56 protein-coding genes and 2 tRNA genes (2 of these 58 cut by a window edge) are annotated in these 57,671 nt (G+C 36.5%); 45 read left to right on the forward strand and 13 right to left on the reverse strand.

Annotated elements, in window-relative coordinates:
- From KBJ98_RS10395 to KBJ98_RS10430, 8 genes are all read left to right on the forward strand, one after another.
- Positions 1-631: the final stretch of a bifunctional UDP-N-acetylmuramoyl-tripeptide:D-alanyl-D-alanine ligase/alanine racemase gene (locus KBJ98_RS10395; RefSeq protein WP_210790442.1), read on the forward strand. It extends 1,814 nt beyond the left edge of the window; 631 of the gene's 2,445 nt are visible here — the last part of the coding sequence; its start codon lies beyond the left edge, outside the window; it ends in the stop codon at positions 629-631.
- Between the two features lie 87 nt (positions 632-718).
- Positions 719-1,135, forward strand: coding sequence for a large conductance mechanosensitive channel protein MscL (gene mscL / locus KBJ98_RS10400; protein WP_210790444.1), 417 nt, complete (start codon positions 719-721; stop codon positions 1,133-1,135).
- 774 nt (positions 1,136-1,909) lie between these two features.
- Positions 1,910-2,905: an aspartate-semialdehyde dehydrogenase gene (locus KBJ98_RS10405; protein WP_210790445.1), complete on the forward strand. Its 996-nt coding sequence runs from the start codon at positions 1,910-1,912 to the stop codon at positions 2,903-2,905.
- Between the two features lie 143 nt (positions 2,906-3,048).
- Positions 3,049-3,393, forward strand: a complete 345-nt coding sequence (locus KBJ98_RS10410) for a hypothetical protein (RefSeq protein ID WP_210790446.1) — start codon at positions 3,049-3,051, stop codon at positions 3,391-3,393.
- A 73-nt stretch (positions 3,394-3,466) separates the two neighbouring features.
- The gene (locus KBJ98_RS10415) at positions 3,467-5,851 is read left to right on the forward strand and encodes a TonB-dependent receptor (protein WP_210790447.1); all 2,385 of its coding nucleotides are present in this window, start codon (positions 3,467-3,469) and stop codon (positions 5,849-5,851) included.
- Between the two features lie 17 nt (positions 5,852-5,868).
- Positions 5,869-6,426, forward strand: a complete 558-nt coding sequence (locus tag KBJ98_RS10420) for a type 1 periplasmic binding fold superfamily protein (protein WP_210790448.1) — start codon at positions 5,869-5,871, stop codon at positions 6,424-6,426.
- A gap of 152 nt (positions 6,427-6,578) precedes the next feature.
- Complete coding sequence (locus KBJ98_RS10425; protein WP_225899113.1) at positions 6,579-8,681, forward strand: prolyl oligopeptidase family serine peptidase; 2,103 nt, start codon at positions 6,579-6,581, stop codon at positions 8,679-8,681.
- 206 nt (positions 8,682-8,887) lie between these two features.
- Positions 8,888-9,202: an HPF/RaiA family ribosome-associated protein gene (locus KBJ98_RS10430; RefSeq protein WP_210790450.1), complete on the forward strand. Its 315-nt coding sequence runs from the start codon at positions 8,888-8,890 to the stop codon at positions 9,200-9,202.
- 103 nt (positions 9,203-9,305) lie between these two features.
- Here the strand turns inward: KBJ98_RS10430 and KBJ98_RS10435 are convergent, their stop codons facing one another.
- Positions 9,306-10,877, reverse strand: coding sequence for a L,D-transpeptidase family protein (locus KBJ98_RS10435; RefSeq protein WP_210790452.1), 1,572 nt, complete (start codon positions 10,875-10,877; stop codon positions 9,306-9,308).
- Positions 10,878-11,311: 434 nt separating this feature from the next.
- On the opposite strand from KBJ98_RS10435, the gene KBJ98_RS10440 reads away from it, so the two are divergent.
- From KBJ98_RS10440 to KBJ98_RS10510, 15 genes are all read left to right on the forward strand, one after another.
- The gene (locus tag KBJ98_RS10440) at positions 11,312-13,768 is read left to right on the forward strand and encodes an AsmA family protein (RefSeq protein WP_210790454.1); all 2,457 of its coding nucleotides are present in this window, start codon (positions 11,312-11,314) and stop codon (positions 13,766-13,768) included.
- An 11-nt stretch (positions 13,769-13,779) separates the two neighbouring features.
- Positions 13,780-14,298, forward strand: a complete 519-nt coding sequence (locus KBJ98_RS10445; protein WP_210790456.1) for a nuclear transport factor 2 family protein — start codon at positions 13,780-13,782, stop codon at positions 14,296-14,298.
- Positions 14,299-14,374: 76 nt separating this feature from the next.
- The gene (gene trmB / locus KBJ98_RS10450; RefSeq protein ID WP_210790457.1) at positions 14,375-15,052 is read left to right on the forward strand and encodes a tRNA (guanosine(46)-N7)-methyltransferase TrmB; all 678 of its coding nucleotides are present in this window, start codon (positions 14,375-14,377) and stop codon (positions 15,050-15,052) included.
- Between the two features lie 40 nt (positions 15,053-15,092).
- A complete protein-coding gene (locus tag KBJ98_RS10455; protein WP_166135672.1) occupies positions 15,093-15,728 on the forward strand; it encodes a LysE family transporter in 636 nt (211 codons plus the stop codon).
- Positions 15,729-15,752: 24 nt separating this feature from the next.
- Positions 15,753-16,085 (forward strand): MGMT family protein, encoded by a 333-nt coding sequence (locus KBJ98_RS10460; protein WP_210790458.1) that lies wholly within the window; start codon positions 15,753-15,755, stop codon positions 16,083-16,085.
- A gap of 165 nt (positions 16,086-16,250) precedes the next feature.
- Positions 16,251-17,378: an Mrp/NBP35 family ATP-binding protein gene (locus KBJ98_RS10465; protein ID WP_210790460.1), complete on the forward strand. Its 1,128-nt coding sequence runs from the start codon at positions 16,251-16,253 to the stop codon at positions 17,376-17,378.
- A gap of 69 nt (positions 17,379-17,447) precedes the next feature.
- Positions 17,448-17,687: a NifU family protein gene (locus tag KBJ98_RS10470; protein ID WP_166135681.1), complete on the forward strand. Its 240-nt coding sequence runs from the start codon at positions 17,448-17,450 to the stop codon at positions 17,685-17,687.
- A gap of 191 nt (positions 17,688-17,878) precedes the next feature.
- Positions 17,879-18,196 carry a 2Fe-2S iron-sulfur cluster-binding protein gene (locus KBJ98_RS10475; protein ID WP_166135684.1) on the forward strand — a complete coding sequence of 106 codons (318 nt, stop codon included), beginning with the start codon at positions 17,879-17,881 and terminating at the stop codon, positions 18,194-18,196.
- Between the two features lie 122 nt (positions 18,197-18,318).
- Entirely contained in the window at positions 18,319-18,681 is a 363-nt protein-coding gene (locus KBJ98_RS10480) for an S-adenosylmethionine decarboxylase family protein (protein WP_210790462.1), read from the forward strand.
- A 4-nt stretch (positions 18,682-18,685) separates the two neighbouring features.
- Positions 18,686-19,900 (forward strand): DUF4178 domain-containing protein, encoded by a 1,215-nt coding sequence (locus tag KBJ98_RS10485; protein WP_210790464.1) that lies wholly within the window; start codon positions 18,686-18,688, stop codon positions 19,898-19,900.
- A 3-nt stretch (positions 19,901-19,903) separates the two neighbouring features.
- Positions 19,904-20,086 (forward strand): hypothetical protein, encoded by a 183-nt coding sequence (locus KBJ98_RS10490; protein ID WP_210790467.1) that lies wholly within the window; start codon positions 19,904-19,906, stop codon positions 20,084-20,086.
- Positions 20,087-20,104: 18 nt separating this feature from the next.
- Positions 20,105-20,320 (forward strand): DUF350 domain-containing protein, encoded by a 216-nt coding sequence (locus KBJ98_RS10495; protein ID WP_166135696.1) that lies wholly within the window; start codon positions 20,105-20,107, stop codon positions 20,318-20,320.
- On the forward strand, positions 20,313-21,830 hold the full coding sequence (locus tag KBJ98_RS10500; RefSeq protein ID WP_210790470.1) for a polyamine aminopropyltransferase: 1,518 nt from the start codon (positions 20,313-20,315) through the stop codon (positions 21,828-21,830). Before KBJ98_RS10495 ends, KBJ98_RS10500 begins: the two co-directional genes overlap by 8 nt.
- A gap of 82 nt (positions 21,831-21,912) precedes the next feature.
- A complete protein-coding gene (locus KBJ98_RS10505; protein WP_225899110.1) occupies positions 21,913-23,436 on the forward strand; it encodes an FAD-dependent oxidoreductase in 1,524 nt (507 codons plus the stop codon).
- Entirely contained in the window at positions 23,414-24,433 is a 1,020-nt protein-coding gene (locus tag KBJ98_RS10510) for a hypothetical protein (protein WP_210790473.1), read from the forward strand. The genes KBJ98_RS10505 and KBJ98_RS10510 overlap by 23 nt, the downstream gene beginning before the upstream one ends.
- 44 nt (positions 24,434-24,477) lie before the next feature.
- Here the strand turns inward: KBJ98_RS10510 and KBJ98_RS10515 are convergent, their stop codons facing one another.
- The 5 genes from KBJ98_RS10515 to KBJ98_RS10535 form a co-directional block, all read right to left on the reverse strand.
- Complete coding sequence (locus KBJ98_RS10515; protein ID WP_210790476.1) at positions 24,478-25,263, reverse strand: DUF3050 domain-containing protein; 786 nt, start codon at positions 25,261-25,263, stop codon at positions 24,478-24,480.
- A gap of 91 nt (positions 25,264-25,354) precedes the next feature.
- The gene (locus tag KBJ98_RS10520) at positions 25,355-26,533 is read right to left on the reverse strand and encodes an acyl-CoA dehydrogenase family protein (protein ID WP_210790478.1); all 1,179 of its coding nucleotides are present in this window, start codon (positions 26,531-26,533) and stop codon (positions 25,355-25,357) included.
- A 167-nt stretch (positions 26,534-26,700) separates the two neighbouring features.
- Positions 26,701-27,414, reverse strand: a complete 714-nt coding sequence (locus tag KBJ98_RS10525) for a tRNA1(Val) (adenine(37)-N6)-methyltransferase (protein ID WP_210790482.1) — start codon at positions 27,412-27,414, stop codon at positions 26,701-26,703.
- Between the two features lie 90 nt (positions 27,415-27,504).
- A complete protein-coding gene (gene rimM, locus KBJ98_RS10530; protein ID WP_210790484.1) occupies positions 27,505-28,029 on the reverse strand; it encodes a ribosome maturation factor RimM in 525 nt (174 codons plus the stop codon).
- 15 nt (positions 28,030-28,044) lie between these two features.
- Positions 28,045-28,593: a 30S ribosomal protein S16 gene (locus KBJ98_RS10535; protein ID WP_166135717.1), complete on the reverse strand. Its 549-nt coding sequence runs from the start codon at positions 28,591-28,593 to the stop codon at positions 28,045-28,047.
- A gap of 199 nt (positions 28,594-28,792) precedes the next feature.
- On the opposite strand from KBJ98_RS10535, the gene KBJ98_RS10540 reads away from it, so the two are divergent.
- A complete protein-coding gene (locus KBJ98_RS10540) occupies positions 28,793-29,260 on the forward strand; it encodes a DUF6252 family protein (RefSeq protein WP_210790488.1) in 468 nt (155 codons plus the stop codon).
- A gap of 164 nt (positions 29,261-29,424) precedes the next feature.
- Positions 29,425-29,775, forward strand: coding sequence for an RNA recognition motif domain-containing protein (locus KBJ98_RS10545; RefSeq protein WP_166135722.1), 351 nt, complete (start codon positions 29,425-29,427; stop codon positions 29,773-29,775).
- A gap of 145 nt (positions 29,776-29,920) precedes the next feature.
- Here KBJ98_RS10545 and leuB read toward each other — a convergent pair whose 3' ends face one another.
- From leuB to leuC, 4 genes are all read right to left on the reverse strand, one after another.
- Complete coding sequence (gene leuB, locus KBJ98_RS10550; RefSeq protein WP_210790491.1) at positions 29,921-30,982, reverse strand: 3-isopropylmalate dehydrogenase; 1,062 nt, start codon at positions 30,980-30,982, stop codon at positions 29,921-29,923.
- 125 nt (positions 30,983-31,107) lie between these two features.
- The gene (locus KBJ98_RS10555; RefSeq protein ID WP_210790493.1) at positions 31,108-32,631 is read right to left on the reverse strand and encodes an alpha-isopropylmalate synthase regulatory domain-containing protein; all 1,524 of its coding nucleotides are present in this window, start codon (positions 32,629-32,631) and stop codon (positions 31,108-31,110) included.
- A 111-nt stretch (positions 32,632-32,742) separates the two neighbouring features.
- On the reverse strand, positions 32,743-33,339 hold the full coding sequence (gene leuD, locus KBJ98_RS10560) for a 3-isopropylmalate dehydratase small subunit (RefSeq protein WP_210790496.1): 597 nt from the start codon (positions 33,337-33,339) through the stop codon (positions 32,743-32,745).
- 112 nt (positions 33,340-33,451) lie between these two features.
- Entirely contained in the window at positions 33,452-34,846 is a 1,395-nt protein-coding gene (leuC, locus tag KBJ98_RS10565) for a 3-isopropylmalate dehydratase large subunit (protein ID WP_210790499.1), read from the reverse strand.
- Positions 34,847-35,572: 726 nt separating this feature from the next.
- Between leuC and dnaE the strand changes: the two genes are divergently transcribed.
- From dnaE to KBJ98_RS10595, 6 genes are all read left to right on the forward strand, one after another.
- Positions 35,573-40,117, forward strand: a complete 4,545-nt coding sequence (gene dnaE / locus KBJ98_RS10570) for a DNA polymerase III subunit alpha (RefSeq protein ID WP_210790502.1) — start codon at positions 35,573-35,575, stop codon at positions 40,115-40,117.
- Between the two features lie 208 nt (positions 40,118-40,325).
- Positions 40,326-41,237: an outer membrane beta-barrel protein gene (locus KBJ98_RS10575; RefSeq protein WP_210790504.1), complete on the forward strand. Its 912-nt coding sequence runs from the start codon at positions 40,326-40,328 to the stop codon at positions 41,235-41,237.
- A gap of 333 nt (positions 41,238-41,570) precedes the next feature.
- Positions 41,571-41,888, forward strand: a complete 318-nt coding sequence (gene trxA / locus KBJ98_RS10580; protein ID WP_024980008.1) for a thioredoxin — start codon at positions 41,571-41,573, stop codon at positions 41,886-41,888.
- Positions 41,889-42,054: 166 nt separating this feature from the next.
- Positions 42,055-42,993, forward strand: coding sequence for a DUF58 domain-containing protein (locus tag KBJ98_RS10585; protein WP_210790506.1), 939 nt, complete (start codon positions 42,055-42,057; stop codon positions 42,991-42,993).
- An 86-nt stretch (positions 42,994-43,079) separates the two neighbouring features.
- Positions 43,080-43,153, forward strand: a tRNA-Asp gene (locus KBJ98_RS10590).
- A gap of 233 nt (positions 43,154-43,386) precedes the next feature.
- Positions 43,387-43,463: transfer RNA gene (locus KBJ98_RS10595), tRNA-Asp, on the forward strand.
- A 63-nt stretch (positions 43,464-43,526) separates the two neighbouring features.
- Here the strand turns inward: KBJ98_RS10595 and KBJ98_RS10600 are convergent.
- Complete coding sequence (locus KBJ98_RS10600) at positions 43,527-44,027, reverse strand: DUF456 domain-containing protein (protein WP_210790507.1); 501 nt, start codon at positions 44,025-44,027, stop codon at positions 43,527-43,529.
- Positions 44,028-44,078: 51 nt separating this feature from the next.
- Between KBJ98_RS10600 and KBJ98_RS10605 the strand changes: the two genes are divergently transcribed.
- Positions 44,079-44,468, forward strand: a complete 390-nt coding sequence (locus KBJ98_RS10605) for a hypothetical protein (protein WP_210790508.1) — start codon at positions 44,079-44,081, stop codon at positions 44,466-44,468.
- Between the two features lie 42 nt (positions 44,469-44,510).
- Entirely contained in the window at positions 44,511-44,987 is a 477-nt protein-coding gene (locus KBJ98_RS10610; RefSeq protein WP_210790509.1) for a hypothetical protein, read from the forward strand.
- A gap of 142 nt (positions 44,988-45,129) precedes the next feature.
- On the opposite strand, the gene KBJ98_RS10615 is transcribed toward KBJ98_RS10610, so the two are convergent.
- On the reverse strand, positions 45,130-46,233 hold the full coding sequence (locus KBJ98_RS10615) for a glycosyltransferase family 2 protein (RefSeq protein WP_210790510.1): 1,104 nt from the start codon (positions 46,231-46,233) through the stop codon (positions 45,130-45,132).
- 6 nt (positions 46,234-46,239) lie between these two features.
- Positions 46,240-47,208: a lysylphosphatidylglycerol synthase domain-containing protein gene (locus KBJ98_RS10620; RefSeq protein ID WP_210790512.1), complete on the reverse strand. Its 969-nt coding sequence runs from the start codon at positions 47,206-47,208 to the stop codon at positions 46,240-46,242.
- A gap of 165 nt (positions 47,209-47,373) precedes the next feature.
- Here KBJ98_RS10620 and ruvC point away from each other — a divergent pair, with 165 nt between their 5' ends.
- The 12 genes from ruvC to KBJ98_RS10680 form a co-directional block, all read left to right on the forward strand.
- Positions 47,374-47,928 carry a crossover junction endodeoxyribonuclease RuvC gene (gene ruvC, locus KBJ98_RS10625; RefSeq protein WP_210790514.1) on the forward strand — a complete coding sequence of 185 codons (555 nt, stop codon included), beginning with the start codon at positions 47,374-47,376 and terminating at the stop codon, positions 47,926-47,928.
- A gap of 50 nt (positions 47,929-47,978) precedes the next feature.
- Positions 47,979-49,112: a radical SAM family heme chaperone HemW gene (gene hemW / locus KBJ98_RS10630; RefSeq protein ID WP_210790516.1), complete on the forward strand. Its 1,134-nt coding sequence runs from the start codon at positions 47,979-47,981 to the stop codon at positions 49,110-49,112.
- A gap of 56 nt (positions 49,113-49,168) precedes the next feature.
- Positions 49,169-49,546 (forward strand): GxxExxY protein, encoded by a 378-nt coding sequence (locus KBJ98_RS10635; RefSeq protein WP_210790519.1) that lies wholly within the window; start codon positions 49,169-49,171, stop codon positions 49,544-49,546.
- A 350-nt stretch (positions 49,547-49,896) separates the two neighbouring features.
- Positions 49,897-50,652 carry a cyclase family protein gene (locus KBJ98_RS10640; protein ID WP_210790520.1) on the forward strand — a complete coding sequence of 252 codons (756 nt, stop codon included), beginning with the start codon at positions 49,897-49,899 and terminating at the stop codon, positions 50,650-50,652.
- A gap of 2 nt (positions 50,653-50,654) precedes the next feature.
- Complete coding sequence (locus KBJ98_RS10645) at positions 50,655-51,020, forward strand: MmcQ/YjbR family DNA-binding protein (protein ID WP_210790524.1); 366 nt, start codon at positions 50,655-50,657, stop codon at positions 51,018-51,020.
- A 116-nt stretch (positions 51,021-51,136) separates the two neighbouring features.
- Positions 51,137-51,550 (forward strand): response regulator, encoded by a 414-nt coding sequence (locus tag KBJ98_RS10650; RefSeq protein ID WP_210790528.1) that lies wholly within the window; start codon positions 51,137-51,139, stop codon positions 51,548-51,550.
- A gap of 1 nt (position 51,551) precedes the next feature.
- Positions 51,552-52,094 carry a heme NO-binding domain-containing protein gene (locus KBJ98_RS10655; protein WP_210790532.1) on the forward strand — a complete coding sequence of 181 codons (543 nt, stop codon included), beginning with the start codon at positions 51,552-51,554 and terminating at the stop codon, positions 52,092-52,094.
- Positions 52,095-52,098: 4 nt separating this feature from the next.
- Complete coding sequence (locus tag KBJ98_RS10660) at positions 52,099-54,783, forward strand: PAS domain S-box protein (RefSeq protein ID WP_210790535.1); 2,685 nt, start codon at positions 52,099-52,101, stop codon at positions 54,781-54,783.
- A gap of 2 nt (positions 54,784-54,785) precedes the next feature.
- Complete coding sequence (locus KBJ98_RS10665; protein WP_210790538.1) at positions 54,786-55,919, forward strand: FIST signal transduction protein; 1,134 nt, start codon at positions 54,786-54,788, stop codon at positions 55,917-55,919.
- The gene (locus KBJ98_RS10670; protein WP_210790541.1) at positions 55,919-56,953 is read left to right on the forward strand and encodes a sensor histidine kinase; all 1,035 of its coding nucleotides are present in this window, start codon (positions 55,919-55,921) and stop codon (positions 56,951-56,953) included. The genes KBJ98_RS10665 and KBJ98_RS10670 overlap by 1 nt, the downstream gene beginning before the upstream one ends.
- Entirely contained in the window at positions 56,940-57,257 is a 318-nt protein-coding gene (locus KBJ98_RS10675) for an Hpt domain-containing protein (RefSeq protein WP_210790544.1), read from the forward strand. The genes KBJ98_RS10670 and KBJ98_RS10675 overlap by 14 nt, the downstream gene beginning before the upstream one ends.
- A gap of 11 nt (positions 57,258-57,268) precedes the next feature.
- Positions 57,269-57,671, forward strand: the 5' portion of a protein-coding gene (locus tag KBJ98_RS10680; protein WP_210790546.1) for a LytR/AlgR family response regulator transcription factor. It continues 305 nt past the right edge of the window; only the first 403 of its 708 coding nucleotides appear in the window; its start codon is at positions 57,269-57,271; the stop codon falls past the right edge of the window.

The raw sequence follows: 57,671 nt of genomic DNA on the forward strand, positions 1-57,671 counted from the left end.
AAGTATTTTATCCCATTTAGCCACAAGCGATGATCCAAAACACTTTGATTTTGTAAACCAACAAATTGCCCTTTTTGACGAATTGTCAACTCAAATTTGCAATGAATTAAATATAAAACCATTACGTCATATTTTGAATACCTCCGGAATTAGTAATTTTCCAAATGCGCAGTTTGATATGGTACGCCTAGGAATAGGTTTGTATGGTGTTTCAAATGATCCTGAAGAACAAAAACAATTAGAAAACGTAGGAACATTAAAATCGATTATTTCACAAATCAGAACCATTTCAGCAGGTGAGAGCGTAGGTTATGGCAGACGATTTATGGCTGCGTTACCTACAAAAATTGCCACCATTCCGATAGGATATGCCGACGGAATCTCCAGAGCGTGGGGAAATGAAGTAGGCCATGTTTTGATTAAAAATAAAAAAGCACCTATTGTAGGCAGTGTTTGTATGGATATGCTAATGGTAAACGTAACCGATATTGACTGTTCAGAAGGCGATGTGGCTGTTATTTTTGGTGAAAATTTATCGGTGACTTACATCGCTAATCGTTTAAATACTATAGCATACGAGGTATTAACCGCCATTTCGCAACGAGTAAAAAGAGTGTTTTATCGTATTTAGTTATTTTTTTGTTAAATTTTTCTAGGTTAATGTTAAAATTTTAACTAAGTTCGTTTTTCAAATAAACTTAACTTAAAAACATTTTCTATGGGATTTTTTAGTGATTTCAAAGCATCTTTAATGAAAGGTGACGTACTTAGCCTTGCCACAGCAGTAGTAATGGGCGGTGCATTTGGTAAAATTGTAGGATCAGCGGTTGATGATGTAATCATGCCAATTGTAGGTTTACTTACTGGTGGTATCGATTTTACACAGAAATTTGTGACTCTTGATGGTAACTCTTATGCTGATTTGGCTGCGGCTAAAACAGCGGGTGCAGCAGTGATCACTTACGGTAACTTGGTACAAGCAATTATCAATTTTGTGATTATTGCGTTCTTTATTTTTGTAGTTTTAAGAGCTGCTGAAAAAGCAAAGAAAAAAGAAGTTGCAGCTCCTGCAGCTCCAGCTGGACCAACGCAAGAAGAATTATTAACGCAAATTAGAGACTTGTTAAAAAAATAATTTCCGCTACATTATATATTCTAACTAAACCGCCACGTAATTGTGGCGGTTTTTCTTTGCGATATATTGATCAGTAAAACCAACTAAATTTTTCTCTAGTCATATGTACCAAAAAGTCAATAGTTTTTCTTTTTATGGCGTTTCCCGCCGCGGCGGGTCGGGCTTTTCGTTGCAATCTTTTTTCGGCTAAAAAGCCTCAAAAAGGATTTCCACTTCAATCCCTAACGCAACGCGCAGTCAAAAAGTTGAATCGAATAAAAAAACAATGATTTTCTCCGCCACAGATTTCACTGATTAGCACAGATTAATTCGTTTAGTAATTTTAGAAATCTTCTCAATCCTCCTAATCTGTGGCAAAACTCTTTTTAATAATTTAGGTAAATGTCTACCGGCTCAAATAAAAGCAAAAAATTTAATGTCAAATTTTCTCCGCCACAGATTTCACGGATTAACACAGAATAGTTCGTTGTGAAATTTGAGAAATCTGTGGCAAAATTCGATGGATTTCGATCATATATCTTTGGCGTTATTTAAATTCCTTTATTTACTTAATTTTCTTAATGGTTCAAGAAATTCAAAAGACCTGTTGATTAGCCGTTTCATTGGTATAGAGTGTTTTTTTTCAATAACTTTAGTTTTGTTGATTGACAAATAGTGATTAATCCAGAAATGTTATAAATCAAACATTTTGTTATTTTTTGTGAATGCAATTGTGGTACAGTCAATAATGTTTACTTTTGTCCTTTAAATGTAATACTCAATCAAAAATATACTATGAAAATAGCAGTTGTTGGTGCCACCGGAATGGTAGGTGAAGTGATGTTAAAAGTGCTTGCAGAGCGCAATTTTATTGGAGCAACAGACGAATTAATTCTTGTGGCTTCTGAACGTTCTGTAGGGAAAGAAATTGCTTTTAACGGAAAAAATTATACAGTAGTTGGTTTGCAAACTGCAGTAGATTTAAAAGCGGATATTGCTTTGTTTTCGGCTGGAGGAGAAACTTCTTTAGAGTGGGCTCCAAAATTTGCAGCAGCAGGAACTACCGTAATTGATAACTCTTCTGCTTGGAGAATGGATCCAACTAAAAAACTGATTGTACCTGAAATCAACGCTGACCAACTTACGGCTGATGACAAAATCATCGCCAATCCAAATTGCTCTACTATTCAAATGGTGTTGGTGTTAGCGCCATTACACCGTAAATACAATATCAAACGTGTAATTGTTTCTACTTACCAATCGATCACCGGAACAGGAGTAAAAGCGGTGCAACAATTAGAGAACGAGTACGCAGGAGTGCAAGGCGATATGGCTTATAAATATCCAATTCATAGAAATGCTATCCCACAATGCGACTCTTTCGAAGAGAACGGATACACTAAAGAAGAAATGAAATTGGTGCGCGAAACCAAAAAGATTTTAAGTGATAATACGATTGCTGTAACAGCTACTGCAGTACGTGTTCCTGTTGTAGGCGGTCACAGTGAGGCGGTAAATGTAGAGTTTTCAAATGATTTTGATTTGAGCGAAGTACGTTCTATTTTACACCAAACCGATGGTGTAGTACTTCAAGATAATATCGATGCATTTACTTATCCAATGCCGTTGTATGCTGAAGGTAAAGATGCTGTTTTTGTGGGTAGAATTCGTCGTGACGAAAGCCAAGAAAACACTTTAAATATGTGGATCGTTGCGGACAACTTGCGTAAAGGTGCTGCGACAAATACCATTCAAATTGCTGAATATTTAGTTGCCAATAAATTAGTATAAAACACAATTTGATCACATTTGATTAGCAAAATTGTTAAATGTGTCTCTTTTTATTGCGATTTTAGAATCCATTTGTTAAAGCAAAGTTTATATTTTGTGAAAACAAATGGATTTCTGTTTTAGGATTGTTATATTTGCCCACCATGAAAAACAAGTTTTCTATAGTAAGTCTCGTGCTCACCGTGACAGTATTGTGCTCAATGCTGTTTCAATCTGTGCACAAATACGAGCATATAGCTACACAACTTGCGGAGATTCATTGTACACATGAAAAAAAATCAGCTACTGAAATCACACACCAACATAATGGTTATGATTTTTGTGGTATTTGCGATTTTAAAGTAAGTTGTTTTACTTTTTTATTTCCATCTAAAATTTCAATTGAAAACTTTGATTTAGTAACACAAAAAACTGCGGTTACTTCTTCTAACATAAACAGTTTCTATAAAGGAAGCCTTTTTGCGCTTCGAGCACCACCTTTGTCTTAGAACGAATATTTATTATCATACATTTTCGAATTTAGAAAATGTATCAATCGTTTCTATATCTTGAACAAAGAACATGCACAAAAAAAGCTATCTTTTTTTCTGTATCAGTCTTTTTTGCACTATCTCATTTGCACAAAGCACTGTACGCGGAAAAATAACCTCTCAGGCCGGAACTCCGCTTGTGGGAAGTCACATTCATATTGGTAAAAAAACAGTTTCAGCTGATGCTGAGGGGAATTATTTGCTTAAAAAACTCCCTTCAGGAAACCAAAAAATACACGTTTCGTACATTGGTTTTCAGTCGGTAGATACTTTGGTAAACCTATCAGGCGATATTGTTTTTGATTTTGTTTTAAAAGAAAAAGCAGATAAGCTTCAAGAAGTGGTCGTGCGTCAAAAAAACAATACGCTCAACAAATCTTTGCTGGAACAAAAAATCAAAACAGAAACTATTGAAAGATTCAGTAATCAAACCTTGGGCGAAGTGCTTAGGGAGGTGAATGGTGTTTCTAGTTTAAAAACAGGTAGCACCGTGGTAAAACCAATTATCAACGGATTGTTTGGGAGCAGAGTGCCGATAATCAACAACAATGTGCGACTCGAAGACCAGCAATGGGGAACGGAACACGCTCCTAATTTTGATTTGAATGCCGCAGGAAAAATAACGGTAATCAAAGGTGCATCCGGATTGCAATACGGCGGAGATGCCGTTGGTGGTTTGGTTGTCATCGAGCCGCTAACCGTAAAAAAAGACACACTATTTGGAAAAACTATTTTAAATATGGTTTCCAACGGTCGCGGTGGTTCGATTAGTTCGAGTTTGCACAAAGGCAATGACAAAGGATGGAGTTGGAATGCGTTAGGTACATTTAAGTATATGGGCGATCGCGAAACACCAACCTATGTACTTTCAAATACCGGAAATCGCGAGGCCAATTTTTCAGGCGATGTGAAGTTCACTGCCAAAAAATACGACATTGGTGCGTATTACAGCTATTACAACACTACTATCGGAATTTTGAGTGCGTCGCATATTGGTAATGTTAATGATTTGTACAATTCGATAACCAATAAAAGGCCATCAGTTGTTAATGATTTTACTTATGCCATGCGAAACCCAAAGCAAGAGGTGCAACATCATTTAGCTAAGGTGAATTTTAATTACTTTCTAGACGAAACGGCATCAATCGCGGCACAATATTCTTTTCAATTCAACAAAAGATTGGAATTTGATGTTCGCAGAGGCGATTTCAATTCGCGCGCTGCTTTAGATTTGGAGTTGGCCACACACGCTATGCAAGTTGATTATAAAAAAACACTTCATGATTGGACCTTCAAATCAGGTGTGAGTAGTTCTTTTCAAAGTAATTTTGCCAATCCAGCAACGGGTATAAAACCTTTGATACCAACCTTCGATCGTTTTGAATTGGCTACGTACGGCATTTTTAATTATGATTTTTCAGATCATTTTTCGGTAGATGCCGGAGTGCGTTATGATTTTTCGCAAACTAATGCTACCAAGTTTTATTTGAAATCAAGATGGGAGGAGCGTGGTTACGATCCTGAATTTTCAAACTTTATTGTAGGCGAACAAGGTAATCAGTGGCTTACAAAACCATCGTTTAACTTTGATAACGTGTCGGCAAGTTTGGGCTTTCACCGCGAGTTTGAAAACGATTTGCACTGGTATGGCAATGCCAGTTTAGCAGCTAGGAATCCGAATCCGTCTGAGTTTTTCAGTGATGGATTACATCATTCTACAGGAGTTATTGAGTTGGGAGATTTGGCTTTAGACCAAGAGCAAGCCGTTAAATTATCGACCACATTCCAAAAAAAATGGAGTCATTTTTCGGTAGAATTCAATCCGTACTTGAACAGTATTCGCAACTTTATGTTTTTACGACCAGTAGGTTTTGAAACTACGATTCGCGGTGCTTTCCCAGTGTATGATTACCAGCAAACACAAGCCAGATTGGTTGGGGTTGACTTGCAAACACAATGGAAAATTAACGAAGAATGGCAACACGGACTAATGGTTTCTTATGTAAACGGTAGGGATGTTAGCAATCGCACGGCTCTTATTGATATGCCTCCATTGGGTTTGAGCAATAAAATTCAGTTCACAAAAGCGGCTTGGCATGATTTGAAACTCGAATTAAAAAGTGAGTTGATGTTGCGTCAAAAGCAATTTCCAAACTATAATTTCACCACCAACATCATCGAAAATAATGAGTTGGTTCCCGTTGTGGTAGATATTAGTACGCCGCCTGCAGGTTACCATTTGTTGCATTTTTATTCTGAAATGACATTCAAAACATTTGGCAAAACGAGCACTACTTTAGCATTTTCTGTTCAAAATATAGCAAACAATTCGTATCGTGATTACCTCAATAGGCAGCGGCTTTTTGCTGACGAAATGGGTAGAAACATACAACTACAAATCAAATTTAATTATTAAAAGTAAACACACAAAAAATGAAAAATTTTAAAATTTTAGCCTTTGCATTAATCACATTAGTTAGCTTTTCATCTTGTAATAACGACGATCCAATTGCGGTTAACGAAGAAGAATTGATTACTACGGTAACAACTACTTTAACTTCAGGAAACCAAACAATTACATTAACGTCAAAAGATCTTGATGGTGATGGTCCTAATATGCCTGTGATTACTGTTTCAGGTGAACTAGCATTAAATACTACTTATACAGGAGCAGTTAGTTTTTTAAATGAATCAGTAACTCCTGCTGATAATATTACAGCAGAAATTTTAGAAGAAGGAGTTGAGCACCAGTTATTTTTTCAGGCACCAGCGGCAGTAGGTGCTTTTACTTATGCAGATGCAGATGCTAATGGAAAGCCAATTGGTTTAAAATTTACTTTAAAAACAGGAGCGACTGCTACAACAGGCTCAATCACGGTAACTTTAAGACATGAACCAGTAAAAACAGCTGATGGTGTTGCTACAGGTTCAATTACGAATGCTGGTGGAGCAACTGATGCGTTGATTACATATCCAGTAACGCTAAGATAAGTCATAAACGATTATTTTATTAAAAACAAAACGCTATCCTATTGGTAGCGTTTTTTTGTTTTATTTAAGAACTATTCGCAAGGCTTAGACAAACTTATTGCTATTTTTGTAACAACCTTAAAATTTAACTAATGAAAAAAACTTTTTTAATAATGGCTATATCATCAGCGGTAGCATCTTTTGGGCAAAATAATACACCTAAAAAAGTGCAGTATCCAAAGACTAGCAAAGGCGAAACAGTAGATGTATATTTTGATACTAAATTGGCCGATCCGTACCGTTGGTTAGAGGATGACAAATCAGCTGAAACGGGAGCTTGGGTAAAAGCCCAAAACGAGGTAACTTATGATTATTTGGGGCAAATTCCATTTCGTAACGTGATTAAAGCACGTATGGAAAAACTTTGGAACTATGAAAAAATAGGAGCTCCGTTCAAAGAAGGTGCCTATACTTATTACTATAAAAATAACGGATTGCAAAATCAATCGGTTTTGTATCGTAAAGATTCTCAAGGAAAGGAATCGGTTTTTTTAGATCCAAATACTTTTTCTAAAGATGGTACAAGTTCTTTAGGAGGATTAAATTTTTCTAAAGATGGGTCTAAAGTAGCCTATGCCATTTCAGAAGGTGGAAGTGATTGGCGTAAAGTTGTAGTGATGGACGCTGAGACGCAAAAAATTATTGGCGATACCATTGTCGATGTAAAGTTTAGTGGTGTTTCTTGGTTAGGAAACGAAGGGTTTTACTATTCTAGTTATGACAAACCAACTGGAAGCGAGTTATCTGCCAAAACAGACCAACACAAATTGTATTTCCATAAATTAGGTACTGCCCAAAAAAGCGATCAAGTGATTTTTGGTGCCGATAAAAAACGCCGTTATGTGGGCGGGTATGTTACTGAGGACGATCGTTATTTGGTAATAACTGCAGCCAATTCGACCTACGGAAATGAATTGTATATCAAGGATTTAAGCAGTCCTAAAAGTGCTATTGTAACTATCGTTGATAATTTTAAAACAGATAACAATATCATCGAGAATGAAGGTTCGAAGTTGTTTATTGAAACCGATTTAAATGCGCCAAACAAGCGTATCGTAACTGTTGATGTAAGCAATCCAACTCCTGCAAATTGGAAAAACTTTATTGCTGAAACTGAAAACGTATTGTCTCCGTCAACTGGCGGTGGTTACTTTTTTGCTAATTATATGCAAGACGCAGTTTCTGTAGTAAAACAATACGATTATACTGGTAAGCTTGTTCGTCAAATAGAATTGCCAGGCGTAGGAACAGCAGGTGGTTTTGGAGGTAAAAAATCAGAACAAAAACTGTATTATTCTTTCACCAATTACATCACACCAGGTTCAACTTTTTCGTATGATGTAGCAACAGGAGTATCGCAAGTTTACGAAAAACCAAAAGTAGATTTCAACAGTGATTTGTACGAGTCTAAACAAGTGTTTTATACTTCAAAAGACGGCACAAAAATCCCAATGATTATAACGCATAAAAAAGGTTTAAAGCTAGACGGAACCAATCCAACCATGTTGTACGGTTATGGTGGTTTTAATGTGAGCTTGACGCCAAGTTTTAGTATTGCAAATGCAGTTTGGATGGAAAACGGCGGTGTTTACGCAGTACCTAATTTACGAGGTGGTGGCGAATACGGTAAAAAATGGCACGATGCAGGAACCAAAATGCAAAAACAAAATGTATTTGACGATTTTATCGCAGCAGCCGAATATTTAATTGCTCAAAAGTATACTTCTCCGAATTATTTAGCTATTCGCGGAGGATCAAACGGAGGATTATTAGTAGGTGCTACCATGACACAGCGTCCAGAGTTGATGAAAGTAGCTTTGCCAGCCGTTGGTGTAATGGATATGCTACGTTACCATACTTTTACAGCAGGTGCAGGTTGGGCGTATGATTACGGTACATCGCAAGACAGTAAAGAAATGTTCAATTATATCAAAGGATATTCTCCTGTTCACAACGTAAAAAAAGGTATTCAGTATCCTGCAACTATGGTAACAACTGGTGATCATGATGATCGCGTAGTGCCTGCTCATAGTTTTAAATTTGCAGCTGAATTACAAGAGAAACAAACCGGTATTAACCCAACTTTAATCCGAATTGACATTAATGCAGGACATGGAGCTGGAAAATCAGTGGCAGCTACCATTCAAGAAAATGTAGACATACAAGCGTTTACTTTGTTTAATATGGGAGTTGTTTTATTGCCAGAGTTAGATTAGTAATCTTTTGATTTGGTGTACTAGTCGTTAAATAATTAAAACGCTATTCGAAAGAATAGCGTTTTTTTTATTTCAAAAAAATTAAGATAAAACCAAATATGGCGCTTATTTTCGGTGGTTTTATTTTCATAATGTTTTATTAATGCACTCGTATTTATGAAAGGGCTTTCGTAAATTTGAGAAACAACCTTAAAATTTAAAACATCATGACAGTACAAATCAACACAGACAATAATGTAGAAGGACATGCACGCCTAAAATTGTATATTCAGGATGAGGTAGCTACAGCTTTGGCCCGTTTTGAGGATAAAGTAACCCGTCTAGAAGTCCATCTTGGAGACGAAAACAGCGATAAATCAGGAGTTAACGATAAAAGATGCCTCATTGAAGCCCGACCTACTAACAGTCAGCCACTAGCGGTAACACATCATGCAGAAACTACTGAAAAAGCATTTCACGGGGCTTTAGATAAAATAAAAAAAGTACTGGGAACTACTTTTGATAAAATGAAAACACACTAATTTTATTTGCTTAGGATAAAAAAAAAGACACTTTGAGAAAAGTGTCTTTTTTTTATGTTATCAGCTAGCGAATTATTTTTTAGAAAGCTTCAATTCTCAAGATTTATTTAAAAAGTAAGGCCGCTAAAGCAGGATCTCTCTCGTACACATCTTCATAAAAAGACAAGTTGCCATCAGCATCAACCCAAGAGGTGAAATAACCAATGTAAACTGGAATTTTTTCAGGCAAAGTGTACCAATATTCATCACCAGCAGCCATTTTTTCCTCAATTTTCTCCATGTTCCATTTGGGGTCGTTTTTCATCAAGGCTTCCGCTAGCTGTTTGGGTTTAGCTACTCGAATACAACCATGACTGAATGCTCTTGATTCGCGAGTAAACAATCCTTTCGAGGGCGTATCATGCAAATAAATAGCATTCGAATTTGGAAATAAAAACTTTACCAATCCCAAAGAGTTTGATGCTCCAGGTTTTTGACGAACGGAGCCATTGCTCCATTCCATGTTGTGTTTTGCTAGATAGTTCGGGTCTTTTTCTATGGCGGGTAAAATTTCGTTTTTAAGTATACTTGTTGGGACATTCCAATACGGACGAAAAACAATATACCGCATAGGCGCGCTAAAAATGACTGTCTTGTTCAATGCTTTTCCTACCACAACTTTCGACTTTAGTTCCGGTTGTCCGTTTCTAAAAAAGGTGAGTTCGTAGGCCGGAATATTCACCACCACCAATTCTTTTGATTTGGTAATGTCGTTTGATACCCATCTGCAACGTTCCATGTTGAGCATAATGGTTTTGATGCGTTCTTGCACGGGAACATTCATGCTTTTTATGTGTTCGGGCAGGATGGTTTTATTCCATGCATTTCCGTGTCTTTTTTTGTACTGTAAAACGCCTTTTTCTAGCTCTTCATCATAAACAGCACTTTTAGAATCTTGTTCTAAATCGTTGGTGGTAAAAAGTCGGGTTCTAATTTGGGCAATCACTTGTGCGCTATCACCCGGTTGGTATTTTTTTACAAGAGAATCAACCGTGATTATTGACCAACCGCCTTTCGTTTCGATTGCTCTATAATTGGCCAATGCTTTCTTGAGTAAAAAATATTGTTTGAGCAAGCCTTTTTCTTCCTTGTGAATTAGGGATGGATTGATCAAAAGCGAATCCAAATAGGCGTCATACGATTGTTTTTTTCGGGGCAAAAACCATTCTAAATCTCTGGTTTTTTCGGGTGCTATCCCATCATAAACTTTGTCAACATAAAAGAAAAATAATGCCGAGTTGAGCAATTCAGTTTCAACACTCGCTTTTTCATATTTTTTTGGATCTTTAAAAATAGCATCAAATTTTTCCTGATAAGGTATTTTGGCTTCTACACCTTCTTGATTTATGGTGTTCACTTTATTGTACAAAACGCCAGTAAACTCATTTATACCATCTTTGTCAAACCAAATATAATGGAATTGGCGCTTGCGATACAATTCCTCCACTTTTGTTTGATAGGTTTTCAGGTCGGGATACGATTCAAAAAATGGAGCAATCTGTGTGCTATCAAAGGACACTTCTAAATAGTTAGTCGGAGTATTTTTAACTTGGGAGATGGCAGGACTTTTATCTTTTTTACAAGAAACAATTGTTAAAGAGATGAGAATCAAAAAAGCAGCGTATAATTTTCTCATTGTATTTGGTTTTGAAATTCTAGTGGTTTGTGCCAATACAAAAATACATCAAAAAGATGCTTTCAAATCTTCCACTTTAAGCGTTCGGTATTTGTCGAGCGCTCAAGTGTTAAAAAATCATTGTTTCGCAATGGCGTAATAAAAATAATAAATTATTGATATTTAGAGTTTTGTATTTCTTTTATTTTTTAAAAACAAATAATAAGAGTATATTTAACAATCTAATATCTGTAAATTATACAATAATTATAGTATTCACATGTAAACCGTATCGGGTTCAGTAGGCGTAATTTTACCAAAAATAAAAAGGAGTTTTTTATTAAAAATCCGGTTTAAAATTTGGCAATTGTTCAACATCTATTGATAGTAGCTTCAGAAATTAATCCGCTTTAAAGTCGCTTTTTTGCCTTTTTTTAAATCAGAATAAAATGCCTATGTCTACTATTTGGTCACCAATTCGAAATTTTTTGAACCGTTTGACTCCAAAAAAAATCCTCAAATATTTGGGTATTTTAGCATTGGCTTTTGTGACTATCTCGTTGCTAATTTGTGTTGGTTTTTCTGTTTATTTTGACAGTAATAAAGCACAAATAGTAAAGCAAATTAATGAACAAATCAACGAAGATTGTTCTGGTTCCGTCGTGATAAAGGATGTTAATTATGCTTTTTTTCAAGGATTTCCCAACATGACTTTGGCTTTAAGCCAAGTACTAGTCAAAGACAGTTTATGGCCATTACACAAGCGTACCTTGCTGCAAGCGGAACGTATTAAGTTGCGCGTAAATGTTTTAAAGTTGTTGGGTAACGAGTTGTTTATTGATAAAATAGAGGTTCAAAATGCGAATTTGCATGTTTTTAAATCAAAAAATGGTGTAGTAAATACTTCTATTTTTAAAAATAAGAAAGACAAAAGCCAATCTAAAAGTACGACTGATACCGCGGTTAAAGAAATTATTTTTAAAAATGTCCGCTTGATTTCTGAAAACCAAAAAGGGAAGAAATTATTCGATTTTGATGTAGAATACCTCAAAGGCAATTTTACTTTTGATGGTTACAATTGGCAGTCGAAGGTTACCATAAAAACAATGGCCAATAGTATGGCTTTCAATACACAAAGAGGAAGTTTTGTTCAGAACAAAGTAATTCAGGCAGTACTGAAAGCGAATTATCACGCACTAAGTAAAAAGATTTCTGTGAAGGCTGATGAACTTTTCATCGGTGCCGATGTGTTTGCCGTTCAAGCGCATTTCGGAATTCAAGAAGAGGAAGCTCCGTTTGATATTAGCATTCAAACCAATATCTTATGGCGCAATGCAGCTGCTATTTTGAGCGGAAATATCAAAAAACGTTTGGATCAGTTCGATCTCCAAAAACCATTGCAAGTGCGTTGTTCTATTATTGGCGACTTGAATACAATGGGTGATCCTGAAATCGTAGTGCTTGCGCGCGTGAAAAATGATAGGCTAACTATTCCTGATGGAATTATCACAAATTGTTCGTTTACGGGTCAATTTACCAATAACTTCAAAAAGGGATTGGGATGTAATGATATTAATTCGGCAATACGCCTCACCAATTTTGCAGGCCAATACAAAACCATTCCTTTCCGAATTCCTCAAGGTGTAATTGCTAATTTTGAAAAAACTATCGCTACCGGAAATTTTAGTGCCAATTTTAAAATGCAGCACCTCAATAAATTAATCGACAAAGAAATATTGTATTTTACGGGTGGAGATGCGACCGTCAAATTAGATTTTAAGTTTGATGTGGCGAGTCTAAAAATTAAGAAACCCCAGTTTAAAGGTCGCGTTTTTGTAAAAGAGGCGCTGTTGAATTACGGACCAAAGAATTTTGCTTTCCTAAAAACCAATATAGAACTCGATTTTACAGACAAAGCACTTTTACTTAAAAATATTAGTTTTAGAAATGCAAAAAGTGCTGTTTTTATGGAAGGTAAAATAGACAATTTCATGACTTTGTATTACGACAGTCCCCAAAAAATGATTGTCAATTGGCAAGTATACGCTCCGTATTTGGATGTGAAACAATTTGTAGGCGCCATAACAACTGACAATCCAAAGCAAGCAAAGGCGGTTGCTGTAGCAGATCCTTTTTCGGCAAAATTATACGATGCCATCCATAAATCGCAAGTAATAATGGATGTTAAGGCCGATAAAATTAACTACGGCAAATGGAACGCATCGCGAGTATTGGCTTCAGTAGCATTGATTAATGATTCGTTTATTGTGCAAAAAGCCAAGCTCGAAACTTGCGGTGGTCGTATTCAGGTAGCCGGAAAGTTGAGTCGCGAAAACAAGAATTTTAAAGTAGCTTCTAATGTAAAATTAAGTAGCATCAACGTAACTCAGTTTTTAACAGCTATGGATAATTTCGGAATAAAATCTTTTCAACCTGCTAATATCGAGGGAACACTAAATGCCACTGCTGACGTCAAAGGATTGATGATTGCTGGAGGCGCATTAAAAACGGAAACGCTCGCTGGTAATGTTAATTTCAAATTGTCTGATGGGGCTTTGATCAATTTTAAACCCATAACCGCGGTAGCAAAATTTGCTTTTCCTTTTCGAAATGTCAACAATATTGTTTTGAGTGATTTGGTTGGCGATTTTAAAATTAATGAAGGTAGGGTGGGAATCAAAAAATTAAAAGTAAGTTCAAACGTTTTAAATTTTGATGTAAATGGCGTATATTCGTTTCAACGCGGCACTAATTTGGCCATGACTATTCCGCTTCGAAATCCTAGAAAAGATACCCTAATTTCCGATGAGGAAAAACGCTTGGCTAAACGATACAAAGGTTTGGTGTTGCATCTTTTAGCACAAGATGTGGATGGGAAAATTAAAATCAAATGGAATAAAAATCACGATTAAACAACAATCAGATGCGCTTTAAATTAATTTTACCTGTACTGTTCTTGATGGTTTTGGGGTGTAAAACCAATATTTCAACAACAAAAAATGCAACGACCGAGGTCAACCAAGTTTTAGACAATTGGCATCAAGCAGCCGCTAAGGCCAACTTTACGGAATATTTTGATGCTCTAGCTGAAGATGCGGTTTTTATTGGTACCGATGCTACTGAAAATTGGAACAAAAAGGATTTTCAAGCCTATGCAAAACCACATTTTGACAAAGGAAAGGCGTGGAGTTTTACCGCAGTGGAGCGTCATGTTTTTTTTGATGCCAGCGGAAATCTAGCTTGGTTTGACGAATTATTAAACACCCAAATGAAAATTTGCAGAGGTTCAGGAGTTTTGGTCAAAGTGGATGGACAATGGAAAATCAAACAATATGTTTTGTCAATGACGGTGCCAAATGAACATTCGAACGTGGTAATTCAAGCCAAATCAGCTACCGAAGATGCTCTTTTGAAAACACTTCAATCCAAAAAAGGCAAATAGTTCATATATATTTCCTTAATTTTGCCAGCTGAGACCGTCAAGTCGAACGGTACGAAGCATAAATATTTTAAAAAAAGTGGGAAGCAAAAATAAATTAAAGAGATTTAAGGAAAACGAGACATTCAACAATGTTTTTCAACCAACTAGAGAAGAGGTAGTAGGCGATTTATTTCCGTTGAAAGGAAAATGGAATACCGACTTTTTCAAAAACGATAATCCTTTGATACTCGAGTTAGGGTGCGGAAAAGGGGAGTACTCTGTTGGATTGGCTGAACGTTACCCAAACAAAAATTTCATCGGAATTGATATCAAAGGCGCGCGTTTTTGGCGTGGTGCGAAAACAGCTGTTGAAACAGGTTTGTATAATGTAGCCTTCATCCGAACTCAAATTGAGTTGATCAATCATATTTTTGCCGAAAACGAAGTCGATGAAATTTGGATTACTTTTCCAGACCCACAAATCAAATACAAGCGTACGAAACACAGAATGACAAATTCACAGTTCTTACAATTGTATAAAAAAATCCTCAAAAAGGACGGAGTGGTTAACTTAAAAACCGATAGTGAATTCATGCACGGATACACCTTAGGATTACTGCACGGCGAAGGTCACGAGGTTTTATATGCAAATCACAATGTGTACAGAAATGAAGGTAGTCCAGAGGAAGTTACTGCTTTTCAGACCTTCTACGAGAAACAATACCTAGAAATTAATAAAGCAATTACCTATATTCGATTCAGAATCAAAGAATAGTCTTATATTTGACTTCGATTTTGAATATCTTTTTGTGCCTATGAATTTAATCACATCCTTATTTTTGGGTTTTATAACCGCTTTCGTAGGTATTACTCCTCCCGGTTTAATCAACATGACGGCGGCAAAAGTGAACCTGAAAGAAGGAAAAAGTAGCGCTTACTGGTTTGTTCTTGGCGCGGTGATCATCATTTTTTTTCAGGCATCTTTAGCTATTTTCTTTGCACGATTTATCAAAGAACGCCCTGATGTGGTCGTGCTATTGCGCGAAGTAGGTTTCGGGATTTTTGCTGTGCTTACTGTTTATTTTTTGTTCATTGCCAAAAAGCCAGTCAAAAAAATGGGAAGCATCAAAAAACGAAGTACTTCCACTCGCTTTTTTCTCGGCATGCTACTTTCAGCGCTCAATTTTTTTCCTATTCCGTATTACGTTTTTGTTAGCATTACGCTGGCGTCTTACAATCTTTTTTACTTTGAGGCGACTCATGTTTTTACTTTTGTAGCAGGTGTAGTTTCGGGTTCTTTTTTGGTGTTTTATTTTTATATTACTTTTTTTCAAAAAATCCAAAACAAGACCGATTTCTTGATGCGCAACATGAACGGAATCATCGGTACAATCACTGGTTTAATAGCGCTTTTTACACTCGTTAATATAGTTCGTTATTACTTTGGGTAAACTGTTTTTTTAGCAATCAAAAGCATGGCAAACGAAAATTTTTTTGAAAGAGTTTACGACGTAGTTCGACAAATTCCATACGGAAAAGTGACTTCCTACGGCGCCATTGCTAGAGCCTTGGGTTCAGCACAATCATCCCGAATGGTAGGTTGGGCCATGAATGCTTCGCATACTTTGGAAGATGTGCCTGCGCATCGCGTCGTGAATAGAAACGGTTTGCTTACAGGCAAAATGCATTTTGATGGTTCCAACTTAATGCAACAATTGTTAGAAAACGAAGGTATTGAAGTACGCGACAACCAAATCGTTGATTTTGAAGCTCATTTCTGGACGCCAACAATACCCACAGAAGAATAATTTCTGGCATAACTCCCTCATAGCACGCACTAATGTACGCATCAATAAATGCGATACAAATCCTTTAAAATAAGAACTTTTCATGCTATATTTGCAATCTGAAATCAGTTTAAATAAAGATAATGTTCTGGTATGCAAATGCCAATAGAAAACAGCGAATTAGAAATGAAATTAGATAGAAAAGAAATTCTTAAAGCGTTAGAGACCATTACCATTGCCGGCGAAGGTAAAAATATGGTTGAAAGTGGTGCTATTACCAATGTTATCACTTTTGGAGATGAGGTTGTTGTTGATTTAGTATTGCACACGCCTGCAATGCACATCAAAAAAAGAGCCGAAGACGATATTAAAAAAACCATCCTAGAAAAAGTTTCGGCCGAAGCCAAAGTTAAAATCAACACCAAAGTTGAGGTAGCTGACAAGCCTGAAATTAAGGGAAAATCAATTCCTGGAATCAAAAATATTATTGCAGTAGCTTCAGGAAAAGGTGGAGTAGGAAAATCTACTGTAACTGCAAACTTGGCTGTAACGCTTGCAAAAATGGGCTTTTCAGTAGGTGTTCTTGATGCTGATATCTACGGACCATCGATGCCAATTATGTTTGATGTCGAGAGTGAAAAACCAATTTCAGTAACGGTTGATGGAAAATCAAAAATGAAACCAATTGAAAGTTATGAAGTAAAAATACTTTCAATCGGATTTTTCACATCACCAAGTCAAGCCGTAATCTGGAGAGGTCCAATGGCTTCAAAAGCATTAAACCAAATGATTTTTGATGCTGATTGGGGCGAATTAGACTTTATGTTACTTGATTTACCTCCAGGAACGGGTGATATCCACCTTTCTATCGTACAATCGTTGCCGATTACAGGAGCAGTAGTCGTGAGTACTCCGCAAGCAGTAGCTTTAGCCGATGCTAAAAAAGGAGTTTCGATGTTCTTGTCAGAAGCGATCAATGTACCGGTTTTAGGAATTATTGAAAACATGGCGTATTTCACACCAGCTGAATTACCAGATAACAAATATTATATTTTTGGTCAAGAAGGTGCTAAAAACCTAGCTGACGATTTAGGAGTACCATTTTTAGGTGAAATCCCAATCGTGCAATCCATTCGTGAAGCAGGTGATTACGGACGTCCAGCGGCCATGCAAATCGCTTCACCGGTTGAAAACATTTTTGACGAAGTGACTCGTAATGTAGTGCGCGAAGTTGTGGCAAGAAACGAAAGTTTACCACCAACTGAGGCAGTAAAAATTACAACAATGGCAGGTTGTTCTGCTGTAAAAAAATAAAATTAGAAACTTTTGAAAATGATTTAAAATCTTTCAATTTTCTAATCTTACAATCTTTAAATAAAGAAAATGACAACAGAAGAATTAACAATTGAAGTTCAAAAAGCGCTCGAGGAAATTAGACCTTTTTTAAATTCCGATGGTGGCGATATTACACTTATTTCTATCGAAGATGACAAGCACGTAAAAGTCCGTCTTGAAGGTGCTTGTACCGCATGTAGCGTCAATCAAATGACTTTGCGCGCCGGCGTTGAAACTACAATCAAAAAATTTGCACCGCAAATAGAAACAGTTGTCAATATTTTATAGAGGCATTTGGGCGTAACCCTTTTATAAAAATAGGCCAACGGTAATTGTACTGAAGGGTCTATTTTTATAAAATGGTCAGGCTGTTCGCTGTATCTTTTATTCCGCAGGCTCCATAAAAGGATGTCGCTGCCATCCTTTACGCGAACCCCAATACCAATCAGAATTTGTAAAACACACACAAAACCAATAACATGGACGTATTAATCAAAATCAAAGACAGAGAAGGAGTTGTTCACGAACTACAAGCACCAACGGATATGGCAATGAATATCATGGAGCTTTGTAAAGCCTACGAATTGCCAGTTGAAGGAACTTGCGGTGGTATGGCCATGTGTGCCTCTTGTCAGTGCTACGTTTTGAACGAAGTGCCTCTGCCAGAAATGGGCGATGATGAAGAGGCCATGTTATCCGAAGCGTTTTATGTAAAGTCAAACAGCCGTTTGGGTTGTCAAATTCCAATCACGGAGGACTTAGAAGGATTAGAACTCGAATTGGCACCAGAATATTAAAAGCAATCAAAATTAAAGGTAGAGCCTCAAAATATGTAAAAATATTTTGAGGCTTTTTTTATTCAATTGAAAGAGATATATTCGTACAATATTTTTTTGATTTTCAATTACTAATAAGTGCTATGGAGCTTACTTCTTATTCGCCAGGATTGCATAAACTAGTCACCTTAAGCGTTCCTGACTCATCCAAGCTCACTAATAGCGCCGGTTTCATGGCTTTTACTGATGCTGTTTTGCAACAACACGCCCTCGAAAAAGTAGGTGCTGTGGTGCATGATTTCGAGAACGATAGTTTCACCATAGCCGTTTGCCTCAAAGAATCTCACATTTGCATTCATACTTGGCCCGAATTCAATCAACTTACTCTTGATGTGTATTTGTGTAATTATTTACAGGATAATACTCAAAAAGTTAAAGCAGTAATGGCGCAGTATGTGGAATATTTTCAAGGAATTGTTTTAAAAGACTTCGAAATTAATAGATAATAGTATGGAGGTTACTTGTAGCAATTGCAACCATACCACTAAGTTGGATTTGAATTTTGATGTCAACATATACGCATGTACCAATTGCGTATACGTGTATCAGGATCGAGATGGTTTGCGATTTAAGGACCAACTTAGGCCTTTTGTTTTTGATGAACATTTGGAGGTAGGTCAAATAGGTGTTTTTAATGATAAAGAGTACACCGTTACGGGTTTACTCATTAAAGAATACGACGGTTTTGAATGGGCAGAGTACCAGTTGCAAAGCAAAGATGATTTTGCATATTTATCTGAAGCTGCAGGTCATTGGATTTGGCTTGAAGAAATTCAGTTTGATAAAAAGGTTGGTAACCATCCAAGATCAGTTGACCACGACGATTTAAGCTATAGCTGTTATTCGTATTCGTATCCAAAACTGAGAGCCGCTCGTGGTTTTTTTGATTTTGATATCTTCGAAAAGGCCGAGTTGATGGAGTATATTAATCCTCCCTTTCTTTTGTCCTTTGAACGAAAATCAAATGTACAAACTGCCTACAAAGGCGAGCACATCAAAAAATCAGTAGTCAAAAAAGCTTTTGATAACCCGACATTGCCTAATAAAGTAGGTGTAGGTTTGGTGCAACCATTCCTAATTGATTTGCGTCAATTGGCGATCACTTTTTGTGTCGTGGCGCTTTTAATTATCATCTCCAATTGGTACTTCAATAAGGATCGAGTGGCAGCCAATGTCCTCGATACGCAGTTACCCTTGGCTAGCGCTACAACTAAAGATTTTGTAAGTCCAAGTTTTACCCTTCAAGGTAGTGCGGCTCCGCTTTCGGTTGAATTGTATGCACCCGTTAGTAATTCGTGGGTGAATGTACAAGTAGCTTTGGTCAACGAAAAAACAGGCGATGAGGTTTATGCCAGCAAAGACATTGAATACTATTCTGGCTATACCGAAGGCGAGTCCTGGTCCGAAGGTTCAAATAGCGAGAGTTTTAATTTGTGTGGTGTGCCAGCAGGTCAATACCATTTAACAATCAGCTCGATGAAAGCTCCTGAAGATGTAACCAGCGATTTTATCAAAGTGAAAGCAGTTTGGAGCGAACCTTCATCACGCAACATCTGGATTGTGTTAATTTGCATGATTGTGGTTTTGGTTGGCTTATTTTACTTAGAACGCAATTTCGAAGAACGCCGCTGGGCAGATAGTAGTTACTCTGAATACAACTCATAAAGCATGGAAAATATACTAAACTACATTAAAAATAACTACTTGTCATTGGGTATTGGTTTGTTTTTTTACCTCTTGTTTGTGTACTATAATACCTCAGGAAATCAGTTGTGCGATTGCGAATCAACCGAAAAATACAAACCCGAGTCAAATGCACGCGGTAGCATTAACCGTTTTTATCATAAATAACTTTTAAAATTTCAACCTATGGACTTTCTTACATCAAAACCTATTTTAAACTCTTTGGTATTCTCGCTTTTAGGAATTGTAATTCTTTTAATTGCTTATTTCATCATCGAGAAACTAACTCCTGAAAATACTTGGAAAGAAATCACCGAAAAGAATAATACAGCTGTTGCCATTGTATTTGGTGCGCTTATTATTGGTTTCTCTATGATTATTAGTGCCGCAATTCATGGGTAAAAAATTTTTAAAATTTGAATATTTACTTCTTTTTGCTGTTTTTACCATCGCAACCTGCGGACTGGTTTATGAACTTGTGGCCGGTACTTTGGCGAGTTATTTGCTTGGCGATTCGGTAAAACAATTTTCGTTCATAATTGGGGTATACTTATTTGCAATGGGAGTGGGTTCTTATTTTGCGAAGTTTTTAACCAAAAACATGCTCAACACCTTCGTTGAAATCGAAATTCTAGTGGGTCTTATTGGCGGTTTGAGCTCGGTAGTGCTTTTTTTATTGTTCGAAAGTGTATATTCTTTTCAGCTTATTTTGTACTTGTTGGTTTTTATAACGGGTTGTTTGGTTGGACTCGAAATTCCGCTTTTGATGAATATCCTCAAAGATAAAGTGGCATTTAGAGATTTAGTATCCAATGTTTTCACTTTTGATTATATCGGAGCGCTGTTGGCTTCTATTTTATTTCCGCTAGTATTGGTGCCTAAGTTGGGAATTATGGGCACGTCTTTGTTCTTTGGTATGATCAACATCAGTATTGCTATTGTATTGTGCTTTAGCTTAAAGAAAGAGCTTAAAAATGTGTATTTACTGCGATTTAAAGCTATCGGCGCTTTTGTAACTTTAGTTGTAGTCGCTTTTTTTTCTGATTCGATTTTGTCCTACACAGAAGGCAATTTGTACGGTGAAAATATTATTTATTCCAACACAACGCCTTACCAACGCATTGTGCTAACGCATAATAAAAGTGATTACCGCTTGTATTTGAACAACAATTTGCAATTCAGTTCTAAAGATGAATACCGCTATCATGAAGCCTTGGTGCATCCTGCAATGGCTATGGCTAAAAATACCAAAAATATTTTAGTTCTTGGTGGTGGCGATGGACTTGCGGTACGCGAAATTTTGAAATACCCCGAAGTTCAAAAAATTACTCTGGTAGATTTAGATGAAGGCATGACTAAATTATTTAAAACCAATACTATTTTGACTGGGTTTAATGAAAATGCACTAAACAACCCAAAGGTACAGGTCCTGAATCAAGACGCTTTTGTCTGGGCCAAAAGTACCCAATCAAAGTTTGATGTCGTAGTAATTGATTTTCCGGATCCATCTAATTACAGCTTGGGCAAATTGTATTCTTTGAACTTTTACAATACTATAAAATCGATTTTGGCTAAAGATGCGGTAATCGTGGTGCAAACCACTTCTCCGTTTTTTGCACCGAAGTCTTTTTGGTGTATCAACAAAACCTTAGCCGAAACTTTTCCGCAGGTTGATGCTTATCACGCGTATGTTCCTTCGTTTGGCGAATGGGGATTTTCTATTGCAATAAACAGTTTCGAAACTACTTTTAATACTGTAAACAGACGAGCTGAAAAGCTGCGTTTTTACAATTACCAGTTCGACCAATTCAATTATTTTGCTAAAGATATGATTTCGAATGATGTCGAAATTAATCGTTTAGACAACCAAATCTTAGTACGCTATTTTGATGAAGAGTGGGGAAAATTATAAGTTCTCGAGGCGATTTTTTTTAAAATCAGCTGCGGCAGCAGTGTTGATTACTCCCTTTTTGCAAGCGTGTAAAGAGAAGGCATTGTCAATTATATTTCGAATCACAGGTACCAATCATGTTCTAGGGCACCGCTTACGCACCAAGAATTTCCCTAAGGTAAGCGAACAATTAAAAGTAAAATACCTGATTGTTGGAGGAGGGATTTCTGGTTTGAGTGCCGCGCGAGAATTCAGCAAACGAGGCGAAACTGATTTTTTACTCGTTGAACTTGAAAAAGAAGTTGGAGGCAATTCATCAAACGGCGAAAACCAATATTCAAAGTTCCCTTTGGGAGCGCATTATTTGCCTTTGCCTAATAAATCCGATACTAAATTACTGCAGTTTTTGCACGAAGAAAATATTATTCAGGTTTATGACTCCCAAGGTTTCCCTGTTTTTGATGAGGCTCAGTTGACTTTTGCCCCGAGCGAACGTTTATTTTACCGTAACAGTTGGCAAGAAGGATTGCTGCCGCGAATTGGGAATACACCCGAGGATGAAGCGCAAATGCTGCGTTTTTTTGAGCAAATGGAAAAGTTTCGACTCGCTAAAGGTGCAGATGGGAAATATCTTTTTGATATCCCTTTGGTGAAATCCTCGATTGATGGTAAGACACGCGTGCTTGATCTAATTACTATGGCTGAGTGGTGCAATCAACAAAAATTTACTTCGTCTTTGCTTTTAGAATATATTAATTATTGTTGCCGAGACGATTTTGGTTTGGGTATCGAGTTTGTTTCTGCTTGGGCGGGAATTCATTACTTCGCAGGGCGAAAACACGACAGTACTCCCAATAGCGCTGATACTGTTTTGACTTGGCCCGAAGGCAATGCCCGATTAGCGCAACACTTGAAAAAATATGTAAAAGGCAAAAGTTTACAATCGCATTTGGTATACGAAATAACTACTGAAAATAATGGCGTTGAAGTAAAGGTTTTTGATGCTTTGAACAATAAATCGATTCAAATTACTGCAGAAAAAGTCATGATGGCTTGTCCGCAATTTGTCAATCAATATTTGCTTCCTGAACGTAAAAAATTGGCTCAAGATTTTCATTATGCACCCTGGTTGTTGGCCACTTTGGTCGTGACTGATTTGGGTGATAATGGCAGTTATCCGTTGTGTTGGGATAATGTTATTCAGGGTGCCAAAGGCTTGGGCTATATTAACGACCAACAACAATCCGTACAGCAAGTGCATGCTAAAAAGGTAATTACTTATTATTATAGTTTTTCAAGTGATAATTGCGCCAAAAGCCGAAAGGAGTTGTATTATAAAAACAAGGAACATTGGAAAAAATTAGTGTTTGACGATTTGCGTCTGGCTCATCCGGATATAGAATCGAAAACAGAGGAAATTAACGTACACTTATTAGGTCACGGAATGATTAGTCCGGTTCCGGGATTTATTTTTGGCAAAGCCAAAGCAGAAGCGGCCAAAGCTATAGATAATCGTATTTTCTTTGCTCACTCTGATTTGGCCGGAATTTCTATTTTTGAAGAAGCGTTTCATCAAGGCATTCAAGCCGTAAATCAAATACTCGATGCGTCAACCTTGGATACATAAGCCACTCACGGATGGCATTTTTATATTGGCTCCAGCTTTTTTTGTATCGTTGTTGGTCATTATTTTTCATGATGCCTTCCGAGTTATTGAGGACCAATATTCTTTTTATACCTGGCTTTTTTTGATTGTTTTTATAGATGTAGCGCACGTTTATGCTACACTTTTTAAAACGTATTTTGTTCCTGAAGCTTTCAAGGCGCGTCGTACGTTGTTGCTGGTTTTACCTTTAGTGTGTTTTTTGATTGGGATGCTGCTTTTTAGTTTTGGTAGTACTGTTTTTTGGTCGTGTTTGGCCTACATCGCGGTCTATCATTTTATCAGACAACAGTATGGTTTCATGCGGCTGTATTCGCTATTAGAAACGAAAACAAAGTGGACTGTGTTTTTTGATAATTTGTTTATTTATACCGCAACTGTTTATCCGATGTTGTATTGGTTTTTATCAAGTCCGCGTGCTTTTACATGGTTTACGGAACATGATTTTTTTAGAGTAGAAAACAGCTTTGCTCTCGAAGTATTGGGATGGATTTATGGCTTTATACTCTTGTTTTATGTGCTTCGAACGGCTTTTCAAACCTACCAACAAAAGTTTTTTAATCTTCCAAAAAACGCCATTATTGTAGGTACATTTTTATCTTGGTATTTAGGAATTGTGCATTACAACAATGATCTCATTTTTACTTTGCTTAATGTAGTAGCGCACGGAATTCCGTATATGGCGCTCATTTATCTTAACGAAATACATCTTAAGAAAAGCCGAACTTCTGGAATTGTCGCTTTTGCCAAAGGTGGTAAAGGTTGGCTTGTTTTTATTGGAGTACTATTGTTGATAGCCTTTTCAGAAGAATATTTATGGGAAGTTTTAGTTTGGCAAGAACATTTTTCAAGTGCTAGTTTAGATATGGCGCAATGGCAAATTATAATCGTTCCTCTATTGACGGTGCCACAATTTACCCATTATCTATTAGACGGATTTATTTGGAAATCCAATAAATAAACTCCAAAAAAAAGCCCTGACGAATCAGGACTTTTTGCGTTATTTTAAGTTGTCATCAAGTGTTCGACTTGTAATTGCTCTTCGATGGCATCCCAAAGCCCGATGCGTTTTTCTAATGCTTGTTTCGAAACTTTTTCAACATCTGACCATTTTTGAGCATCATTACCACACAATTCAGTGATCATTGTCATGGCCATTGGTCCGTGTTCGTCGGCATCAAGTTCAATATGTCTTTCAAAATAATAGATAAGTTTACTCAAGTCGGTTTCAGGGAAGTTAGCTTGAAAATTTCTCAAGATTTCAGTAAACATGCTCGGAATCAAATCTTCTCTTCCGAAAGTAAAAGCGGCTGCAATTTCATGTGCTTTTCCTTCTTCGATTACTCGGAAGGTAAAATCTAAAAATGCTTTAATATTCGGATGAAGATTGCTGGTTTTAATTGCAACAAAAATGTTTTTTAACGAATCTACTTCTTGCAAAAAAGCTTTGATGCCATTAGTATCTGCTTGGCATGCTTCCATCGCCTCAATATACATTTCGTAATGGCTAGAACGTTTTCCGTCTAAAGTCAAATCAGACTCTTCCGCCAACACGATTTCATTGATTAAATATCTCGTCTCCGGATTTGGTGTAGCAAACCATGGAGTAGAGGTACAAGTCAATTTAGATTGTAGTGCTTTTAAAAGCGACATAAAGTCCCAAACTGCGTAAACATGATTTTCTAGAAAACATTGTAAATCAGCAATTGTTTTTACTTTATTATAGAGCGAATGTTGTAACAATAGTTCTTTTTGGGGCTGAATACTATTGTTGATGGTAGCAATATTCATGTGTGGAAATTTTTTGTAAAGATAAAAAAGCTTCTTGTTTCCAAGAAGCTTCTATTATCATTTTTAAGTATACTTTAATAAACGTTTATTACTACTTAAAAGCAGGAATATCGGTGATGTCCATACCTGTAATAAGTAAGTGAATATCGTGTGTTCCTTCATAAGTAATTACGGATTCTAAGTTCATCATGTGGCGCATGATAGAGTATTCACCCGTAATTCCCATTCCGCCTAGAATTTGTCTGGCTTCACGAGCTATATTGATTGCCATCTCAACGTTGTTTCTTTTGGCCATTGAAATTTGTGCTGTAGTAGCTCTTCCTTCGTTTCTTAAAACACCAAGTCTCCAAGTTAGTAATTGTGCTTTGGTGATTTCGGTAATCATTTCCGCCAATTTCTTTTGTTGCAATTGGGTTCCTGCAATAGGTTTGTCAAATTGAATACGCTCTTTGGCATAACGCAAAGCCGTATCATAACAATCCATAGCAGCACCAATAGCACCCCAAGCAATTCCGTAGCGAGCCGAGTCTAAGCAACCAAGTGGCGCGCCTAGACCAGATTTATTTGGTAAAAGGTTTTCTTTTGGAACCTTCACGTTGTCAAAAATTAATTCTCCTGTAGACGAAGCACGAAGCGACCATTTGTTATGCGTTTCTGGAGTGGTGAATCCTTCCATACCGCGCTCTACAATTAAACCGTGAATTCTGCCTTCTTCATTTTTAGCCCAAACTACGGCGATATCAGCAAACGGAGCATTAGAAATCCACATTTTGGCACCATTTAAAAGGTAATGGTCGCCCATGTCCTTAAAGTTGGTAGTCATTCCGCCAGGATTAGATCCATGATCAGGTTCGGTCAAGCCAAAACAACCCATGTATTCTCCTGTAGCTAATTTTGGTAAATATTTCATGCGTTGCTCTTCGTTACCATATTTCCAAATAGGATACATCACTAACGATGATTGTACAGATGAAGTAGAACGAACACCAGAATCTCCGCGCTCAATTTCTTGCATTATCAAACCGTAGGATATTTGGTCTAAACCAGCACCGCCATATTCAACAGGAATGTACGGACCAAAACCACCAATTTCACCCAAACCTTTGATAATTTGTTTCGGGAATTCAGCACGTTGTGCGTAGTCTTCAATAATAGGCGATACTTCTTTTTTTACCCAAGCACGTGCAGAATCGCGCACTAGTTTGTGTTCTTCGGTTAGTAAATCGTCTAAGTTATAATAATCTGGTGATTGAAATAAGTCTGGTTTCATGGTTTAGTACTTTTTATAGCTACAAATTTACATAAAGAAATATAACAAAACCATTAACAATTGTTATATTTTTATAATTTGAGGCTAGTTTGAAGTTTAAAAGTACAAACAATGAGTCAAATACATTGCGCAATTTGAAAATTTGGGATTTGTTTAAACGAAGTTTTTTACATCTTCAAATAAAAATCCTTTGTCAAGGCAATATATTCTGGAGTGTAAATGTGTCTTTCAGTTTCGATAATTAATTCGTCAACTGTATAATCAATAGTTTCTTTTCGAGTAAATGCGAGTAAACTACGTTTGATTTCAGTGGTTGGTGTTCCTTTTACACGAGTAATTTTTAAGGGATATAACTGGTATTCATTGGCCAAAGCAATAAAGTTACCTTCTTCTTTGTAAGGAATGATTACGGAGAATATTCCGTTTTCAGATAGTAATAAATCTGCAGCCTCAATCAATTCGTCAAAAGGCATAGCATCAGCAAAACGGGCCAAATCACGCTGCTCATTTTCCGTTTTGTAATCTTCGGTATAAAAGGGAGGATTGGATACAATTATATCGTACTCGTCCTCAGGTTCTTCAACAAATTCATCTAGACCAGCATGATAACAAAATAAACGATCGCTCCAAGATGAATTTTCGAAATTATCTGTTGCTTGCTCATACGCATCCTCGTCAATCTCTAAAGCATCAATTTGTTCAGCGTTGCTTCTTTGCGCAAGCATCAATGCAATGATTCCAGTTCCGGCACCAATATCTAAAATACTAAAAGGATTATTGGTTATAGGAGTCCAAGCGCCAAGAAGAACTCCATCAGTGCCAATTTTCATAGCACATCGGTCTTGTTCAACTGTGAATTGTTTGAATTGGAATTTAGACATGAAAATAAGATAAATTAAACCATTAAGAAATTAAGGGAATTGAGAGAAAAATTTAATGAACCTTAATTTCTTAATGGTTCAAAAAACAAATTATAGGTACATTTCAATTAACCCTTCTGGTAAATCCATGATCACTTTTTTGTTTTCACGATCTATCTTAATCAAAAAATGGTCAATCATAGGGATTAAGATTTCAGTTCCTTTATTGAGCACTTCAAAAAGAGGTTGTGCAGTAGTGTCGTTAATCGATTCTATTTTTCCAACAATGCCAAGGCGTTTGTCTTCAACTTCAAAACCAATTACTTCGTGAAAATAGAATTTGTTACCGCTAAGTTTTGGTAACATTTTTAGAGGTAAGTACAAATCGTTACCAACAATAGCATCGGCGTCTTCCTCAGTATTGACATCTTCAAAACGAATGCGAAGAAAGTCATTTTTGTGCAGCGAACTGCTTTCAATAAAAAAAGGAACCAAGTGTTTGTTGCATTCAACAAACACTGATTCCAGATTTTCGTATAACTCGGGTTCGTCCGTGTCTAAATAGGCAAGAACTTCCCCTTTGAAACTAAATTTTTTAGCGATTTTACCTAAGTAGAAACAATCTTCTTTACGCATCGTCGCTAGTTAAAATTATGCTTCAGTAGTTTCGTTGTTTTCTTCAGTTGCAGGAGCTTCTTCAGCTTCAACTTCTTCAGTTGCAGGAGTTGCAGCAGCAATTGCGTCAGCCTCTGCTTGTGCAGCAGCAGCTAAACGTTTAGCGTTAACTTCTTGTTCTGCTTTTAATGCTTTTGCTTTAACATCAGCTTGAGCTTTTGTTAAACCTTCTTTTTTAGCATCAACTTTACCAGCTTTTGCCTCTAACCAAGCAGCTAATTTAGCATCAGCTTGTTCTTGAGTTAAAGCTCCTTTACGAATACCTCCATCAAGGTGGTGCTTCAATAAAGCTCCTTTGTAAGAAAGGATTGCTCTAGCAGTATCAGTTGGTTGTGCACCATTGTGCAACCATTTTACAGCGCTATCTAAATTTAATTCGATAGTTGCAGGGTTTGTGTTTGGATTGTAAGTACCAATTTTTTCAAGGTATTTACCATCTCTTTTTGAGCGAGCGTCTGCTGCTACAACCCAGTAAAAAGGTTTTTGTTTTTTACCGTGTCTTTGTAATCTAATTTTTACTGACATAATCGTGTGATTAAATTTTGAGGTACTCGACCTCGATTAATTAAGGGTGCAAAGATACATTTTTTCTAGATAAATACTACTGTTGCTAATAATTTTATGAAGTTGAGTTGGTTAGCGTAGCGATTTTATAAAAAGACCAGTTGTTTTATGCTTTTTAATGCAGTATTGTTTTATTTTTGTTTTTCAAAAGCATTTAAAAATGAAAAAATTTTCGGTTCTATTGTTTCTGGTATTAGCTTTATCTAGCTGTGAAGAGGATATTCGTTTTAATAATCCTTCGATGCAGGCTTTAAAAGACAATGTTTTTTGGCGAGCGTTGAATACAACAGCTAGTGTACAAGCAGATGGTACCTTATTAATTGAGGGACAAACAAGAGACGAAATCTTTCAATTGCAAACGGCTGAGACTGCTATAAAACGTTATGTTTTAGGGGAGGGAAATGCAAGTAATGTGACTTACAAAATTATAGCTACTGAAGGTCAATTTGAATATGAAACAGGAACTAATGCTGCAAGTGGTCAAATTGTAATTACCGAGTATGACACAGCTGCTAAAACTGTTTCTGGAACATTTCGTTGTAGCGTTGAAAGTGCTAGCGGAAGTCCTCTGGTAGGAAACACCGTGGTTTTCAGAGAAGGTGTTTTTTATAAAATACCAATTAAATAAGTAACGTTATAAAGCGAAAAGGTAAAGTGTTTTTTAAGTACTTTGACTGAGCTTTATGGGAACGGTTTTGTTGAACGTATTAAAATAAAATCACAAATAAGCTAATATGTAGTAGATTAGAGAAAATTAGCACTACATTTGTTGTATTATTTAAATAAGTACATATGAACATTTTTGTTGGAAGCCTTCCATTCAGTATTGAGGAAGCAGATTTAAGAGAGTCTTTCGAGGCTTACGGAGCAGTAGATTCAGTTAAAATTATCTCAGATAAATTTACAGGAAGAAGTAAAGGATTCGGTTTTGTTGAGATGCCAAATGATGACGATGCTCAAAAAGCTATTGACGAATTGAACGGAGCGACTGTTCAAGGACGTGCAATTGTTGTAAACAAATCTGAGCCTAAACCAGAAGGTGAAAGAAGAAGTTTTAACAACAACCGTGGTGGTGATTCACGCGGTGGTTACGGAAACAACCGTGGTGGAGATAGCCGTGGTGGAGACAGAGGAAGATATTAATATTTTTTTCAATCATATAAAAAAAGGTGTTCATGAAAATGAGCACCTTTTTTGTTGCGGTTAATTTGTTGAAAAAAGAAATAAGTGCTAGCTGTAAAAGTGTTGTTTTGAAGTTTAGTATTGCTAGCACTCTCTTTTTTAATTGTTATAAATTGGCTACTAGCCAATCGCCAACTTCGCTGGTTTTATAAGTTTTAGTTCCTTTTGCAGCTAAATCTTCTGTCACAATTCCTTCTTCAAGTGATTTATTTACTACGGCACGAATGGCTTCCGCTTCTTCGGTTAAACCAAAAGCATCTTCAAACATCATTGCGGCAGATAATATGGTAGCTAACGGATTAGCAATATTCAAACCTGTAGCTTGCGGGTACGATCCGTGTATTGGCTCGTACAACGAAGTGTGTTCGCCCACTGATGCCGATGGCATTAATCCCATTGATCCAGAAATTACAGATGCTTCGTCTGTTAAAATGTCTCCAAATAAATTTTCGGTAATCAATACATCGTATGAGTTGGGCCATTGTACCAATCGCATAGCAACAGCATCCACAAATTCATACGAAACTTCAACTTCTGGATAGTCTTTCTTCATGGCTTGAACGGTTTCTCTCCACAATCGCGATGTTTCTAAAACATTGGCTTTGTCAACACAGCATAGTTTTTTTGATCGGGTCATCGCCAACTCAAATCCTTTTTTTGCCAAACGTTTAACTTCGGCTCTTGTATAGGTACAAGTATCGTAAGCAGTTTCTCCGTCATCTTTTCGACCTTTTTCTCCAAAGTAAATACCACCGGTTAATTCTCTTAAAAAAACCAAATCAGTTCCTTCAATACGTTCTCTTTTTAATGGTGAATTGTCAATGAGCGACGGAAAAGTAAAGGTAGGTCGTACATTAGCGAATAATCCTAGTTTTTTACGCATCAATAATAAACCTTGCTCCGGACGTACTTTTGCTGTGGGATCGTTGTCGTATTTGGGATGTCCAATTGCGCCAAACAAAACGGCATCGGCTGCCATACATATTTCATGTGTTTCGTCAGGGTAAGGCACACCTACAGCGTCAATAGCGCAGGCGCCTGTCAGTGCGGGTGTCCAAGTGATCTCGTGATTGAATTTTTTAGCAATCGCGTCGGATACTTTTACGGCTTCGTTTATTACTTCGGGACCAATTCCGTCTCCGGCTAAAAGGGCTATATTTAATTTCATTTTTTAAGCATTTATTGTTTTAAGGTTCAAGAGTTAAAGGTACTGAGGCGCTGAGGTTCAAAGGTTCAGAGAGGAAGCGACAAACAAAATATTTTAAACCTTTGCTTCACTGAGCCTTTGCATCTTTATTCAGATATTACATTCAACATTTTTTGGGTGGCAATGATTGCTGCTACGGTTTGATCGGAATCTAATCCTCGTGTTTTAAATTCTTTTCCGTTATTTACCCAAGTGATAATTGTTTCACATAGAGCATCAGAGCTACTTCCGGGTGGAATGCGCACTGCGTAATCAATTAAGATAGGCAAAGTCCAGTTTTTGCTTTTGTAAATTTTTGCCAAAGCATTCATAAAAGCATCAAATTGCCCGTCGCCTTGCGCATGCTCTTCAATGATTTCACCATTTATTTTTAATGATAGGGTAGTGGAAGGGCGTAACCCTTTCGCGTGCGATAAAATATACGAGTCGACCACTATGCGTTCTTGGTACGAATGACTGTCAAGAACGTCAGAAATGATATATGGCAAGTCTTCCTTCGTGACCGTTTCTTTTTTGTCGCCTAATTCAATGATGCGTTGCGTGACTAGTTTTAAATCCTCTGGATTCAACTGTAGGCCAAGTTCTTGCAAGTTTTTTTCAATATTGGCTTTGCCTGAAGTTTTTCCTAAGGCATATTTACGTTGGCGACCGAAGCGTTCCGGAAGTAAATCGTTAAAATATAAATTGTTTTTATTGTCGCCATCAGCATGAATTCCGGCCGTTTGGGTAAAAACATTATCGCCAACAATTGGTTTATTGGCAGGAATACGGTAGCCGGTAAAAGTTTCGACTAGTTTGCTAACAGAATATAATGAAGATTCCTTAACTCCGATTTCAATTTCGGGTAAAAAATCGTTGATCACCGCAACCGTGCTTTCCAAAGGCGCATTGCCAGCGCGTTCTCCCATTCCGTTTACGGTAACATGTAAGCCGTGAATACCCGCTTTGACGGCTTCGAGTACGTTGGCTACACTTAAATCATAGTCGTTATGAGCATGAAAATCAAAATGAGTATTGGGATATTTTTGTATGATTTGTGCAATAAAAGTCGTGGTTTCCGAGGGAATTAAAACGCCCAACGTATCAGGTAACAAAATGCGTTTTACGTTTTGTTGGGTTAAAAAATCTAAAAATTCAAATACATATTCTGGAGAATTTCGCATGCCGTTTGACCAATCTTCGAGATATACATTGGTTTCTATGCCTTCTTTATGGGCTAAATTGATGGTTTGTGAAATTTCTTCAAAATGCTGTTCGGGCGTTTTTTTTAATTGATGAACCAAATGATTCAATGAACCTTTGGTTAATAAATTTTGAACTTTTGCGCCAGTTTTTAGCATCCAATCAATAGAAAGTCCGCCATCAACAAAGGTCAGCACTTCGATGCGGTGGGTATAGTTTTTTTCATTGGCCCAAGCCATAATTCCTTTTACTCCTTGAAATTCGCCTTCGCTTACACGTGCAGAAGCAATTTCGATGCGATCGATATGGAGCTCTTCGAGTAAAAGTTGTGCTATTGTAAGTTTTTCTGCGGCCGAAAACGACACTCCCGATGTTTGTTCTCCATCGCGAAGTGTGGTGTCCATGATTTCAATTTTCCTTTTTTTCATTTTTTAGATTATACTCAACTGTCTGGATTTTGATTGCTCCAAAAACGTTTCATTATTGTAATGGGCGACCAGATTTTTGTAAAATCATCCAGCCGTTAAAGATTTGTTTATTTAGTAAGGCAGTGCGCTAGCAAAACCTACAATTTCTTGTTTGATATTTTGGAGGTAATCAATGTCATCAAAACCGTTTAGCATGTTGTTCTTTTTATAGCCGTTGATGTCAAAGGATTCTTTTTCGCCGGTAGCAACTATAGTGATGGTCTGTTCAGGCAGATTGATTTCTAAAGTTGTTTTAGGATCGGTTTCGATTGCTTTGAAAATTTTATCTGAAAATTCAGGGCTTACCTGTACTGGCAATACACCTATGTTCAAACAATTTCCTTTAAAAATATCTGCAAAAAAAGAGGAAACTACCGCGCGAAACCCGTAATCATAGACGGCCCAAGCCGCATGTTCGCGAGAAGATCCTGAACCAAAGTTTTTACCACCAACTAATATTTTGCCACTAAAAACGGGATTGTTTAGCACAAAATCGGTTTTGGGTGAGTCGTCGTTATTGTAACGCCAATCTCTAAAAAGGTTATCGCCAAAGCCCACTCGCTCTGTCGCTTTTAGGAAACGTGCTGGAATTATTTGGTCTGTATCAACGTTTTCTATCGGTAGCGGTACCGCACTGCTCGTTAGTATATTGAATTTATCGTATGCCATTTTTATTTTTTATTAGCCCCCCAACCCCCGAAGGGGGAGTTGTTAGAGGCAAAAGTTAATTTTTAGTGTAATATTTACTTTGTTGGGAATTCCCCCTTTGGGGGTTAGGGGGCTAAAACAAATTTCTTGGGTCTGTCAAAACTCCGGTAACTGCTGCCGCTGCTGCCATAATCGGACTCGCAAGTAGCGTTCTTGAACCCGGTCCTTGGCGACCTTCAAAATTTCGATTGGATGTACTTACTGCATATTTTCCTGCCGGTACTTTATCGTCGTTCATCGCCAAACAAGCCGAGCATCCCGGTTGACGCAGGACAAATCCAGCTTCGGTTAAAACATCTAAAATCCCTTCGTCTTTAATTTGAGCTTCAACTACATGCGATCCCGGAACTAGCCAAGCAGTAACGTTGTCAGCTTTTTTGCGTCCTTTTACAATTTCGGCGAAAGCCCTAAAATCTTCAATACGGCCATTGGTACAACTGCCTAAGAAAACAAAGTCAATTGGTTTGCCAATCATCACATCTGCTTCGTCAAAGCCCATGTACGCAAGCGATTTTTTGTAGGTTTCAGCACCACCTTCTACTTGATTCGCAGAAGGAATTTTTGATGAAATGCTGATGCCCATTCCAGGATTTGTACCGTAAGTAATCATAGGTTCAATAGCTGCTGCGTCGATATTTACTTCAGCATCAAAAACGGCGTCGGCATCTGTTTTTAGAGTTTTCCAGTAAGCCACGGCTTTGTCCCAAGCTTCACCTTTGGGAGCAAAAAGTTTACCTTCCAAGAAATCAAATGTCTTTTGGTCGGGCGCAATCATTCCGCCACGAGCTCCCATTTCAATACTTAAATTACAAACTGTCATTCGGCCTTCCATAGACATTTCTTCGAATACATTTCCGGCATATTCTACAAAATATCCCGTACCACCTGAAGTAGTTAGTTGCGAAATAATATATAATGCCACATCTTTCGGGCCTACACCTTTGCCAAGAGTGCCGTTGACGTTGATGCGCATTTTTTTAGGTTTGGGTTGCATGATGCATTGGGTTGCCAAAACCATTTCAACCTCCGAAGTTCCAATTCCAAAAGCAATGGCGCCAAAAGCACCGTGAGTTGAGGTATGCGAGTCGCCACAAACAATAGTAGCTCCTGGTAAGGTGATTCCGTTTTCAGGACCTACTACATGCACAATTCCGTTTTGTGCGTGTCCTAAACCCCAATGCGAAATTCCGTATTCGGCAGCGTTATCCGCTAAGGCTTTTAATTGATTGGCAGATAAAGCATCTTGTACAGGTAAGTGCTGATTAATTGTTGGAGTATTGTGATCAGCGGTTGCAAAGGTACGTTCAGGATATAAAACAGGAATATTTCTTGATTTTAAACCCAAAAAAGCAACGGGACTAGTTACTTCGTGAATGAAATGACGGTCGATAAAAAATACATCTGGTCCATCTTCAATTTTACGTATTACATGGGCGTCCCATACTTTGTCAAATAATGTCTTACTCATTTTAAAATTTTTATTTTGCAGCAACATTGTGCTAGGATGATCATTAAAAGGGCAAAACTAAGTAGCTACTGGCGATTCTAAATTTACTTAATTTGATTTTATACGATGCCCAAATTAAAAACGATGGAACTGCAGTTGTTGTTTTGGCTTTTTGGCTTTTCAGATGTTTGAATTGTTGTTAAGAGAATTACTGTTTTTATATTTTAGGTGATGTTTTTTGATTTTTATCAAATTGATATTTTTAAGGCTTTATCTGGTGATTTTGTTATCAAATCGATGATTTATGATGATGAACTTGTTATTTTCTATAGCTTAGTGAAAGTTGATTTAGTATTTGAATTTTTAATTCTACTATAAATTTGATTGCGAAATATGCTTGTTTTAGATGTTTCTTCGAGTTGCTTTACCATGAAATACTACGACGTTCAAAGTTGAATTTTTAGGTTTTTTTCTATTTAAATTCACTCTTCATTGCAATTGTAAGAAGTTGTTTTTTTAATAATTTGATTTAGTTATTATTGTTGAAAAGTAATCTGTATTTGATTTTAAATTGGGTAAAAATCATCTGGTATTGTTGATAACTTCACTATGTTTCTACTTGAAAATCATCTAAATTTGAACTTCCACAATTGTTATGTTTGATGCTTTTTAGATATCAGTAAACCAATGTTTTGCGGTGTTTTTTAAATTGCATTTTTACATTTTTAATCTTTGTTACTTTAGCTTATGTACTTAATATTCGATACCGAAACTACAGGATTACCGAAACGCTGGGATGCGCCTATTACTGATTCGGACAACTGGCCTCGTTGCATTCAAATTGCGTGGCAATTGCATGATGACATGGGAAAATTGATCGAACATCAAGATTATTTGGTACAACCCGATGGTTTTAATATTCCGTATGATGCCGAGCGTATTCACGGAATATCGACCGAATTGGCGCAACAAAACGGAATCCCGCTGGCTGAGGTACTCGAAAAATTCAATGCAGCCTTGGGTAAAACCAAGTTTATTGTGGGTCAAAATTTAGGTTTTGATGTCAATATTATGGGGGCCGAGTTCCATCGATTAGGAGTGGAGTCTACTATGGCAAGTCTTCCTGTTTTAGATACTTGTACAGAGGTGACGGCAAGTTTACTCAAACTGCCCGGAGGACGTGGTGGTAAATTCAAATTGCCAACTTTGACGGAGTTGCACAGTTATTTATTCAACGTGCCTTTTTCTGAAGCGCACAACGCAACGGCCGATGTGGAGGCAACTACTCGTTGCTTTCTTGAGTTAGTTCGAAAGGAAATTTTTACCAAAGAAGAACTAGATGTTCCGGCGTCATATTTTAAAGATTTTCAAGCAAAAAATCCAAGAGAAATTCAGCTTATTGGACTTAAGCACATCAATCTGAAGCAAGCTTCGGACGTAATTCGTCAACAATTTGGCGATAAGCAAGGAGCGGGAATATCGAAAGGTGAACTTTTAGAAAATAAAAAAGTACTTGCTGAGGCGAAGTTTGCGCATTTGCACAATCATACACAGTTTTCGGTGCTGCAATCCACTATCGGGATTGGTCCGTTGGTTGCTGCAACCGCCAAAAATGGTTTTCCAGCAGTTGCCATGACTGATACAGCAAACATGATGGGAGCGTTTCATTTTGTAAGCGCCGTAATGAATCACAACAAATCGGCTTCCGCCAAAAATAAAACGTTGGTGGAGAGCGGCGAGGAGCCAACAGAAACCGAAATGAAGCCTATCGTAGGTTGTGAATTTAATATTTGCGACAATCATTTAGATAAAACAAAAAAAGACAATGGCTATCAAGTGGTGCTATTGGCCAAAAATAAAAAGGGGTATCATAATTTAGCCAAGATGGCGTCTATAGCCAACATCAACGGATTTTATTATGTACCTCGTATTGATCGCAGTATTGTGGAGCAGTACAAGGAAGATATCATGGTTTTATCTGGAAATTTATATGGTGAAATTCCGAGTAAAATTTTAAATGTTGGTGAAAATCAAGCCGAAGAAGCCTTGTTATGGTGGAAAGCGCAGTTTGGTGACGATTTCTATCTTGAGATTATGCGCCACAATCAAGAGGATGAAAACAGGGTCAATAAAACCTTGATAGAATTTGCACAAAAACACCAAGTAAAACTCATCGCTACCAACAATACCTATTATTTAAACAAGCAAGATGCCAATGCACACGATATTTTGTTGTGTGTAAAGGATGGTGAAAAGCAAGCTACACCAATTGGTCGTGGTCGCGGGTATCGCTATGGTTTGCCAAATCAAGAGTACTATTATAAGTCTGGTGACGAGATGAAGCAACTTTTTGCTGATTTGCCAGATGCTATTATCAACATCCAAGAAATTGTTGATAAGGTCGAAATTTACTCACTCTATCGTGATGTATTATTGCCTAAATACGATATTCCGCAAGAATTTGTTGATCCATTAGATGAACAGGATAATGGCGTACGAGGTGAAAATGCTTATTTGCGTTATCTCACAATGGAGGGAGCGAAAAAACGTTACAACGAAATTACCCCTGCCATTCAAGAGCGATTGGATTTTGAGTTGCTCACGATATCCAATTCAGGTTATCCGGGTTACTTTTTGATTGTTCAAGATTTTATTGCCAAGGCACGTGAAATGGATGTTTCGGTTGGTCCAGGCCGTGGATCGGCAGCAGGGTCAGCGGTGGCTTATTGTTTGAAAATTACCAATATTGACCCCATTAAGTACGATTTGCTTTTTGAGCGTTTCTTGAATCCTGACCGTGTATCCATGCCCGATATTGATATCGACTTTGATGACGAAGGTCGTGGTCGAGTTATGGATTACGTAATTAAAAAATACGGCTCCAACCAGGTAGCTCAAATTATCACTTATGGTAAAATGGCAACTAAGTCGGCTATTCGTGATACCGCGCGTGTGCTTGATTTACCGCTGTTTGAAGCGGATAGAATCGCCAAGTTGATTCCGGGGATGATGCCTTCAAAATGGAATTTGGCTCGATTTATTTCAGAGAAGGAAGAGGATGTTAAAAAAGCCTTGCGCTCTGATGAATTTGATAATGTAAAGGAGTTAATCGCGATTGCCAATTCCGATGAATTAGCTGGAGAGACAATTCAGCAAGCTAAAATTCTGGAAGGTTCGATGCGAAATACCGGTATTCATGCCTGTGGTGTGATTATTACCCCATCAGACATTACCAATTTTGTGCCCGTAACAACGGCGAAAGATTCTGATTTATACGTAACTCAGTTTGATAACTCGGTTGCAGAAAGTGCAGGTTTATTGAAGATGGACTTCTTGGGTTTGAAGACCCTTACACTTATAAAAGATACGGTGAAGCTGGTGAAATACCGAAATAACATCGAACTTAATCCAGATGAGTTTCCTATTGATGATGTCAAGACCTACGAGTTGTTCCAGCGCGGAGAAACAGTGGGGATTTTTCAATACGAATCGCCTGGAATGCAAAAATACATGAAGGATTTGAAGCCAACTGTATTTGGGGATTTGATTGCCATGAATGCCTTATACCGTCCAGGACCGCTTGAGTATATTCCTTCTTTCGTTCGTCGTAAAAACGGTGAGGAAGAAATTAAATACGACTTGGATGCTTGTGAAGAATACCTTGGAGAAACTTACGGAATTACCGTTTACCAAGAGCAGGTGATGCTTTTGTCACAGTCATTAGCTGATTTTACAAAAGGTGAGGCCGACGTACTTCGTAAAGCTATGGGTAAGAAACAAAAGGACGTTTTGGATAAAATGAAACCTAAATTTGTTGAGCAAGCTGCTGCGAAAGGACATGATGCTAAAATTTTAGAGAAAATCTGGAAAGACTGGGAGGCGTTTGCGAGTTATGCCTTTAACAAATCGCACTCTACCTGTTACGCCTGGATTGCCTACCAAACTGCTTATTTAAAAGCGCATTACCCTGCCGAATATATGGCGGCGGTGCTTTCAAACAACATGAGCGATATCAAACAAGTGTCGTTTTTTATGGAAGAATGTAAGCGTATGGGATTGCGTGTACTAGGTCCGGATGTTAACGAATCCTTTTATAAATTCACCGTTAACGATGACTATGCTGTACGTTTTGGTATGGGTGCTATTAAAGGTGTAGGTTCTGGAGCCGTGGCTACCATTGTCGAAAACAGAAAAGATGGCAAATACAAGTCGATTTTTGATTTGACCAAACGTATTGATTTGCGAGCAGCTAATAAAAAGGCACTCGAGAATTTAGCATTAGCAGGCGGATTTGATTCTTTTGAAGGAACAAGCCGTGCGCAATATTTTCACGATGATGGCGATGGAATCACATTTTATGAAAAAGCCATTCGTTACGGAGCCAAGTTTCAAGAGAACGAAAACAGCTCGCAAGTGAGTTTGTTTGGTGATACCAGCGAAGTGCAAATTGCAGAACCTGTGGTGCCGCCTTGCGAGGATTGGAGTACGATGGAAAAATTGTCTCGCGAAAAGGAAGTGGTTGGGATTTATATTTCAGGACATCCGCTAGACGATTTTAGATATGAAATGAAATATTTCTGCAACGCCAAATTAGAGGCCTTGCGCAGTATGGAACAATATGTGGGTAAAAATTTAACTTTTGCTGGTATTGTAACTAATTTCCAAAGGCGCACGGCTAAAAACGGTAAAGACTGGGCCATTTTTACTTTAGAAGGTTTCGACGAAAGTTTCGAATTTAAAATATTTGGCGAGGAGTATCTCAAATTTTACCATTTCTTATACAACAACCAATTTGTGTTTTTGAAAATCTTAATTAAAGAAGGTTGGGTGAATCAAGATACAGGTAAAAAGAGCGAGCCTCGAATGCAATTTGTTGAGGTAAAACAACTGCAAGATGTACTAGCTACATTTGCTAAAAAACTTATCTTGTACTTGAATATTAAAGACATACAAACAGAAGTGATTCATAATTTGAGTCGACTTTTTCTAGAAAATAAAGGAGACAACACGGTAAGCTTTGAAGTCATGGAAATCGAAAAAACCAAACGTTTAGTTGCTGTAGCTCCAATTACTATCGAGGCTGATGATGAATCGTTTGTTGACGATCAAGAGGATGGCGACGATGCTGGCGCAGATGGATTAGCCACAACTGCTGCTGCAAAAATGGAGGAAATTGAAGAGATTAAAGTGGTGACTAAACTGAGCATGCCAAGTAGGAAATTAAAAATCAAGATTTCCCATGAGTTGTTAGTTGAGTTAGAAAAAATGCAGATAAATTTCAAACTGAATTAGTCAATCGTTGTTCGAATTGGCATTGTTGTTCTTAGTAATTTATTGGTTTGTACAATTCAAAATTATTGAAAAAAAATCTCATTTTTAGTTATATGCTAACGCCTTGATTGTTAGATATTATGTAATTCGGATATCGTTTTGAGGCATTTTTATGTATTATTTTTATCTTTTATGGCGTATTTTTGCTTTTACGTTAATAAGAGATATTATGAAAAAGAAGTTATTTTTAGTTGGTTTTATGTTGAGTTCGATGCTAATTATCGGGCAATCAAAACAAAATGGGAGTTGGTATTTAAAAGCAGGCGGTTCGTATTTTATGCAAACTGCGGCAACAGAATTTCCTACTGTGGGTGGTAATGCAGCATTAAATAAAACCTACGTAGGAGGTAAGTTAGTAGCAGAAGAAAGTATCACCGGTTCTTTTGGTGAGGGTTTTAGATCAGGTATCACATTAGGTCGTCGCTTTAATGCTCGTGTTGGTTTTGAACTTGGTTTGAATTATTATTCAAGTGCAGATAAAACCATGGCTCAAACTACTACCGATCAGATTTTTATGTCTGGAGGTAGGCCGATATTCAATTTTAAATCGGTAGGGCAAATTTCCGCATTTGATTTGGCGCCAGCTCTAGTCTTATTTCTTGGAGAAGCGAAAGGTTTTGAACCCTATTCAAAAGTGGGATTGTTACTTCCTATTCATGGAGATTTAGAGATTACGACCAATGCAATTGCTCCAACAGGCGTTGCAAGTCCAGCCACTGTGGCGGTGAAAAGTGTTGATCGTATCAAGCCAAATCCTACAGTAGGTTTTATGGCTAGTTTAGGAACTACTTACGCTTTGGGAAATAAACTTGCTGTTTTTGCGGAGTTAGAATACCGCAATTTTACAGTTCATGGTAAATCAAAGGAGACGATTGTGTACGAAAGAAATGGTCAAAACGCTCTATCAACAAGAACGAACGCTCAAATTAATACCAATTATGTAGATCGTTTGGATGTAAATTCAAACAATGCGGCAACAAATCCTAATGGTTTAGACGCAAGCAAGCCAATGGATGAGTTGAGCTCTTATGTAGGGATCAGTGGTTTAGGTTTGACTTTAGGTTTGAAATACAGTATGTAGTTCAATCATAATTAAAATACCAAGGGATGTCATTGTTTGGCATCCCTTTTTTTATGCTGGATAAGTGCTACTGAAATCGACACACCTAGCCCTGATGGCAGCGGCATCCTTTTGGGTTCCCGCAGGAACGAAGGGAATCCAAAAGATAAAGCGTACAGCAGGAAATAGCTTCAAAAAAATTAAGCTAAAAAGAAATACTTTTGGCATATAGGCGTTGATAATGGATTAATAGGGAAAACTAATTTGCGAATAGTGGTTGATTTGTTTTTAATTTCTAAATTTGTAATCTAGTTTGAATGATAAAATTTCAAATGATAACTTAAAATATATATTATGGCATTAGCAATAACAGATGCTACTTTTGAAGAGGTAGTTTTGAAGTCAGACAAACCAGTAATGGTTGATTTTTGGGCAGCATGGTGCGGACCTTGTAGAATGGTGGGTCCAATCATTGACGAGCTTAGTAATGAATATGAAGGAAAAGTAGTAGTAGGAAAAGTAGATGTTGATGCAAATCAAGAATTTGCTGCAAAATACGGTGTAAGAAACATTCCAACTGTTCTTGTTTTTCATAACGGAGAAGTAGTAGGAAAGCAAGTAGGAGTAGCTCCTAAGCAAACTTACGCTGATAGTTTAGACGCATTGTTGTAATCTATAGATTATAATTAAAATAGAGCCAATTGTGGTTCATTGAAAAGGTTTGACGCAAGTCAAGCCTTTTTTTGTTTGAGCTGAATTGATTTTATTTATTTGATTAAGTTTTGCTTCGGTACTTTTTTAATTTTTAAATCTTTCAATCTTTTAATACATTTGGTAGATGAAGATGGAATCACAAATAGAACAAATAGCTCGTTTTCAGCATCTGGAATTGTTAGCAAATCAAGTCGTAGAAGGTTTTATATCCGGAATGCACAAGAGTCCGTTTCACGGCTTTTCGGCTGAATTTGCAGAGCATAAAGTGTATAATGCTGGCGAGAGTACCAAACACATCGATTGGAAGTTGTACGCCAAAACCGATCGTTTGTACACCAAAAGGTATGAAGAGGAAACCAATTTGAGATGCCATATTGTTATTGATAATTCCTCGTCAATGCATTATCCTAATTTGCGTAGTGATCAAAATTTTTACGAAAACAAAATTGGTTTTTCTGTCTTGGCATCGGCTGTTTTGATGAATTTACTCAAAAAGCAGCGAGATGCAGTGGGATTGAGTGTATTCTCGGATACGTACGAGTATTATGCACCTGAAAAAGGAAGCGATCGCCATCATAGAATGATTTTGAGTAATCTCGAAGGTTTGTTAGCAAAACCAATGACTCAAAAGAAAACCGATACAGTGACCTACTTGCATCAAATAGCAGAAAAGATGCACCGACGCTCGATGATTGTTTTGTTTACTGATATGTTTCAGTCAGGGCCTAATTCAGTAGATGAGGAGGCTTTGTTTAATGCGCTGCAACATTTAAAACACAACAAGCACAAAGTGGTTGTTTTTCATGTTGTAGATGCTAAAACGGAGTTGAATTTTGATTTTGATAATGGACCACGACAATTTATTGATGTAGAAACAGGTGAAGAAGTAGTGCTTTTTGCAGATAATGTGAAAGAAGAGTATGAAAAACAAATGCAATTGTACTTTAAAAAGATAGCATTGACCTGCTCGCAGAACAGAATTAAGTATGTTCCGGTACGTGTTGATGAAAATTTTGAAAAAATAATGACTACTTATTTGGTTGAAAAACAAAACTTTGGCTAAAAGTGTGTATTTTTTTTGATTTTTTTTAGCAAAAACGCTTGTGTAAACGGAAATCTGTTGTATCTTTGCCACCGCAATAACGCAGAGGTTTGGTAGTTCAGTTGGTTAGAATACATGCCTGTCACGCATGGGGTCGCGGGTTCGAGTCCCGTCCAGACCGCAATATTGGGGAAAGCCTTTCGTAACAGAAAGGCTTTTTTGCCCCTTTAAGGTTTTTAACGTTAGTTGTGTTGTTTGCTACGAATTTGTAACTCGTAGCGGGTTTAGTAGTTAGACCAATGAAAAGCTTTTCGCCTCGGCGAATAGCTTTTTTGATTAAAATGAGGGTACTCTTGATATAAACTTCTGCATACAGTTCTATTTGTAGAACAAGAAGTTACAGCTTACAATACTGGTTTGGTAGTTCAGTTGGTTAGAATACATGCCTGTCACGCATGGGGTCGCGGGTTCGAGTCCCGTCCAGACCGCCAGTACAAAAAGTCTTTCGAAAGAAAGACTTTTTTGTTTTACAGCATTTTGTACTTTATATAATTTTAAAAAAGTGCCACTCTGTTTTCCCATACCAACCACAGGTACATACCTAAGCACATACAGCCAAAAACAAACTGAATGAAACTAGAGGCCAAAAAACCTACCAATGAGCCTACTGCAGCTTTTACGGCTCTTTGTTGGTTTTTGGAGTCGTAAAGTAATTCACCTACCAACGCACCTATAAATGGCCCAATTATAAACCCGAACGGTATTGGTGCTAGTAAGCCAACAAGCAACCCAATATTGGTGCCCCAAATACCGTAACTACTGCCGCCAAATTTTTTGGTACCTTGTGCCGGAATTACATAATCTAAAACTGAAAGCGCTATTGTAATTAGAAAAGTGATGCCTACAACCCAGTAGTTCATGGGAACAGCACCGGTGAGATAGAGCAATAAAAGTCCTAACCAACTTAGTATAGGTCCCGGTAAAACAGGTAAAAAACTTCCAGCAATGCCCAAAAGAATGCTCAGTAGTCCCAAAAGTAAAAGCAACACATCCATAATAAATTTTTTAGTAAATTTGATTTTCAATAAAAGCAACTTCCTCTGGTTATGAAACTAATTCAAACACTTGCGTCTTTTTCTATTTTATTTCTATTTTTATTATGCGGTTTAGGCGCGCATGCTCAAAATAAAGCAGTATCCGCAGCGGATCAGTTGCTCAAAGAATCCATTTATAACAAGAACAGAGTAAAAGTATTAAATTTTTCATTGAAACAATTTGATGCGCTTTTCTTTGAATTCTCTGATAAAAAATCAGACCCAAAACTCATTTTAACCAAAGAAGAGTTTTATAACTACACCATGCAAATTGCGGTTTTCTCGGAACGTTTGGCTACTTTATACCCAGATCAAAAAGAAGTTGCCGCTCAGAACAAACAAAAATGGTTTAACGAAAACTACGAAGATTATTTGCTTTCAAAAGCCTCTCCAAAAAAATAATTGTATTTTTATGGCGTATTCGTATAATTCAAAAACAAAACCTTGAAGCAGTATTTTCTCTTTTTTGCCTTTCTTCTCCTCAATTCTTGTCAATATGTTGATAAGCAGGTCCCTTCGGAAAAGGAATTATTGCAAAAAGAACTCAAAGCAATCAACTGGAAAGAAGTTGACGAATATCCGTCGGTTATTGATTGTGAGCAAATCAATGACAAAAAACAACGCCAACAATGTTTTTTTGAAGTTTTAACGCAACTTATTCAAGAAAAGTTAAGCGTTGATACGCTTTCAATTCTTTATCCGGAACTCGATACCATCGAGGTAAAGGTTACCGTTTTTCCTAATAGCACGATGCAATTTGAACCACAGTTTCCAAAAGACTCCGTGGCGTATGACAAAATTAAAATCGATAGTATATTAAAAGTACGCTTGGTGAATTTCCCCAAGATAAATCCAGCTATCAAACGCGGAATCCCTGTAAAAACCCAATTTATTCTTCCTGTAATTTTAAAAGTAGAGTAGTTTTAAGTAACTATTTATCTCCGCTGAATCTTCGATGTCCAGCTGTACACGTTATTCCCGATAAAAAAAACTACGGTAGAAAAGCCTTGTTTTTTAAAATCGGGAGATGCCACTTACATCTATGCTAGGGCAATAGCAATTCCTAGAACTTTCTGCCTTTCCATTCGTATTTCCCAGTCATAGAATACAAAGCCACAAAGGTGCTAAAAAAAGGATAAAGCAAACTACTAGCTAGCAAGTGACGCATTTTGGTTTTGGTCAAAAAATTGTTAGTTTGGTAAATCAAAACGGTATCAACAATAAATTTTGCTACGCATACAATCAATAAATGTACTAGTGAGAAGCTGCTAATAACAGCTAGAAACAAAATGAAAATCCAATTTAAATTTCCTAGAAAAACGATAACAGCAAGTACTTTTCCAAAACTACTTTGGTACGAACTCGTTTTACTAGCCCATCGTACTCGCTGGTAAAACAAAGCTTCCCAACTATTCACAGCTTGCGTTTTAACAATATTATTTGATGATTTAAGGTAGTGTACTTTCTCTGGATGGCGTGCAATGGCTTTTTGAAGCAGAAAAACATCATCGCCACTAGCAATTGAATTGTTGCCTTCAAAGCCATTGAGTTCCTCAAAAATAGCTTTAGTGTAGGCCAAGTTAGCACCATTGCACATAAATCCTTTTCCTAGACCAAAACTACCTATTGTAGCGCCTTGTAAACTTGTTAAATCCAACTGTTGAAAGTGATGTAAAAACGAATTGTTACCAGTATAGGTTACTGCCCCGGCAACCATGCTTACATTGTGATTTTGTAGGTATTGGTCTAAACTTGAAAGCCATTTTTTGGGTAAGGTGCAATCAGCATCGGTAGTGATTACCCAATTTGTAGATACCCTTGTCATGGCAGCAGTTATAGCATCTTTTTTGGGTGAATTTGAAGTTCTATGATTCGGCAGTATTGTTGCTTTAAAAGGCAATTCAGGTAATTCAAAGCCGTCAGTTGAAGCATCATCAATTAAAAGGACTTCAAATAAATGTGCTGGATATTCTAATTTTGTAAAACTATCCAACAATAACGGGAGGTTATGCGCTTCATTCCTAAACGGGACAATAATTGTAAATGCTGTGGTAGCTGATGCGGAAGAATGCTTCGTAGTTTTAATTTTGGTAAAGCCATAGATCAGTGCCATGATGGCTAATGTATAAATCAGCAGAATCAAATAGAGTAACAGTGCTGTGATCATCTGTATTTAGTTTAGGTGGTTTTCGTTTGTCGGTACGGGAGCAACAATTTTAAAATTCAAAACAAAATAACTTCCAATCACAACAGGAATCACAACATTGAGGAACCACATCAATGTCGAAATAAAGATAACTATCCATTCATTTACACCCAAAAGGGCAAAGAAATAAACCGCCACACTACCTTTTACGGCAAAGTCTAAAAACTGAAAAGTAGGCAATGAGGAAGCTAAAAAGTACACACTTGTTATAGCAGCCATCAAAATTCCGTAAGGCAAATCTACATCAAAGGCTAGAAACAAAAAGTAATATTGGTGCGAGAAAACTAAGTATCGACACAAACCCAGGAAAATATTTTTTTGATGAATGTCTTTTGGAATTGCATTGATTTTGTGGAGTAATTTATCAAGAGAGTAGCCTTTTATTGTTATTCTTTTTACCAAAAACAAAACGATTCCGAGCAACAGTAAAACACCTAAAACTAGCAACATTGTTTGATTGCTGAGAATGTGGTGTTGCAAGTTATAATACAAGAAACCTGCAATCCCGAAAACCACGGTCAATAGCATCTGGATTCCGTTGCAAATCAAGTTTAAAAACACTACTTTTTTAGTCTCCGTTTTAGGAAAAAATAACGCTTTTCCGGCATATTCGCCCACGCCGTTTGGTGTAAAAAGTCCAGCAGTAAGTGCGCCAAGTACTTGCTTTGTTGCATCGCTGAGGGAAATGGGATGGATACATCGTACTAAGTTTTGCCATTTCAATATCTCAAAAAACCGATTCAAAACACTCAGCAATAAAATAAATGCAATTCCGCCAACAGATTGGTTTTTTTGAAACAAAACAAGGAACTTTTGCCAGTCTAGTTTGTCATTATTGGCCAGTTGATTGTAAATAAAATAAAACGCACCACCAACAATTAATAGTTTGATAAGAAGTACAAGGAATTGCTTAGTTTTGTGTGGTATTGAAATCATTTTGCAAAGTAAAGGAAAACTATTGTGAAAAAGCTATTTCACAGAGATTCACAAAGAATTCGTGAAGTTTTACAAAAATAGTAGAAGCTTGGTTGGTTTAGTGAACCTTTGTGGTTCCTCAGAGCATCTTAGTGTAATAACAAAAAAAGTATAAATTAAAAAGATTTGTCAAACGAACGCATCATATTAGGAATTGACCCTGGAACCACAATTATGGGTTTTGGGTTGATCAAAATTGTCAATAAAAAAATGCATTTTTTGCAATTGAACGAATTGCAATTGTTAAAATACGACAATCATTATCAAAAATTGAAAATCATTTTTGAACGAACGATTGAGTTAATCGATACGCACAATCCTGACGAAATTGCAATTGAAGCGCCTTTTTTTGGTAAAAACGTGCAGTCGATGCTGAAGTTGGGTCGTGCGCAAGGAGTTGCTATGGCTGCCGGACTTTCAAGAGATATCCCGATTACCGAATACGAACCAAAGAAAATTAAAATGGCGATTACTGGAAACGGAAATGCCTCAAAAGAGCAGGTTGCTAAAATGTTACAGCAACTTTTAGGATTGAAAGAATTGCCCAAAAATCTAGATTCAACAGACGGTTTGGCTGCTGCAGTGTGCCATTTTTTTAATTCAGGAAAAACCGTTGGCGAAAAAAATTATACCGGTTGGGACGCTTTTGTAAAACAAAATGAGGAACGAGTTAAGAAATAGTTTTCAGTTGCAGCAACTGTAAACTGCGACTGTGACTGAATACTAAATAAATGAGCGGAATCTACATACATATCCCTTTTTGCAAGCAGGCGTGTCATTATTGCGATTTTCATTTTTCGACTTCTATGAAAAAGAAAGACGCAATGGTTGTGGCTTTGGCCAAAGAAATTCATATGCGCAAAACGGAGTTTCAAAATGATATCGTGGAAACGATTTATTTTGGGGGGGGAACGCCAAGTGTGCTAACTTCTGATGAAATTAATTTTTTGATCAATGAGGTATACTATAATTTTGAAGTAGTTGAAAATCCCGAGATTACTTTGGAGGCCAATCCAGATGATTTGTCTGAAGAACGAATTATTGAATTATCAAAAAGTAAAATTAACCGTTTGAGCATTGGGATTCAGTCATTTTTTGAAGAAGATTTACTTCTGATGAATCGAGCTCATAATTCGGCGGAAGCCAAAAAATGTTTGCAAATAGCTACTCAGTATTTTGATAATATTTCATTGGATTTAATTTACGGAATTCCTGCCATGAGCAATGAAAAATGGGAGCAAAATATCGACACAGCCTTGAGTTTTGGCATTCCTCATATTTCCAGTTATGCCTTAACGGTTGAGCCAAAAACAGCTTTGAAAAAACTAATACAAACCGGGGCCATTGCTGCTCCCAAAGATGAAGTTGCTGAGGCGCATTTTATGATTTTGGTTGACAAGCTCGAGGCCAATGGTTATGTACACTATGAATTGTCAAACTTTGGGAAACCAGACTATTTTTCTAAAAACAATTCCGCTTATTGGTTGGGGAAAAAATATATCGGAATTGGCCCTTCGGCACACAGTTATGATGGTGTTTCCCGTAGTTGGAATATAGCCAATAATGCCTTGTATTTAAAAGGGATTCAAGAGCATATATTGCCGAATGAAGTGGAAATTTTATCTATTGCCGATCGTTATAATGAATATATTATGACGGGATTGCGAACTATTTGGGGTGTTTCATTAACAAGAATTGAAAATGAATTTGGAAGCGAATATTTGAATTATTTGAAAAAACAAACCCAAAAATTCCTCGATGATGATTTGGTTTTTATCGAAAATAATATTTTGAAACCAACTGCAAAGGGAAAGTTTTTGACGGACGGCATAGCGTCAGACTTATTTTACTTAAATTTGGAATAACTGGATTACCGCAAGGTTCGCAAATTTTTTCGCAAAGTTCACAAAGATATATTAGTATGACTGAAGATGAATTATCTAAAATTGTATTTGATTGTGCTTTGAAAGTTCATAAGAGACTCGGTCCGGGATTATTAGAGAGCTCCTATGAGGCATGCTTATTTTATGAATTAAATAAATTGGGTTTGAATGTTGTAAAACAAAAACCCTTGCCTTTGGTTTATGAAGAGGTAAAATTAGATATTGGTTGCCGAATTGATATTATTGTTGAGGATAAATTGATTTTAGAAATAAAATCAGTAGATGCTTTAAACGACATTCATTTTGCTCAATTGTTGACCTATCTGAAATTGACCAATTGTAAGTTAGGTTTACTGATAAATTTTAATGTTGTTTTGATAAAAGATGGAATAAAAAGAATTGTAAATAATCTTTAATCATGACTTTGCGGGCCTTGCGGAAAACTTTGCCCCCTTTGCGGTAAAAAACCTATGATTAATGTATCTGAAATTGACGAATTGTAAATAATCTTTAATCATCACTTTGCGTGCCGTGCGTAAACCTTTGTACCCTTTGCGGTAAAAAACCTTTGATTAACGTATCTGAAATTGACGAATTGTAAATAATATTTAATCATAACTTTGCGTGCCTTGTGTAAACCTTTGCACCCTTTGCTGTAAAAAACCTTTGATTAACGTATCTGAAATTGACGAATTGTAAATAATCTTTAATCATCACTTTGCGTGCCTTGCGTAAACCTTTGCGCCCTTTGCGGTAAAAAAAAACTATGAAAGCAAAAATCAACAACTTTGAAATTGACCTATCAAAACCCATTGATATTTCGATTCCGCTGACTAATACCGATGACAATCCTATTGCGTGGTACATTGAAAAACCTGTCATTGAACCAGTCGTTTTTGGTGATTGGATCGGAAAAGTTTCAGAGGGGAAATCATTTACAAACTTTAATAATATTTTCTTCAACCCGCACGGACACGGTACGCATACCGAGTGTTTGGGTCATATTACACGAGATTTTTACAGCATCAATCAATGTTTGAAACAGTTTTTCTTTTTGGCCGAGCTTATTTCGGTGCAACCGGAATCAATTAATGGTGATTTGGTGATTACCAAAAATCAAATTGAAAAAGTTTTGATGGGGAAAACTCCAGAGGCAATTGTAATTCGAACATTACCTAATTTAGCAAACAAAAAGCATTTAAAATATTCGAATACCAATCCGCCCTATTTAGCTGAAGATGCTGCGCGTTTCATTTGCGAGAGCGGAATTCAACATTTACTCATTGATTTACCAAGTGTAGATAGAGAACATGATGAAGGCAAATTGCTTGCTCACAAAGCCTTTTGGAATGTAACTGATGTCAATAATCTTAATATTGATGCACGATTGAATTGCACCATTACCGAAATGATTTATGTGGCTGATGAAGTTAAAGATGATAGTTATTTACTGAACTTACAAATTGCTTCTTTTGAGAATGATGCCAGCCCAAGTAAACCTATTTTATATCAAATTCAATAGCTATGAATTTAGAAACCTACTACGAATATTGCCTTTCGAAAAAAGGTGTGACAGAACATTTTCCTTTTGACGAAGATACTTTGGTTTTTAAAGTAGGAGGTAAAATGTTCGCGCTGTCATCTCTAAGCCAATGGGAGAAAGGTCAACCATCTGTTAACCTAAAGTGTGATCCAGAGCGCGCACTTGAACTGCGTGCAGAATATGATGATATTCAGCCTGGTTTTCATATGAGTAAAACGCATTGGAATACTGTTTCAATAAACAATACACTGCCAACTGATATGATTAAAGAGTTAATTGATCATTCTTATGAATTGATTTTTAATAGTTTAACAAAGAAGCAGCAATCCGACCTTTATAACGCTTGAAAACCATTCGTCGCTTTAAATTAGTTATTCGACTATAGTAAATTGATATTTCATCGAAAATTAGGTTATTCTGTCTCTTGTTTACGTAAGTTTATAAAGCACCTTAGAAAAAACAGATGAATAAATCACTAAATATTTTATTAATTGAAGATGATGCCATTGAGGTAATGAAATTCAATAGAGTTTTAAGTAGCTTAAATTTTAAGCATAAAATTATAGAAGCTAATAATGGAGAGGAAGCAATTAAAATATTAAAAGAAAAAGAAACGGTTCCGGACATAATAATTTTAGATTTAAATATGCCAAAAATTAACGGAATAGAATTTTTAGGGATATTGAAAGGGGACGACTACTTAAAATATATACCAGCTATAATTTTAACTACATCTAATAATCGAAAAGACGTTTTAGAATGTTACAAAATAGGAATTGCGGGATATCTTTTAAAGCCTCTTAAATATGATGACTATGTAGATGGGATAAAACGCTTAATAGAGTATTGGAGTGATAATGAATTAATATCTCAGTAACATGTACGGAATTGTAAATAAGGCAATTGAAGAATTAGTTGTGGCTAATTTTGGAGCTGATAAATGGGAGGATATTAAACTGCGAAGCGGAGTTGATGTTGATTATTTTATAAGCAGTGAGCCTTATGATGATGATTTGACTTTTAAGTTAGCTCAAGCAGTTTCTGATGAAATGGGCATGACATTAAGTTCCGTTTTAATTACTTTTGGAGAATGGTGGGTTGTTAAAACAACAAAAGATAAATATGGTGGATTGATGGAAGCAGGAGGAGATAATTTAAGAGAATTTTTAATAAACTTGCCTCTCTTTCATAATCGAGTAATGCTGATATACCCAAAACTGACTCCTCCGGAATTTAAAGTGAGTGATGTTAACGAAAACAGTATTAATCTGCATTATTTCTCAAAAAGAGAGGGACTTCAGGACTTCGTAAGAGGCCTTATTCAAGGATTGGGGATAATGTATAATACACCTGTTACAATTAATTTACTTCAAACCCGTGACGAAGGAAGTTCACATGAAATTTTTAATGTAATTTGGTAAAAACATGAACAAATTAGAATTTAATTTTGATGAAGATAGTTTTAATAAGCTATTCCCTTTCTATATTTTAATTGATTCTAATTTGAAAATAAAAAGTTTTGGTAAGAGTTTGGCCAAGACTTTGCCTGGAATTAAATTAAATGATACTTTTTCATCCACTTTTGAAGTAAAAAGACCATTTGTTGAAAATCCAGATTTTGATAGCTTAACAGCTATTTTTGATCAATTAATCGTTATAAGTACAACCTCTAACGCTATTGATTTAAGGGGGCAATTTCAGCAATTTAATGATTCTATTTTATTTGTAGGCTCTCCTTGGTTTGTCTCTATGAATCAAGTTAGAGAAAGGAAATTAACGCTACACGATTTCGCTTTTCACGATCCTTTACTCGATCTTCTACATGTTTTGAAGACACAGGAAATAACTACCCAAGAACTAAAAGAATTATTATTTAAAATTAATAATCAAAAAAAAGATTTAAAAAGAGATCAGGAAGAGCTAAACAGGCTTTCCCTTGTGGCGAGGGCTAACGAGAATGGGGTTGTTTTTACAAAACCTGACGGTGTAATTTTTTGGTGTAATGATGCTTATTTAAAATTGACTGGCTTTTCTATAGAGGAAGTAATAGGAGCAACCCCTGTTGAGTTAGGTAAGTGCGAATATACGAACAAGGAAGATTTAAAGAAGATGATTGTTCCGTTTTTAAATGGAGAAATGTTTGATGTAGAGCTAGTTCATGGTAGAAAAGACGGAAGCTATTTTTGGACTAAAACAAAAGGGCAGCCCGTTCTGGATTCAACAGGAAATGTCGTTCAGTATTTTGCGATGATTGAAGATATAACTGAAAAGAAGAATGCTGATTTTAAATTAATTGAATCGGAGGACAGGCTTTCATTTCTAATTCGTAATCTACAAACGGGGATAATTTTAGAGGATGAAAACAAAAGACTTTTATTGGTAAATAAAAAATTATGTTCGATGTTTGATTTTGAAGTAGAACCGGATGCTTTAATCGGCAGTGACTTCTCTGGTTCTGTCGAAGATTCCAAACGGTTTTTTAAAAATCCGGATATATATGCGGAAAGATTGAACAATATTTTTAAAGAAAATAAAGCTGTTTATAATGAAGAATTAGAGCTTATAGACGGTAGGTTTTTTGAGAGAAGTTATGTTCCTATCTTTAGAGATGGTATTTATAAAGGCAATCTTAGGTCCTATGTCGACATTACAATAAAAAAGAAACACGAGGAAATATTACAAAATGAAAAAGAAAAATACAGCAACATCATAGCCAATATGAACTTAGGTTTGATTGAGGTTGATCAAAACGATCGGATTACTTTAGTAAATCATAGTTTTTGTGAAATTAGTGGGTATACTGTATCGGAACTGATTGGGAAAAAGGCATCAAATTTATTTTTAAACGAAGAAAATATACAGCTTATTGAAACTAAAAATAAGTTGCGGGTTCAAGGAGTGACTGATTCTTATGAAGTACAGATAAAAAACAAAAAAGGAGAAAAAAGATATTGGTTAATAAGCGGGGCGCCAAATTATGATGTTAATGGAAAAATCATGGGTTCCATAGGTGTTCATTTGGATATAACAGAACAAAAAGAGCAAGAGGAAAAACTTTATTTACTCTCTTTAATAGCAGAAAAAAATCTAAATTCAGTTGTGATTAGTGATAAAGAAGGCAGGATAGAATGGGTTAATTCCAGTTTTGAAAAAATGTCAGGTTATACTAAAGAGGAATTGATAGGAATGAAGCCAGGCTATCTGTTACAAGGCGCAACCACAAATCCTGAGACTATTAATTACTTAAAAAATCAAATTAGTAAAGGGCAACCTTTTAATTGTGAAATTCTAAACTATTCCAAATCAGGAGAAAAATATTGGGTAAAAATTCAAGGACAAGCATTATATAATACTAGAGGTGAGATAGTTCGATATTTTGCTATTGAAGAAAATGTAACCAATAAGAAATTATTGGAAAATCAACGGGAAGAGCTAGTGGTGAGTTTAGCAAAAACGAATAAAGAACTCGAAGATTATGCTCAAATAGTATCACATGATTTAAAATCTCCTTTACGAAGTATTCATTCATTAATTTCATGGATAAAATCCGATAATGATAAGGAATTTAGTGATCTAACCCTAAGTTATTTTTCTATGATTGAAAATAAAGTGGAAAAAATGGATTATTTAATTGATGGTATATTAACCTATTCTAAAATTGACAAAGAGGAGTTGCCTCAAGAAAGTATAAACACTCATCAAATTATACAGAGTATAATTAACATTATTTATATCCCAGAACACATCAGTATTACTATTAAAAATCAACTACCGATGCTGCAGGCGGATCGTTACAGAATCCAGCAATTGTTCCAGAATATAATAGGGAATGCTGTAAACTATATTGAAGAGGAAGTCGGATTAGTTGAAGTCGCTTCGGAAGAATTTGAGGACTATTATGTTTTCTCCATTAAAGATAATGGTGTTGGTATTGCAAAAGAGCATCATCAGAAAATATTTAATACCTTCCAGTCCTATACTAAAAGTGAGCATTCAACCGGACTTGGATTGGCAATTGTGAAAAAAATTATAGATGCTTATAATGGTAAAATATGGGTCGATAGCGAATTAGGAAAGGGTTCAACTTTTTTCATAAAGCTTAATAAATAACTATGAAAATTATTCAGGCATCGAAAGTAAAAAATCAAGATTGGAACTATTTTCAAGAAAAAACAACTTTAAAAAATCCTTTAGTTCTGGTTTTTGGCAATAGATTTCTTTTGGAGGACGAGGCAGTTATAGAAGGTATTCGAAAAGAATTTCCTTATGAGGATATTGTTTTTGGATCTACTTCAGGGGAAATTTTATGTTGTAATGTATATGATAATTCTATCTCAGTAACGGCCATCGAATTTGAAAAAAGTTCTTTTGCAGTTGAACGAGCCAATATTTTAGATCATCAAAAAAACGCACAAGAATTAGGTGAAGTACTATATCAAAAAATTCCCAAACAAAACTTAAAGCACCTTTTCGTTCTCTCTGAAGGGAGTTTTGTAAACGGAAGTTCACTTATCAAAGGCCTCGAAAGTACTTTAGAATCTCAAGTCAGAATTACAGGTGGTATGTGTGGAGACGATGCACGTTTTGAAAAAACAATTGCCTCCTACAAAGAGAATCCAAAAGAAGGAGAAGTTATACTAATTGGGCTTTATGGTTCATCATTAGAGATTAGCTTTGCTAGTTTTGGAGGGTGGATACCTTTTGGTCCAGAGCGTATTGTAACTCATTCCGTAGACAATGTATTGTATGAAATTGATAGCCAGCCAGCACTCGATCTCTATAAAAATTACTTGGGTGAGAGGGCTAACGAGTTACCCAAAGCCTCTTTATTTTATCCTTTAAATGTTACGCCACAGGACCGAAATGAGCCAGTAGTGCGAACTATTTTGAATATTGATAATGCGAACTCGTCAATGATTTTGGCAGGTGATGTTCCTACAGATTCAAAAGTACAACTCATGATGGCCTCAGTAGATAATATTGCTGATGGAGCACTGCAGGCTGCTAAATTCGGGATGAAAAACCGAAAAACAAAACCAGAGTTCGTACTTGCAATTAGCTGTGTAGGTCGTAAATTGGTGATGAATCAAAGAGTAGAAGAGGAGTTAGACCAAGTGCGAGAAATAATAGGCGAAGGAATACCAATAACAGGTTTTTACTCTTACGGAGAGTTAGCACCCTTCAATGGTAGTACTACTTGTGAACTACACAATCAAACCATGACTTTAACCTTAATAAGTGAGTAATGAATTCTTTATTGAAAAGACAAATAGATAAAAAACTGCGGGGCGGGTTAAATGATTTGGATATTTTTCTGGCGGCTATAAATGAATCTTACGAAAATTTTGAGAGTCAAATAAGCTTGCTTCAACGTGCAATGAAAATCAGTTCTGATGAACTTTTTAAAGCCAACCAAAAACTTCGTGATGAGGCCGAAAGTTTGAAGGAAATTAATAAAAATTTAGAGTTTATTTTACAGTCTATGAGTCTGGATGTAGCTCAAATTGATACTGCAGAATCATTCAATTCTACAGATTACATCAAAAAACAATCAATCGAAATCTTAAAAATTAACAAACAAAGAGAAGAACTATTGGTACATCTCGAAAATCAAAACACTATCTTAAACGATTATGCGCACATGGTTTCGCATGATTTGAAAGCTCCTTTACGCAATATTGATACCCTTATAAATTGGTTTATTGAAGACAATAAGGAAATGATGAATGAGTCGAATTTAAAATCGATGCAATTAATGCTGTCTAATGTTGAAAAAATGGATTTGTTGATTAAAGGAATTCTCAATTATTCCGAAGTACAAAACAAAGACAGTCTCACGCGATGGATTGATTTGAATTTGATTTTAGAAGATATCACTCGGTTATACAGCGAAGAACACATCACTATTAAATTTGATACTATTTTGCCACTGGTGTGGGGTAATGACGTAAGGTTTATGCAATTATTTCAAAATCTTATCCAAAATGCCATCAAGTACAATAATAAACAACACATAGATATTACAATTGGCCATACAGAAGAGGTTGATTTTTACCACTTTTACGTAAAAGATAATGGAGTTGGCATACCAGAAAAATACCAATCAAAAGTATTTGATATTTTTTTTAAATTAGAAAACACTAATTCTTCTTCCGGAATTGGATTGTCAATCGTGAAAAAAATTGTAGAATTTTATGACGGGACAATTTGGTTGGAAAGCCAGCTCGAAGGCGGCACAACGTTTTATTTTACAATAGCTAAACACAATGGAAAAGCCTAATACAACGTACATAGACCAATTATCGGGTGCTAATTACGAGTTCCGGGATAAACTAATAGCTATTTTAAAAAGAGAATTGCCTGAAGAGATTAGTGCATATCAAATGAAAATAGAATCTGGTGATTTCCAAAGTGCGGCACAGATCGTCCATAAATTAAAGCATAAAATTTCAATTTTAGGATTGGAGAAAAGTTACTATCTTGCTGAAAATTATGAAGATAATTTAGTGCAAAATAGCAAAATTTTGCAACCTGAGTTTGAAATTATTCTGAAATCCATGCAAGAGTTTGTATCTTGCTTGTAATAAATTTTGTTATGAATTGTATTATTATTGATGACGAAGAAACAGCTAGAGCGATCCTAACACAAATGATCGCTGTGTCTCCAGGAGTAAAACTTATTCAGGATTTCCCGAATGCAATTGGTGCAATTAAATTTCTAAACAGTATTGAGGTAGATTTAATATTTTTAGATATTCATATGCCAGATTTTACTGGATTTGATTTTATTCAAACTTTAAAAAATCCACCCAAGGTAATCTTGGTTACAGCTGATAAAAATTTCGCAATCGAAGCTTTCGAATATGATTGTATTGTTGATTATCTCGTAAAACCAATAACGGAAGAACGCTTTAAAAAGGCCATTCAAAAAGCAGAATCTCATCCAAAAACACCACTAGTTTCTGATTTAAAAAAGGTGGTAGAAAATGATGCAAAGG

The sequence above is a fragment of the Flavobacterium erciyesense genome, from assembly GCF_018069925.1.
In the GTDB taxonomy this organism is placed as follows: domain Bacteria; phylum Bacteroidota; class Bacteroidia; order Flavobacteriales; family Flavobacteriaceae; genus Flavobacterium; species Flavobacterium erciyesense.

What these genes read in the sequence shown, in the direction of transcription:
- mscL (WP_210790444.1), top strand. Translation starts at nt 719, where the DNA reads ATGGGATTTTTTAGTGATTTCAAAGCATCTTTAATGAAAGGTGACGTA.
- KBJ98_RS10405 (WP_210790445.1), top strand. Translation starts at nt 1,910, where the DNA reads ATGAAAATAGCAGTTGTTGGTGCCACCGGAATGGTAGGTGAAGTGATG.
- KBJ98_RS10410 (WP_210790446.1), top strand. Translation starts at nt 3,049, where the DNA reads ATGAAAAACAAGTTTTCTATAGTAAGTCTCGTGCTCACCGTGACAGTA.
- KBJ98_RS10415 (WP_210790447.1), top strand. Translation starts at nt 3,467, where the DNA reads ATGCACAAAAAAAGCTATCTTTTTTTCTGTATCAGTCTTTTTTGCACT.
- KBJ98_RS10420 (WP_210790448.1), top strand. Translation starts at nt 5,869, where the DNA reads ATGAAAAATTTTAAAATTTTAGCCTTTGCATTAATCACATTAGTTAGC.
- KBJ98_RS10425 (WP_225899113.1), top strand. Translation starts at nt 6,579, where the DNA reads ATGGCTATATCATCAGCGGTAGCATCTTTTGGGCAAAATAATACACCT.
- KBJ98_RS10430 (WP_210790450.1), top strand. Translation starts at nt 8,888, where the DNA reads ATGACAGTACAAATCAACACAGACAATAATGTAGAAGGACATGCACGC.
- KBJ98_RS10435 (WP_210790452.1), bottom strand. Translation starts at nt 10,877, where the DNA reads ATGAGAAAATTATACGCTGCTTTTTTGATTCTCATCTCTTTAACAATT.
- KBJ98_RS10440 (WP_210790454.1), top strand. Translation starts at nt 11,312, where the DNA reads ATGTCTACTATTTGGTCACCAATTCGAAATTTTTTGAACCGTTTGACT.
- KBJ98_RS10445 (WP_210790456.1), top strand. Translation starts at nt 13,780, where the DNA reads ATGCGCTTTAAATTAATTTTACCTGTACTGTTCTTGATGGTTTTGGGG.
- KBJ98_RS10455 (WP_166135672.1), top strand. Translation starts at nt 15,093, where the DNA reads ATGAATTTAATCACATCCTTATTTTTGGGTTTTATAACCGCTTTCGTA.
- KBJ98_RS10460 (WP_210790458.1), top strand. Translation starts at nt 15,753, where the DNA reads ATGGCAAACGAAAATTTTTTTGAAAGAGTTTACGACGTAGTTCGACAA.
- KBJ98_RS10465 (WP_210790460.1), top strand. Translation starts at nt 16,251, where the DNA reads ATGAAATTAGATAGAAAAGAAATTCTTAAAGCGTTAGAGACCATTACC.
- KBJ98_RS10470 (WP_166135681.1), top strand. Translation starts at nt 17,448, where the DNA reads ATGACAACAGAAGAATTAACAATTGAAGTTCAAAAAGCGCTCGAGGAA.
- KBJ98_RS10475 (WP_166135684.1), top strand. Translation starts at nt 17,879, where the DNA reads ATGGACGTATTAATCAAAATCAAAGACAGAGAAGGAGTTGTTCACGAA.
- KBJ98_RS10480 (WP_210790462.1), top strand. Translation starts at nt 18,319, where the DNA reads ATGGAGCTTACTTCTTATTCGCCAGGATTGCATAAACTAGTCACCTTA.
- KBJ98_RS10485 (WP_210790464.1), top strand. Translation starts at nt 18,686, where the DNA reads ATGGAGGTTACTTGTAGCAATTGCAACCATACCACTAAGTTGGATTTG.
- KBJ98_RS10490 (WP_210790467.1), top strand. Translation starts at nt 19,904, where the DNA reads ATGGAAAATATACTAAACTACATTAAAAATAACTACTTGTCATTGGGT.
- KBJ98_RS10495 (WP_166135696.1), top strand. Translation starts at nt 20,105, where the DNA reads ATGGACTTTCTTACATCAAAACCTATTTTAAACTCTTTGGTATTCTCG.
- KBJ98_RS10500 (WP_210790470.1), top strand. Translation starts at nt 20,313, where the DNA reads ATGGGTAAAAAATTTTTAAAATTTGAATATTTACTTCTTTTTGCTGTT.
- KBJ98_RS10510 (WP_210790473.1), top strand. Translation starts at nt 23,414, where the DNA reads ATGCGTCAACCTTGGATACATAAGCCACTCACGGATGGCATTTTTATA.
- KBJ98_RS10515 (WP_210790476.1), bottom strand. Translation starts at nt 25,263, where the DNA reads ATGAATATTGCTACCATCAACAATAGTATTCAGCCCCAAAAAGAACTA.
- KBJ98_RS10520 (WP_210790478.1), bottom strand. Translation starts at nt 26,533, where the DNA reads ATGAAACCAGACTTATTTCAATCACCAGATTATTATAACTTAGACGAT.
- KBJ98_RS10525 (WP_210790482.1), bottom strand. Translation starts at nt 27,414, where the DNA reads ATGTCTAAATTCCAATTCAAACAATTCACAGTTGAACAAGACCGATGT.
- rimM (WP_210790484.1), bottom strand. Translation starts at nt 28,029, where the DNA reads ATGCGTAAAGAAGATTGTTTCTACTTAGGTAAAATCGCTAAAAAATTT.
- KBJ98_RS10535 (WP_166135717.1), bottom strand. Translation starts at nt 28,593, where the DNA reads ATGTCAGTAAAAATTAGATTACAAAGACACGGTAAAAAACAAAAACCT.
- KBJ98_RS10540 (WP_210790488.1), top strand. Translation starts at nt 28,793, where the DNA reads ATGAAAAAATTTTCGGTTCTATTGTTTCTGGTATTAGCTTTATCTAGC.
- KBJ98_RS10545 (WP_166135722.1), top strand. Translation starts at nt 29,425, where the DNA reads ATGAACATTTTTGTTGGAAGCCTTCCATTCAGTATTGAGGAAGCAGAT.
- leuB (WP_210790491.1), bottom strand. Translation starts at nt 30,982, where the DNA reads ATGAAATTAAATATAGCCCTTTTAGCCGGAGACGGAATTGGTCCCGAA.
- KBJ98_RS10555 (WP_210790493.1), bottom strand. Translation starts at nt 32,631, where the DNA reads ATGAAAAAAAGGAAAATTGAAATCATGGACACCACACTTCGCGATGGA.
- leuD (WP_210790496.1), bottom strand. Translation starts at nt 33,339, where the DNA reads ATGGCATACGATAAATTCAATATACTAACGAGCAGTGCGGTACCGCTA.
- leuC (WP_210790499.1), bottom strand. Translation starts at nt 34,846, where the DNA reads ATGAGTAAGACATTATTTGACAAAGTATGGGACGCCCATGTAATACGT.
- dnaE (WP_210790502.1), top strand. Translation starts at nt 35,573, where the DNA reads ATGTACTTAATATTCGATACCGAAACTACAGGATTACCGAAACGCTGG.
- KBJ98_RS10575 (WP_210790504.1), top strand. Translation starts at nt 40,326, where the DNA reads ATGAAAAAGAAGTTATTTTTAGTTGGTTTTATGTTGAGTTCGATGCTA.
- trxA (WP_024980008.1), top strand. Translation starts at nt 41,571, where the DNA reads ATGGCATTAGCAATAACAGATGCTACTTTTGAAGAGGTAGTTTTGAAG.
- KBJ98_RS10585 (WP_210790506.1), top strand. Translation starts at nt 42,055, where the DNA reads ATGAAGATGGAATCACAAATAGAACAAATAGCTCGTTTTCAGCATCTG.
- KBJ98_RS10600 (WP_210790507.1), bottom strand. Translation starts at nt 44,027, where the DNA reads ATGGATGTGTTGCTTTTACTTTTGGGACTACTGAGCATTCTTTTGGGC.
- KBJ98_RS10605 (WP_210790508.1), top strand. Translation starts at nt 44,079, where the DNA reads ATGAAACTAATTCAAACACTTGCGTCTTTTTCTATTTTATTTCTATTT.
- KBJ98_RS10615 (WP_210790510.1), bottom strand. Translation starts at nt 46,233, where the DNA reads ATGATCACAGCACTGTTACTCTATTTGATTCTGCTGATTTATACATTA.
- KBJ98_RS10620 (WP_210790512.1), bottom strand. Translation starts at nt 47,208, where the DNA reads ATGATTTCAATACCACACAAAACTAAGCAATTCCTTGTACTTCTTATC.
- hemW (WP_210790516.1), top strand. Translation starts at nt 47,979, where the DNA reads ATGAGCGGAATCTACATACATATCCCTTTTTGCAAGCAGGCGTGTCAT.
- KBJ98_RS10635 (WP_210790519.1), top strand. Translation starts at nt 49,169, where the DNA reads ATGACTGAAGATGAATTATCTAAAATTGTATTTGATTGTGCTTTGAAA.
- KBJ98_RS10640 (WP_210790520.1), top strand. Translation starts at nt 49,897, where the DNA reads ATGAAAGCAAAAATCAACAACTTTGAAATTGACCTATCAAAACCCATT.
- KBJ98_RS10645 (WP_210790524.1), top strand. Translation starts at nt 50,655, where the DNA reads ATGAATTTAGAAACCTACTACGAATATTGCCTTTCGAAAAAAGGTGTG.
- KBJ98_RS10650 (WP_210790528.1), top strand. Translation starts at nt 51,137, where the DNA reads ATGAATAAATCACTAAATATTTTATTAATTGAAGATGATGCCATTGAG.
- KBJ98_RS10655 (WP_210790532.1), top strand. Translation starts at nt 51,552, where the DNA reads ATGTACGGAATTGTAAATAAGGCAATTGAAGAATTAGTTGTGGCTAAT.
- KBJ98_RS10660 (WP_210790535.1), top strand. Translation starts at nt 52,099, where the DNA reads ATGAACAAATTAGAATTTAATTTTGATGAAGATAGTTTTAATAAGCTA.
- KBJ98_RS10665 (WP_210790538.1), top strand. Translation starts at nt 54,786, where the DNA reads ATGAAAATTATTCAGGCATCGAAAGTAAAAAATCAAGATTGGAACTAT.
- KBJ98_RS10670 (WP_210790541.1), top strand. Translation starts at nt 55,919, where the DNA reads ATGAATTCTTTATTGAAAAGACAAATAGATAAAAAACTGCGGGGCGGG.
- KBJ98_RS10675 (WP_210790544.1), top strand. Translation starts at nt 56,940, where the DNA reads ATGGAAAAGCCTAATACAACGTACATAGACCAATTATCGGGTGCTAAT.